Origin of the sequence: Aquirufa antheringensis, assembly GCF_004307425.1 — a bacterium.
GTDB lineage: Bacteria > Bacteroidota > Bacteroidia > Cytophagales > Spirosomataceae > Aquirufa > Aquirufa antheringensis.
In genome coordinates, this window is sequence record NZ_SEWZ01000001.1 from 174,675 (window position 1) to 232,345 (window position 57,671).

Sequence of the window (57,671 nt, forward strand, 5' to 3'; positions counted from 1 at the left end):
CTATTATGGAGCCATTGGGTGTAAAAAGTACGTATACGGGGCGCGGTTATTTATTGACCAAAATCCCAGCTCAGGCTTCCCTAGCTTGGGATTTTACCGATTGCCCAGATTTAGCCCAAACCATCTGCGTCATCGCCGCTGTAAAGGATATTCCGTTGACTTTAACCGGTTTAGAATCATTAAAAGTGAAGGAAACGGATCGTGTGTTAGCCTTACAAAATGAATTGAAGAAATTAGGGGCCGCTTTAGTAGAAAAAGAAGCGAACCATTTGTACGAAGTGACGGGCAATTTTGCGGCTGTTTCTGCCATCGAACCCATCGAAACCTATGATGATCACCGGATGGCGATGGCCTTTGCGCCGGTGGCCATGCAAAAAGAAATTACTTTGCTAGATCCTTCGGTAGTCAATAAAAGCTACCCAAGCTTCTGGAAACACGTTTCAATATTATTAACATCTACCCTATGAAAAAAGTATTGACCTTAGGTTTAAGCCTTTTGGCTTTTACTGGTTTTGCCCAAAAAACCATTTTGCACTGCGGTTCTCTCATCGACGTTAAAACACAAACAATCTTAAAAAACCGTACCATTGTGGTGGAAGGAAAGAAAATTGTGTCCGTTTCTGAAGGATACCTTAGTCCTGCCAAAGGCGATGTGGTGATCAATTTGAAAGACAGAACGGTGATGCCGGGTTTAATCGATTCACACGTACACTTAGAGTCGGAAACGAATCCAGGCGCCTATTTAGATCGTTTTGTGAAGAATCCGGGCGATGTGGCCTACCAGGCTTTAGTCTATGCGAAGAAGAATTTGATGGCCGGCTTTACTACAGTGCGTGATTTAGGAGGTAGCCACGTGGTGATTAGTTTGCGTAATGCGATTAACAAAGGCCTTGTAGAAGGGCCTCGCGTTTTTACAGCCGGCGTTACCATAGGAACAACTGGTGGTCACGCGGATGATTCGAATGGAATTAATGAAGCATTCAAAAAGGATTTAGGACCTGAGGATGGTGTTGTAAATGGAATAGCGGATGCGGCGAAAGCGGTGCGTCAGCGTTACAAAGAAGGATCGGATTTGATTAAAATCACGGCAACAGGTGGTGTGTTAAGTTATGCCAAAGATGGTTCAGGTGCCCAATTCACCGAAGAAGAAGTGCGTACCATTGTTCAAACGGCGAAAGACTACGGTTTTAAAGTAGCGGCGCATGCTCACGGAAAAGAGGGCATGAAACGTGCCGTTTTGGGTGGTGTTTCTTCGATTGAACACGGTACTTATATGGATGAAGATGTGATGGAATTGATGAAAAAGATGGGAACGTATTACGTACCTACCGTAATCGCAGGTCGTTCCGTAGCAGATTCGTCTAAAATCCCGAACTACTACCCAGAAATGGTGGCGAAGAAAGCAGCGGCGATCGGGCCGATCATCCAGGGAACGTTCGGTAAAGCGTACAAAGCTGGTGTGAAGATTGCGTTTGGTACGGATGCGGGGGTTTTTGGCCACGGAAAGAATGGCTATGAGTTTATCTTGATGAACGAAGCAGGAATGCCCGTTTTAGAGGCAATTAAGTCAGCGACAGTTAATGCGGCAGATCTTTTAGGGCAAAGTGACTTAATCGGATCTATCGAGGTAGGAAAGGCCGCAGATATCATCGCGGTTCCTGGTGATCCAGTAGCTGATGTTAAATTGATGACAAAGGTGAGCTTTGTTATGAAAGACGGAAAGGTCTACAAAAACTAGATAGACATCAACAAAAAAGGGTCGGCTCGCATCTGCAAGCCGACCCTTTTTTTATGCATAAAATTTCTAGCGCAAGGCTGGAACTTGTTTTTTCAATACTTCAAAAGCTCCGAAGAACAACCCTGAGAATAAGAATTGGCTAGCGATGGTATTCTTTAGGAAAGGGATGCCAGCAGCATAGCAACTTAATAAACCAGCTAGATCTTTTGTGTAAGCGATATCGGATCCAACCCATACCGCGAAGTTAGATAGGAAGAAAAAGCCCATGGCTGCTGCTAGGTTAGTTCCGATGAAACGTGAGGCGCTTGCGGTCGTATTTGTTCCTAATAAAGAGATCAAGGCAAATAATCCCATGTGCACGGCATCAAATCCGAAAGAAAATCCCGGGAAAAAGGCATCATACAAGGTGTTGTTAAGAATCAAATTTGATCCCCAAACCGCTAATAAGGTCCAAGCTATCGCTTGTTTGCGGTTATGCAAATAGGCACCTACAAATAGAGCCATAGAAGCCATTGGTGAGAAGTTTGCCCAACCCGGTCCTGCTAAAATCAATAAACGACTCGCGATTGCAAGTAAGATGAAGGCGATAATCGTGGTATTTCTTTTTGTCATGAGCTTATATCATTTTCCTGTAAGAATATTTTTTCTCGAGGTCTAAATAATTTCCAAAGGTAAAACAAAAGCCGTAATTTTACCCATTGAATTCGAATTTATGTCTAAATCACTTCCCAAAATCGGATTATTAGGCGGCGGCCAGCTAGGACGAATGCTTTTGCAAGCAGCAATCGACTTAGACTTGCCCATTGCCTGCCTTGATCCAGATCCTGAAGCTTCTTGTCACACGTTGACTACCCAGTTCACGCAGGGTTCGTTTCAGGATTTTGATACGGTATACCACTTTGGGAAACAATTCGATTTAATCAGCATCGAAATTGAGCATGTGAACATCGAAGCGCTAGAGCAATTAGAAGCGGAGGGAATTAAAGTCTACCCGCAACCTCATCTGCTTCGCATGATTCAGGACAAGCGCATTCAAAAAACCTTTTTTCAAACCCACGGTTTTCCTACAGCTGATTTTAGATTGATCGAATCGTCCGCGGAAATCATCGCAAACGAGGACTTTTTACCCGCTTTTCAGAAATTAGGAAAAGGGGGATACGATGGTAAAGGCGTTCAGTACATCGGTTCAGCTGCGGATATCGCTAAGGGTTTTGATGCCCCTGGTCTATTAGAAAAGGCGATTGATTTCGATAAGGAATTAGCCGTGATTGTGGCGCGTAATCCGCAAGGAGAAATAAAAGCGTTTCCGGCGGTGGAGATGGTTTTTCATCCGGTCCAAAACCTGGTAGAATTCCTCGTTTCCCCCGCAGCCATTTCGCCTGAAATTGAAAAAGAAGCAGAAGATATCGCTGTTCGATTGATTGATCAGATGGGCTTAGTAGGAGTTTTAGCGGTGGAGATGTTTTTGACTAAAGACGGCCAAATCCTCATCAACGAAGTCGCTCCTCGACCACACAATTCAGGCCATCAAACGATCCGAGCAAACGATACGTCGCAATACGAACAACATTTACGAGCGATTACGGGCATGCCATTAGGAGATACGAAAGCACATTCCTTCTCAGGAATGTTAAACTTATTAGGAGCAGATGGCTTCACGGGACCAGCGAAATACGAAGGTTTGGATACGATTTTAGGCATTTCCGGCGTTCATCCTTTTTTATACGGAAAGAAAATAACGAAGCCTTATCGCAAGATGGGGCACATCACTTTGCTAGGGGAATCCCGCGAAGAGATTGAACAAAAAGCAGAACAAGTAAAACAAAGCATACGCGTCATCGCATAAATAGCTAGCTATGGTAGGAATTATAATGGGCAGTAGCTCGGATCTTGGAGTCATGCAAGAAGCCATTCAGGTTTGTAAGGATTTTGGAGTGGCTTATGAAGTGGACATCGTTTCTGCGCACCGCACCCCAGTGAAAATGTTGCATTATGCTCAGCAAGCTAAGTCTCGTGGCATTCAGGTGATCATTGCAGGCGCAGGCGGGGCAGCCCATTTACCAGGAATGGTGGCTTCGGCGACTATTTTACCGGTGATAGGTGTTCCTGTCAAATCGTCTAATTCCATCGACGGCTGGGATTCGGTTTTATCTATTTTACAAATGCCTAATGGCGTCCCTGTCGCAACCGTAGCCCTTAATGCGGCTAAAAATGCCGGTTTATTAGCGATCCAAATGCTAGCGATTTCTGATGCGTCTTTGGCCGCAAAATACACCGCCTACAAAGCGGAATTAGAAGATAAAGTGGCTGAAATGAGCCAAGAAACGAAAGCTAAATTTTCATAAAATGAGTGAGAACGAAGAAAGCAGCAAATTGCCCGTCATCACCTTGGGCATACTTTTATTGACCTTAGTAGGCTTAATCGCCGTAGGATTTGAGCATTTTGTTAGTCCAGATAAGGACGAATTAATTAAGGCGGAGAAATTTGTCGAGACAGAGGAAGAGGTGTTGCCGGAAGCATCACAAGTAGTGATCGATTCTACGCAAGATCCAGCGGATTCATTGATCGTTCCCAAGGATTCCATTATCAGCAAGTCTGACGAAGAAGAATTAGCGGAACAAAAGAAAGAGGCAGAAGCAGAAGTCGTTCCTGAAGTAGCTGCCCCAGCCGGAAAATCACATGCCATTACGGTGGAGAAAGGGGAGACCTTTTCCGCTGTTGCTCGGCATTATGGTTTGAAAGTGGATCAATTAAAAGCCTTGAATCCAGGGGTCAATCCGGATGGTATTAAAAGTGGTTCGACTAAATTAAACGTGAAGATTCAAGCGATTCATACGGTAGGGCCGGGCGATATCATGCGCAAAGTGGCGGAGAAATATGGTGTGAGTAAACAAGCGATTATGGACGCGAATCACAAGAAAGATGATATCACGCTTCGGGGTGAAGTGCTCATCATTCCGTTGAAAAAATGATTTTAATTGGTCTTTTCCAGCTTTTATTGCTTTTCTTGGAGAATACGGGAGCTCAAGCTCGTATTTGTGTGCCAGATAAGCTAGATTCGCTGGATTGGGATGAGTTTAAATGGTTGTATAAGCAGCAAGATTCTACTTTTTCAGGCGATTCTGTTGCGGCCTATGTCTTTGTACGCATTAACCCGGATGGCTCGCGTGAGACAAGGGAAGTAGCTGAATTACACCAGCCTTGGACGGATTTGTTGGCCTCAGAAATTGATTCATTTGAAGTGAAGCGGGACAGTTTAATCAAGCGTATTCACGCGCCTTATCGCTTAAAATATACCTCCACCACCCGCAATAAGAAGCAACAATTAGCTTTGCAGAAGAAGGGCTTTTCCAAAGCCTTTATCTCCTTTCATAACTTCGGATTAGCGGCTGATGGTGCCATTGCACGCAAGGGTAGGCATTTGCGTCGCGGGGCCATTTATGATCAATATGGTAAGAAAGCAAAGGAGATTGGTTTGTTTTGGGGTGGCGATTTTGTGGGTTTCCCAGATCCTGGTCACATTCAAGCCTTTTTGAATAGTGCGAGTTTAATTCAGAAATACCCGGAGGTTGCGTTAGAATATGAGCCTTTCAAGAATGCCTATGAACGAAACTACTTCAAAAAAGTGAATCTAGGTAGGGAAGAGCTAGTGGAGGATTCCCGCGATTTATTGATTGAATTGAATCAGTTACGCGAAAATAAACCTTGCGCTTGCTCTCAGGCAATCCCTTTTCCTGCGTCGGCTTCGGGTCTCCAATTGAAACCGTATACCATTACTGTCTTAGCAAACCTGCAGGAAAATTATATTTTTATCCAAAAAGGCTCCTATGGTTACTTTTATTCGACAGGTCGCTGGAAGCTAGACTAGAAATTAAAATTATATCCACGTAAAAAGTCCTCGATTTTCAATCGCTTTTTACCTTCCATTTGCCACTCTAGAATGTTGATGTAGCCATCGCTGCAGCCCACGCGTAGAAACGTTTTTTGATCCGTATCCCAAACCCCCACCCCTAAATCAGGGATAATTTCCGGATGAAATTCCACGGCAACCAGCTTGCAATTTTTGCCTTGAAATACGGTATGAGCCCCCGGGAATGGATTCATTCCGCGTACTAAATTCACGATATCACGTCCTGCGCGCGTCCAATGCACTTCGCCAGTACTTCGGTCTAATTTAGGAGCTGATTTCAGTTCATCGATTTCTTGCTGCGGCCTCGGGTGAATGTCGCCAGATTCGATCGCTTTAGTCGTTTTGACGACTAAGGCGCCACCTTTATTCATCAATCGTTCGTACAATTCTCCTGTGGTATCAGTCTCTGAAATCGGTTCAGTCTCTTGGAATAATAAGTCTCCTGTATCGATTTCGTGTTGTAAAAAGAAGGTCGTAATCCCGGTTTCGGTCTCCCCATTAATTACTGCCCAGTGGATGGGCGCCGCACCGCGGTATTGAGGAAGCAGTGAAGCGTGCAAATTAAACGTACCCTTGGGAGGCATATTCCAAACAGCCTCTGGCAACATTCGGAAGGCTACGATTATTTGAAGGTCAGCCTTATACGCAGCCAATTCTTCTAAAAAGGCAGGATCTTTTAATTTTGCCGGCTGCAAAACGGGTAAGCCTACGGAAACCGCATACGCTTTCACCGGGGAAGATTGAATCTGTTGTCCACGGCCTGCAGGTTTATCTGGGGCAGTTACTACGGCCACGACATCCAGTTTAGCCTCAACTAAGGCTTGTAAACTGGCTACTGCAAACTCTGGGGTTCCAAAAAATATAATCCGCATCCTTGATCTTGATAGTTTGTGGAATCCGTCTGAATTTTTATTATCTTTGTCCTCTACAAAACAACCAATACGTGCTGTTAGAAAAACAAAAACTTTAGTTGCGAATCCGAAACAAAACTACAAATAAATTAGGTAGAACGGTCGGAGGCCGTTCTATTTTGTTTTTAAGCACGGAGGTAAAACCCTAAAAAGAGTATGGCAAAGTTTCAATATTACACGGCAGAGGCGCTAGATAAATTAAAAGCGGAATTACATTATTTGAAGATTACAGGTCGTTCAGATATGGCCAAACAAATCGCAGAGGCGCGTGATAAAGGCGATTTAAGTGAGAACGCAGAGTATGATGCGGCGAAAGATGCACAAGGCTTATTGGAATTGAAGATCTCTAAAATGGAGGAAATTATTTCAATTGCACGTGTTTTGGATGAATCGACGATCGATTTATCGGTTGTTTCAATCTATTCCATTGTTCAAATCAAAAACACGAAAAGTGGCATGACCGTAACCTATACGATTGTTTCAGAAGAAGAGGCAGATTTGAAATTGGGAAAAATCTCGGTTTCGTCTCCTTTCGGAAAAGGTTTGTTAGGCAAGAAAGTGGGGGATTTAGCGGAAATCACTGCCCCGGCTGGAAAATTAGAATTTGAGATTATGTCCTTAACGCGTTAGTGACGAGGACCGAAGATGGCTGATCCTACTCGAACTAAGGTAGCCCCTAGTTCAGCTGCGATCAAGTAATCACCAGACATACCCATGGACAATTCAGTCCATTCCACAAGACCGGTCGAAACGCCGGTTTTGTTGTTTTTAAGCTGTTGGAAAAAATCCGCTAGGCTCTTGAATTCGCGTCGAATCTGATCTTCATCTGCCGTGAAACTCGCCATTCCCATTAAACCCACGATACGGATGTGTTTCATCTCTGCAAACGAGGCATCCGCTAAAAGGGCCTCGGCTTCCTTAAAATCCAAACCAAACTTACTTTCCTCCGTCGCAATGAAAATCTGCAACAAACAGTGGATGACGCGGTTATTTTTCGCCCCTTGCTTGTTGATTTCCTTCAATAAATTCATCGAATCCACCGAATGAATTAGGTGTACGAAAGGCGCAATATACTTTACTTTGTTTGTCTGCAGGTGTCCGATTTGATGCCAAAGAATGTCCTCAGGCAACACCGCCTGCTTTTCGACCATCTCTTGCACGCGGTTTTCTCCAAATTCGATGGCTCCCGCCGCATACGTCTCTTGCAGCTCCTCGATGCTTCTTGTCTTCGTGACCACAATAAGTCGAGCGGTGCTGTCGTTTAATTGCTTGTTAATCAAGGAAATTTGTTCTGCGATGGCCATAGGGCGGAAAGGCTAAATTTTGTTTGGACGAAAAAATAATATTAAAATTAATTTATTATTTTTGATTCAGGAGTAAAAGATCAAATAAAGCAAATAAATGGAATCGGATAATTCGAGGGGAAACGAAAGTAGTTTGAAGAGTCGCGTGACCTGGTTAACCCTGTTGGTTTTTTTATTGCTGGCCTATATTCTGTCGGATAAGTTTGGTCTGCTGGATCGAATTACGCAACCTTCTCAGGCGGAATTTGTTGAAAATGCCCAGGTGAAGCTAGATTCAGTAGCAGAACAATTGAATTTGCGTTTAGTCCAAATCAAAAAATTAGGCGGTAAAGTCAATGAATTAGAAAAGGCCAAAGCCCAAATCCTAGGCGATCAGAAGCATTTAAGCGACATCGATCCAGCCGAATTCCAAAAGAAACTTAGTTATTATTTGCACCTCTTAGGTCAAAAGGATGCGGAAATTAAAAAATTGAAGAAGGAAAACGTCGTTTTAATTCTACGCAACGATTCCCTAAGCCGCGAAGCTCAAATTCTAAAAGTAGGTTTAGTGAATATCCAAAAGGCACTCGAGGATTCGAGCAAAACCTTTGGCCTAAAGGAAAGGGAACTCAGTGAAAAGTCCCGCGTGCTGGAAATTCGGAATAAGGAATTAACCGAAAAGGTGAGTGCTGCCGCTGCCTTGCGTGCGGAGGGAGTAAATGTGTATGCCATTTCTTCTCGAGGTAAAGAGTCCTCCGTTAACAATCAAAAAGCCCGCAAAGTCGATAAAATTCGCGTAATGTTCCATTTGCAGGAAAATACGTTCGCAAGTAAAGAGATTAAAACAGTCTTTTTGCGCATCATTGAACCCACCGGCACAACGATATCAGATTATAACCTAGGGTCCGGTACCTTCGACTTTAAAGGTCGCGAACTAACGTTTACGAGTCGTCAACGTATTTTCTATGAAAACAACCACCAATCGGTGGAATTTATCTATTCTAGACCTAATGGGTTCAAAGCTGGGAAGCATGAAATTGAACTTTATGCGGAGGGATATTTGATTGGGCTAGGAACCTTCGAGGTGCGCTAATTCCAAAATTTTGTTGTTAACGTTTTGATTGTGAAGGAATATTCGTACCTTTGCAGTCCAAATTTTTACCAGTTTTTAAACAACAATTTTTTTATGGAATTAAAAAACTATGAGACGGTGTTCATTTTAACTCCCGTTTTGTCTGAACAACAGACAAAGGACACTGTTGAGAAATTCAAGAATCTGTTGGTAGAAAACGGTGCGCAAATCGTTCATGAAGACGCTTGGGGCTTACGTAAGTTAGCTTACCCGATTCAGAACAAGCACACTGGATACTATCAAATTTTCGAATTCGCAGCAGCTCCTACCTTAGTCGCTAAATTAGAATTAGAATACAAGCGTGATGAGCGCGTGATTCGTTTCTTAACCCTAGCGGTAGATAAGCATGCATTAGCTTATAACGAAAAAAAGAGAAAAGGATTAGTAGGTAGAAAACCAGAAAAAACAGAAGCATAATATGACACTAGTTAACGAACCTGTAGATAAGAACGGAAACCGCAAAAAGTATTGCCGTTTCAAGAAATCTGGTATTCAATACATCGATTTCAAAAACCCTGATTATTTATTGAAGTTAGTGAACGAGCAAGGTAAAATCTTACCTCGTCGTATCACTGGAACTTCTTTGAAATTCCAACGTCGTGTGGCACAAGCTATCAAGCGTGCTCGTCACTTGGCTTTGATGCCTTACGTGGCTGACGGTTTAAAATAGTACCTTATCCAATAAACATTTGATTGTAAACATAAGATGGAAATTATATTAAAAACAGATATTGCTGGATTAGGTTACAAAAACGATATCGTTGCAGTGAAAGCTGGTTACGGTCGTAATTACTTAATTCCACAAGGTTTCGCTATCATGGCGACTCCGTCTAACCGCAAGGTTGTAGCGGAAAACATCAAGCAAGCTGCTCACAAAGTAGAGAAAGTTCGTCAAGATGCATTCGATTTAGCTACAGCTATCGGTGAAATGACATTAACTATTCCTGCGAAGACAGGTGATAGCGGAAAAATCTTTGGTCGTGTGACTAGCCTTCAAATTTCAGAGATGTTGAAAGAAAAAGGTTTCGATATCGATCGTAAGAAGATTTCATTCGATACAGAAGTGAAGACAACCGGCGATTACGCTGCTACGCTTGACTTACACAAAGAAGTAAAACACAAGATTGCTTTCTCTGTGGTTTCAGAATAGTATTTGAAACAAAACGATAAGAAGGAATCGCGCTGAGCAATCGGCGCGATTTTTTTATTTTATGCCCCGGCATAAAATAAAAAAATCTAGTCGCCTTCGGCTTAGTCGGCGCGGTGCGCCTTAGTCGCCTTCGGCTTAGTCATCGCTGCGCGATTTAGTCGGCGCGGTGTGCGCCTTAGTCGCGACTTCGTCGCTTAGTCATCGCTACGCGATTTAGTCGGCGCTTGCGCCTTAGTCGCCTTCGGCTTAGTCATCGCTGCGCGATTTGCTCGAAAATGTCAGCACAAAAAAAATCCGAAGAGGAATTTCTTCCCCTCCGGACTCTTTGACTAAGTTGCGAAGCAACGACTAAGACGAAGTCGACTAAGTCTCGAAGAGACGACTCATTTTAGACTAAGTTGCGAAGCAACGACTAAGCGACGTAGTCGCGACTAAGCCGCCTGCGGCGACTTACGCCAGCGCAGCCTTCAAATTCGTATCTAAAGCCTCTAAGAACTCTTCTGTGTATAAGTAGTGTTCTCCGTGAGTAACTTTGTTACCGTGGATACAAACGGCTAAGTCTTTGGTCATCTTACCTGACTCCACTGTAGCCACACATACTTTTTCCAATGTTTGGCAGAAATTAATCAAAGCCGCATTGTTATCTAATTTACCACGGAACTCTAAACCACGAGTCCAAGCGAAGATAGACGCGATTGGATTCGTAGAAGTAGGCTTTCCAGCTTGGTGATCGCGGTAGTGACGAGTCACTGTTCCGTGAGCCGCTTCCGCTTCCATCACTTTTCCGTCTGGCGTAATCAATACAGAAGTCATCAAACCTAATGAACCGAAACCTTGCGCAACGGTATCAGACTGAACGTCTCCATCGTAGTTTTTACAAGCCCAAACAAAGTTACCATTCCACTTTAATGCAGAAGCAACCATGTCATCGATCAAACGGTGCTCATAAACGATCCCTGCAGCTTCGAATTTCGCTTTGTAATCTGCTTGGTAGATCTCTTCGAAGAGATCTTTGAAACGACCATCGTATTTCTTCAAGATCGTGTTCTTAGTTGATAAGTATAAAGGCCATCCTTTGCTTAATGCCATGTTAAAGCATGAGTGTGCGAAACCTTTGATGGATTCATCTGTATTGTACATGGTCATTGCAACGCCATCGCCTTTGAAGTTATAAACTTCGAACGTTTGAGCTGCACCACCATCTTCTGGTTGGAATGTAACGGTTAATTTACCTTTTCCTTTTGTGACGAAGTCAGTCGCGCGGTATTGATCACCAAACGCGTGACGACCGATCATGATCGGAGCAGTCCAGTTAGGGACTAAACGAGGAACGTTTGCACAAACAATTGGCTCACGGAAAACAGTACCATCTAGGATGTTACGGATCGTTCCGTTTGGAGATTTCCACATTTGTTTCAAATCGAATTCCGTTACACGAGCCTCATCAGGAGTGATGGTAGCACATTTGATACCTACACCGTATTTTTTGATTGCCTCAGCTGCTTCGATTGTTACTTGGTCATTCGTCTCGTCGCGGTATTCTACACCTAAATCATAGTACTTGATGTCTAGCTCTAAATAAGGTAAGATTAATTTATCCTTGATGAATTTCCAGATAATTCGAGTCATTTCGTCGCCGTCTAATTCAACGACTGGGTTGGCAACTTTAATTTTTTCCATTTTTGTTATATCAAAATTTTGATAGGTTGTGTTAATCCTGCAAAGGTAAAGACTAAATCTTTTTTCCTCCATTATTTTGGGGTATTTTTGTCAAAATTTCGCTTTTTTTTGATGGAAACAGTAATTAAGATTGCTTGTAGGGATGAGAAGGGTTTAGTTCATAAAATAACGGGGGTGTTATTCGCTAAATTATTGAATGTCACCCAAACCAATGAATTTGTGGATGAACCTAAGGATCGCTTTTTTATGCGGGTTTCTTTTAGCGGATCTACTGATCTGAAGTCGCTGACTCAGGAGATCGAAGCCGTCTTGCCTTCAGATGCAAAAGTCGAGGTGATTCCGCCAGCTAAGAAGCGAGTTTTAGTATGTGTGACGAAAGAGCACCATTGTTTGGGAGATTTATTGATTAAATCTCAATTCGAAGATATGCCCTTTTCGATTGTGGGGGTGGTAGGTAATCATGCGGTGTTAGCACCACTTTGTGCCCAGTTTTCGATACCATTTACTTACGTGCCGGCAGAAGGGTTAACGAGAGAAGCGCATGAGGCGCAGCTTAGGCTGATTATTGATGCAGCAAATCCTGATTTAATTGTGCTGGCTAAATATATGCGCATTCTGACACCAGAATTTGCTTCTGCCTATTTAGGTAAGATGATCAATATTCACCATTCTTTTTTGCCTGCCTTTGTCGGAGCTAATCCGTACCAGCAAGCTTTTCAGCGTGGCGTAAAGATTATTGGAGCGACCGCTCATTTTGTGACGGATGATTTAGATGAAGGTCCGATTATTTGTCAAGATGTGGTGTCAGTAAACCACTCTTATGATGCGAAACAAATGTCGAAGGCAGGAAAGGAAGTAGAAAAATCGGTTTTGGCCAAAGCTTTGCAACTCGTCCTCGAAGATCGCGTCTTTATTCATGAAAACAAGACAATTTTATTTGATTAAAATTTGCCTGAAAAAGCGTAAATTGCAGTCCTTTTTTTAGATACTATGTTTGAGAATTTAAGTTCGAAGTTGACCACTGCTATGCGTACCCTGAAGGGGAATGGCAGAATTACAGATATTAACGTTGCCGCTACGGTAAAAGAAATTCGCCGTGCCTTGATGGATGCGGACGTTAACTATAAGGTGGCAAAAGAGATTACTGATCGTATCAAGGATCAGGCAATGGGCCAAAAAATCCTGATCTCCGTCGAGCCTGGTCAATTATTGATTAAAATCGTTCACGAAGAGTTAACCCAGTTAATGGGTGGTCAGAAGCAGGACATTAACCTAAAAGGCGATCCAGCTGTCGTTTTGATTGCCGGTTTACAAGGTTCTGGTAAGACGACTTTCTCGGGTAAGTTAGCTCAATACATTAAAAAAGGGGGTCGCAATGTGCTATTAGTAGCCTGCGATATTTACCGTCCAGCGGCGATTGACCAATTGAAAGTATTGGGAGAGCAGGTAGGAGTGGAAGTGTACGCAGAGCCTGAAAATAAGAATGCCGTTAGCATCGCGGAGAACGCTTTGTCATATGCCCGTAAAATGGGTAAAAAAGTAGTCATTGTCGATACCGCGGGTCGTTTAGCGGTGGATGAGGCGATGATGAATGAGATCGCAGCCGTGAAGGAGGCGATTAAACCGACCGAGATTTTGTTCGTTGTGGATTCCATGACGGGTCAAGATGCGGTGAATACGGCGAAGACCTTTAATGATCGATTGAATTTTGATGGTGTTGTTTTAACCAAATTAGATGGGGATTCCCGCGGTGGTGCGGCCCTTTCTATCCGTCAAATTGTAGATAAACCAATCAAATTCATTTCTACTGGGGAGAAAATGGAAGCCTTAGATCAGTTCTATCCTGATCGTATGGCGAACCGTATCCTCGGAATGGGTGACGTGTTGTCTTTAGTGGAGCGTGCGCAGCAGGCTTTTGACGAAGATGAAGCAGCTCGTTTAAATAAGAAGATACGCCAAAACAACTTTACATTCGAAGACTTCTACGCACAATTACAGCAAATCAAGAAGATGGGTAACATCAAGGATTTGATGGGTATGGTGCCAGGGATGAGCCAAGCGGTGAAGGATGTGGATATTTCCAATGATTCTTTTAAGCCGATCGAAGCAATCATCAATTCGATGACTGCGAAGGAGCGTCAGAATCCTGATATTTTGAACCCATCGCGCAAGAATCGCATTGTGGCAGGGTCGGGAACATCGATTCAAGAGGTGAATAACCTGTTGAAGCAGTTCGAAGACATGCGCAAAATGATGAAGATGATGAACAAGGTTCAGGACGGAAAGATGAAGATGCCTAATTTAGGTGGCATGTTCAAGCGCTAATTACTTTCGAATTAGCGCCCCTATTTCCTTCTCGAATCCTTTCATTAAGCGATCCATCGTGGACTCAATCACCTTATCTGTTAAGGTTTGAGACTCATCTTGTAGCGTAAAGCTTACGGAATAAGCTTTCTTGCCTTCGCCAAGATTTTTGCCCTCATAGACGTCAAAAATCGACACGTTTTTCAGTAAACTCTTCTCGTATTGCTCCGCTAGTTTGCGAATCGCTTGGTAGCTAACCGTTTTATCAATAACAAGTGATAAATCGCGACGAACCTCCGGGAATTTAGAAATCTCTTGGTAGACGAAGTCAGCCTTCTCTTGTTTTACCCAGTAATCCCAGTCGAAATCAGCGAAGAAGACGTCTTGTTTAACCTCCCATTTACTGGCTAAATTCGGGTGAATCATACCTACTTCGAGACACGCTTTCTTGTTGATGGAAATGCGTAATCCGAAGGCAAACACACTCGAGTTCTCGATGGTATCTGTCTCAAATTCGGTTACCCCGAGTGAGCGCATTAATTCGATGCTGACTTGATATAAATGGTGAAGTGCCGTTTTCGTAGGTGCGCTGGACCAGGTTTCTCCGGCCCATAAACCCGTCGTGAATAAAGCTAAATGCTTCTTTTCGATGTATTTAGCGCCTTTTTTATGGTAGGTTTTGCCAAATTCAAAGACTTTCAAGTCTTTTTGACGGCGGTTAATATTGTGAGCTAACACCTCTAATCCGGAGAAAGACATGTGCTGTCTCATCACGCCTAGGTCTTCGGAAAGACGGTTTAGGATTTCTACCGTTTCGAAGGATAAATCTTTGGCGATGGCAGCATGTGCATCGGCTTTAGTCAATGAGTTGGTGATGATTTCTTGGAAACCTTTGGCCGTCAAAATCTGTGAGATATTCAACTGCACGCGTTCCTTGTCTAACAAAGGGAATTCCGAGATGAAATTCGCACTCAAATGATCCGATAACGGGATGTTATCCAAACCATGGATACGCAAGATTTCCTCAATAATATCTGCCTCTCTGGTCACATCGACGCGGTAAGCAGGGGAGATAGCGACGAATTCGTCCCCTTTATCTGCTTCGATTTTGAAATCTAACAGCGTCAAAATTTCCTTGATTCGCTCAGCTGCTAATTCAATGCCGATGTATTGTTGCACGCGGCGAACGCTGACTGGAATGCTGACTAATTCAACCTGAGTTGGATAATAATCGAACGGCTCAGAGGTGATTTTTCCGCCGGCTAACTCTTGAATTAATTGGGCTGCGTATTCCAAAGCGAATAATTTCGCCTGAATATCCGTGCCACGCTCGAAACGGAACGAAGCATCGGTTTTAAGTCCATGGATTTGGCTTGCCTTACGAATGCGCTCCGGCTTGAAGTGAGCGACTTCTAAAAATACACGTGTGGTGCTGTCTTTAATGCCAGAATCTTCTCCGCCCATCACGCCAGCCATGCCGATAGCGCCAGAAGCGTCGCAGATCATTAATTCTTCGCCTGTTAATTTGCGTTCAATGCCGTCTAAGGTTTTGAATACGGTACCAGCTGCTAAAGTATCGACGATTAATTTCCCGCCTTTGATTTCATTCCAATCGTAGGCGTGCATCGGTTGGCCTAATCCGTGGCAGATGAAATTGGTGATATCGACCACGTTATTGATGGGACGCAATCCGATGGCTGTTAAACGCTCCTGTAACCAAGCTGGGGAAGGTGCTACTTGAATGCCATCTATCGAGATGCCGCAGAAACGGTCACAACCAGCGTCTTTAACCTCTACTGCGATCGGATGCGCATTGCTTTCAATTACTAAAGCAGGCGATGGCAATTGAATTGGAAGACCTGTCACGGCACGAATATCGCGTGCTACACCCCAGTGAGAGGCAGCATCCGCACGGTTTGGCGTTAATCCGATTTCTAAAACTAAATCTCCAGCGATGTCAAAAAACGAAGCGGCAGGCGTTCCGTTAGGCACCTGAGTGTCCAGCACTAAAATTCCATCGTGAGAATCTCCTAAGCCTATTTCATCTTCTGCACAAATCATTCCCTCGGAAGGCTGTCCGTAGACCTTGCGCTTCTCGATTTTGAATAATTCTTTGCCCTCTTTATCGTATAATTGGGTGCCAGGAGTGGCGACGATCACTTTTTGGCCTGCTGCTACATTCGCAGCTCCACATACAATCGTTAATATTTCGTCCAAACCTGCGTCTACCGTCGTCAGGCTCAAGGTTTTCTCTTTCACTTCGAATTTTTCGCAGGTCAAAACTTCACCCACGACGAATCCTTTCAATCCTCCTGGAACTTTATCGTGCGGCTCAATGCCTTCCACTTCTAGTCCAGTGTTAGTTAATAAAACGTCTAATTCTTCGGGGCTACCTTGGGCAGGAAGCTTCGAAATATCAATAAAATCACGTAACCAATTAAGGGATATTTTCATCTGTCTAATTAACGAGTAAGCTTCATTTTGTAATCCACGGAAACTTTTCCTCGCGTGATATCACTTAACTTATTTTTGATGAGGCGCTTCTTCACGGGATTCAAATGATCTGTGAATAAAATACCTTCGATATGATCGTATTCATGTTGGATAATGCGAGCAGCTAAGCTTTCGAAAATATCCGTTCTTTCTTCGCCTTGCTCCGTCCAGTAGTGAATCTTCACGTATTCTGGGCGATACACCTCGCCGCGAATACCTGGGATTGAAAGACATCCTTCCTCGAATCCCCATTCGTCGCCTGTTTCTTCCAAAATAGTCGGATTCACAAACACCTTCTTAAAGCCGATTAAAGACTCATCTACATCCTCGTCCTTTTCTCCCTCGTTCATGGGACGGCCGTCTACCACAAACAAACGAATGTCCATGCCAATCTGTGGAGCAGCTAAGCCAACGCCGCTGGCCGCATACATGGTCTCAAACATATCTTCCGATAATTTGATTAAATCAATGCTTCCTAATTCAATAGGAGCGGCGACTTTTCTTAAAACGGGGTCCCCGTAGGGTATAATTGGATAAATCATGTCTATTAGCGCAATGCAAACAACAAATTTAGCAGAATTTATCCTTTGTTTTTCGTAATTTGCAGGGATTTTTAACCTAAGTTAGATTTAATAAAAAGATTATGAATAGAAACTTCTTTAAGGCACATCCTTGGCATGGCGTTCAAATAGGTGATCAAATGCCTGAATTAGTGACCGCGTTTATTGAAATTGTTCCTACGGATACGGTGAAATACGAGATTGACAAGCAAACGGGATATCTGAAGATCGACCGTCCGCAGAAATTCTCGAACATTGTTCCAGCTTTATATGGCTTTTTGCCTCAAACGTATTGTTCTGATGGCATCGCGGAATTAGCGCGCAAGTATTCTGGTAAGGATATTGAAAGAGGGGATGGCGATCCGTTGGATATTTTAGTGCTTTCAGAGCGTGCGATTACGCACGGAGATATTTTATGTCAAGCGATTCCGATTGGGGGAATTCGCATGATTGATAAGGGTGAGGCGGATGATAAAATTATTGCGGTATTGAAGGATGATCCGATTTATGGCAAATGGAAAGACATTGCGGATGCACCTAAGGATATCGTGGAGCGCTTGAGACACTATTTCTGGACCTATAAAATGTTGCCAGGAGAAACCTCCTCAAGTGCGGTTGATATTGATGATATTTATGGTCGCGAAGTAGCTTTCGAAGTGATTCGTCAAGCGCGCGAAGACTACCGTAAAAACTTTGGTTAGAAAACCTTAAAATGTAAAGCTATGTGGCAATTTGTCAAATATTCGTTAGCGACTGTCGTGGGACTTTTTCTTTTTGCGATCGTCTCCTTATTGCTATTGGCTGGTGTAGGTGCCGCCATGGGTAGTTCGGACGAGGTCTATGATTTGAAAGATAATTCCGTGTTGAAATTGGATTTGAATCGTCCCATCGTGGAGAACGCGACGACGGAGGATAATCCCTTCGCGGCTTTAACGGATTTGTATTTTGCTCCACCGGAGAATTTGGGATTAATTCAGGTTTTGTCTGCTTTAGAGCGGGCCAAAGTCGATCCTAAAATCAAGGGGATCTATTTAGACGCTAGTTTTCCGATCGCCGGATATGCGCAATTATCCGAAATTCGCGAGGCAATTCAGAAGTTTAAAAAGTCCGGCAAGTTTGTGTATGCCTATGCTAATTCGTACACGGAAAAAGGCTATTATGTATCTTCTGTGGCGGATAAGACCTATTTGAATCCGAATGGTTTATTGGATTTCAATGGTATTAGCGTTCAATATACGTTCTACAAGAAAGCTTTAGACAAATTAGAAATAGAGCCTTTAGTGTTCCGCGTGGGTACGTACAAATCGGCGGTAGAACCTTTCATTCGTGAAGATATGAGCGAAGAAAACAAGGCGCAGACATCCTCTTTCTTACAGTCGATTAATACCTATGTGTTTGACAAAATTGCTCGGTCTAAAAATATCCCCGTTCGTAAATTAGATTTGATTGCGGATAGTTTACAGGCTTTTGAGCCTTCTAACGCGGAGAAATTAGGAATGGTGAAGCAAGGATATTGGGATGAGTTTGAGGCCTTATTAAAGAAGGGATCTGGAGAAAAAGAAAAGGTGATTTATGTGTCTGTGAATAATTATTTGAAGGCAAAAAATCCAATTGACGAGGTAGAAGGGAAGGATCGCATTGCGGTTTTAGTGGCTGAAGGAGAGATCTCTGGAACAAGAGCTTCTGAGGGAAATATTGGTTCAGATGATTTCGTGAAAGAATTGAAGAAATTGCGTGAGAGTAAATCAGTCAAAGCGATCGTGCTTCGCATTGATTCGCCGGGTGGATCCTCTTTAGCTTCCGATATCATGTGGCGTGAGATTGAATTAACCAAGAAGGTAAAACCGATTATCTCGTCTATGTCAAATTATGCTGCTTCTGGTGGCTATTATATGGCGATGGGAACGGATGTAATTGTTGCCCAACCTACGACTATCACGGGTTCCATTGGTATTTTTGCTGCCTGGTTCAATGTGGATAATTTCCTAAAAAATACCTTGGGTATTACCCAGGATCATGTGAATACACATGCGAATTCGAACTTTATGACGTCAGCAGGAGCCTTAACCGATTTCCAAAAATCAGTTGTTCAGAAATCGGTTGACAAAGGCTATCTTTCTTTTACGACGAAAGCAGCGGCAGGTCGCAAGATGACATTACAACGCTTGCAATCGGTAGCAGGTGGCCGTGTTTGGACAGGAGCTCAGGCAAAACAAATTGGTTTAGTGGATGAATTAGGCGGTTTAGATAAGGCGATTGAGATAGCGGCGGCTAAAGCAAAATTAAAGCCGGGTGCTTACAAGGTGTCGGTTTATCCGAAGGCGAAATCATTCGTGGACGAGTTATTAAGTTCTGCGACTTCTGAAACTTCGTTATCAGAGCGTTTGTTGGCTAAAAATATCCCTTGGGCTTCCTCCATGTTTGAGGTAAACCGTTGGAAAAAAAGAGAAGGCTTCTTAGCAATGATGCCTTATTTAATGGAATTTGAATAGAAATAAAGCTTATATGGTACGTAATAATTGGACTCGGGAAGAGGTAGAAAAAATATACAACCAACCCTTTTTGGATTTGGTCTATCAAGCGGCGACGGTGCACCGCGAGAATTTTGACCCGAATGAGGTCCAAATCTCGACTTTGCTTTCCATCAAAACGGGTGGTTGCCCAGAGGATTGTTCTTATTGCTCGCAGGCAGCTCGTTACCACACAAATGTGAAGGTGCAAAAATTACTTCCATATGAGGAGGTTATTCAAGCAGCAAACCGCGCGAAAGACAGTGGTAGTTCGCGTTTCTGTATGGGAGCGGCTTGGCGCGAGGTGCGTGATAACAAGGACTTTGACCGTGTACTAGATATGGTTAAAGGCGTGAATTCCTTAGGCATGGAAGTTTGCTGTACGTTAGGCATGTTATCTGAAGAGCAGGCGCAGAAATTAAAGGATGCGGGTCTTTATGCCTACAACCACAATATCGATACGAGTGAGGAATATTACGATGATGTTATCTCAACGCGTACCTACGATGATCGCTTAGAGACGCTAGGCAACGTACGTAAAGCAAAATTATCTGTTTGTTCAGGTGGTATCATCGGAATGGGTGAAAGTGCGGGAGATCGCATTGGAATGCTTTTGACGTTAGCGAATTTACCTGAGCACCCTGAATCTGTTCCAGTGAATAATCTTGTTCCAGTGGAGGGAACACCTTTTGAGAATCAAAAGACAGCCTCTGTCTGGGATCTTGTCCGCGTTATCGCCACGGCTAGAATCATGATGCCCAAGTCCGCGGTTCGTTTATCCGCGGGGCGTTTAGAATTAAACTACGAAGGTCAGGCTTTCTGCTTTATGGCAGGAGCGAATTCGATTTTCTCTGGGGATGTCTTATTAACGACGCCTAACCCGGATACGAAATCAGATGCGGAATTATTCCAAATCTTGAGCATCAAACCGAAGGAAGCGTTCAAAGATGCACGTAAAACAGGGATTGAATTTAATCAGATTCCAAGTGCACAAGGCCTAGAGCACAAGCACTAGTTTTTACAAACATAAATGAAGCGCTATTTCGAAAGAGGTAGCGCTTTTTTTATAGTCTTTTCTTCATCCGGTAATGTTGGATTTCGCCGAACAATAGATAGGATTCGGCGACAATCGTATAGCCAATTGCTTCATAAAAAGGTACGGCATTTTCCCTCGCCTCTAAGACTATTTCGGTCCAGCCTTTTTCAATTGCCTTCTTTTCTAAGTAAGCCATGATGGCTTTTCCAATTCCTTTTCCCTGAGCAGCGGTTGCAGTAGCTACGCAGCGTACCTGGCCTTGTTTTTCAGCCGATTCGTGCATGCGAGCTACGCCTAAAACCACCCCGTCTTTCACCGCGATAGCGTGAATAGCTTGGTCTTCATCTGCCAAAACTTCTGAACCCAGCGGTTGGTTCCAAGGCTCTCTTAATACGTTAAAGCGCAAGGCGTAGTAGGCTTTCCAGTCCGAGTCGGTTTGTGGGGATTTTATTTCTAGCATAGAAGTGTAAAAAAAATGGCGCCACCCGCAGGGTGGCGCCATAAATATACTCGATTTCGATCCTATTTTGCAAAGTTCACGGCGCGCATTTCGCGAATCACCGTTACTTTGATTTGACCAGGATACTGCATCTCTTTCTCGATTTTTTGAGAAATGTCGAATGATAAGTTGGATGCTTTTTCATCGCTTACATTCTCTGAATCGACCATGATACGAAGCTCACGACCCGCTTGGATCGCATAGCACTTCTGAACACCATCGAATGAGGTAGCCAATGTTTCTAAATCACGAAGACGCTTCATGTACGACTCCATCATCTCGCGGCGTGCACCTGGACGAGATCCAGAGATCGCATCACACACCTGAATGATAGGAGAGATCATGGAAGTCATCTCGCACTCATCGTGGTGAGCCCCAATCGCATTACATACTTCTGGATGCTCTTTGTATTTCTGAGCCAGCTCCATTCCTAACAGTGCGTGAGGAAGTTCAGGCTCTTCATGCCAAACTTTACCAATATCATGCAATAGACCTGCACGTTTCGCTAGTTTTGCATTCAATCCTAATTCAGCTGCCATTGTGGCACAAAGCTTTGCGACTTCGCGCGAGTGTTGTAATAGGTTTTGGCCATAAGAAGAACGGAAACGCATACGTCCCACCATCTTAATTAATTCTGGGTGCAAACCGTGAATACCTAAGTCAATCACCGTCTTCTCACCGATTTCGATGATCTCATCGTCGATGTTCTTACGGGTCTTATTCACAACCTCCTCAATACGAGCTGGGTGAATTCGGCCATCCTGTACCAAACGGTGCAAAGATAAACGAGCAATCTCTCGGCGAACTGGATCAAAACCTGAAATGATAATCGCCTCCGGCGTATCATCCACGATGAATTCCACACCTGTCGCAGCTTCTAGCGCACGAATGTTACGGCCTTCACGTCCAATGATTTTTCCCTTGATGTCGTCTGATTCGATGTTGAATACAGAAACGCAGTTTTCGATCGCGTTTTCAGCCGCCGTACGCTGAATCGTTTCGATCACGACTTTCTTCGCTTCTTTCGTAGCCGTTAATTTCGCTTCTTCGATCGCTTGTTTCACTAGTGAACTCGCTTTCGATTCTGCTTCTGCCTTTAAAGCATCCATAATTTGTTGGCGTGCTTCATCTGCTGAAAGACCAGCAATTTTCTCTAGTTGGCTGATCTGATTCGCTAACATAGCTTCCGCCTCTTCGCGCTTCTTCTCTACGTCTTCTAGTTTCTTACGGAAATTTTCTTCCTTAGCCTGTACGCTTTGTTTTGCAGAATGCAATTCTTGTTCAGCCGTACGTTGTTGCTCCGCTTGTTGCGCTAAAACGCGCTCTTTTTCGCGTAGTTTTTGTTCGTTCTCTAACAGAATTCCCTTTTTGTTTTGAGACTCTTCTTCGAATTCAGCACGAAGACGTAGGAAGTTCTCCTTCGCTTCAAGCATGCGGTCTTTCTTGATGTTTTCTGCAGAGATTTCTGCATTTTTTAGGATGTCTTCCGCTTTGCGTTGTGCATCCCCTTCGATGTTTTTATTTACTTTCGAGTAGAATACTTTCCCGGCAAATAAACCTCCAGCCGCAGCGATAAGAGGGATAATAAAAGTTAATATAGTGGACATATAGAACGAATGTGTGTTTATACAGTAGTCCCCGGAAAAATCGAAAGAAAAGGAAAATTATACTGTGAACTCAGCCGCAAGCGATAACAATTCGTTGTTTTCTTCCAAAACGTCGTCCTGGAGTGAATTGTGTTCTGCGTCAAATTTCAAACCACACATGGCTAAATCGAGTGCCACCATCGCCATCACGGCTGCGGGATCTGAACTATTTGTCTCCTGTTCGTAATAACGAACAAGTCTGTTCACTAATGATGCTGCATTTCGTACGTAAGCCTCTTCACCCGGACTAACCCTTAAGGCGATACTTTGTATGCCTACCAGTAGATTACAAGGGATTTTAGGATTCATGGATTGCGTAATTGGTCAATGCAATGATCTATTTTTGTAATATATTCTTCTAACTTTTGTTTCAACTCAGCATTGGGAATTGCTGTGTTATCTGTACTAGCTACAATTTTAGCGAAATTATCTGATTTTTTAAAGTTTTTCTCCAATTCTTTTAACCGTCTTTGGGTTTTAACCAGTTCCTCTGATTTTAGGGCTAGCTTTTGTTGGAGATCTTCGAGTTCCGCTTGTTTTTGGACGAGGGTGCCTTGAAATTCGTGTAAACGCGCTACCATCCCGCTGATCTTCAGCTTGAGGTTTAGGTATTGCATTTTTAGTTCACTTTTCATTTCAGGGTTAAGCTAGGTTTCCCGTTTTTCCAGGAGAATTCTTTCAGTAAAATATAGACCAAAATACAAATAAATCCGATGTTCTGACTGATGAATAACGGAATTTGTAAACTGGATAAGATAGAGCCAGACTGTATAGCGATCACACCTAAACCAATGTACACGATGGCTGCCATCCATCGGTAGGGTGCTGGGTCGTATTTTTGGCCCCCTACATAACACAATAAAGTCATCACGATGGCTGAAGTCAAGAAAGAATAGGCACAAGCCATATAGCCATAGATAGGGATGAAAATGACATTCCCAATCAAAGTAACGGCTAGTCCAGTCACTGTAATCACCGTACCCATGTAGGTTTTGTTCGTCTTTTTAAACCAAACCGATTGCGTGTAATACACTCCTAAAAACAAGTTAGCCAGCAATAAAACAGGCACCACCCCAATGCCTTCCCAATAGATGGATTGACGCAAAAATAATCCCTGTATCCAGAATAAATTCGAACTCACGCCCACCCATAAAATCAAGCAAACGATCACAAACCAATGGCTCACTAGCGCTAAATTCGATTGCGAATTTTCGGCAGACTTAGAACCTAAAAAGAACGGTTCTGCCGCATACTTAAAAGCCTGAATGGCTAAACTCATAAAAACGGAAAGTTTATAGCAGTTGCCATAAATTCCTAGAGCGTCCTCTGAACTTCTACCTGGATAAAATCCTTCTGGTAGAAACTCCTCTAGCAATAAACGGTCGAACATTAAGTTAAACATCGCCGCTAAACTCATGAACATGATGGGGAAGGAGTAGACCCACAATTTTTTCATTTCGGCACTATCCCAGGTCCACTTGAAATCAGTAAAAGAGGAGCGTAACCAATAGAATAGACTTGCGTTTGAAAGTAGATTAGCTAGGAAAATATAACCGGCTCCGATACTTGGGAAATAGAGATTCTGTAAAAAGATGGGACCCCAGTGACCTTCCTGCATCGGTTTTAAAAGCGCTAAAAAGAAAAGGTTCAATCCTACATTTAGGAGGATGGAAACGATTTTTGCCTTGACAAATAATTGAATTTTACGTTCCAATCTTAAACGCGCGAAAGGAATAGCTGTCACCGCGTCGATCGCCAAAATCAAGGCTAACCAACGCATGAATTGACCTTTTCCTTCATAGCCTAGTTGTGCCATCAAGGGGTCAGCAAAGACAAATAATCCAAGGGTAAAAAGTCCTGAAGTGAGGATGATAGCGGTTAAAATGAGATTGTAATAGCGTTCTGGCGCCTCTTTCGCATAGCGAAAATAAGCCGTTTCCATTCCGTAGGTGTAGATGATATTAGCAATAGCGACATAGCCGTAGAGCTTCACGTTCACGCCTAAAGCAGCCGGCATAAAGGCGGCGGTATGGATGAAAACCAATAAAAAATTCAGGGAGCGCCCCAGGATCGTACTGAATCCGTAGGAAAGGGTTTCGCCAGCTAATTTTTTAAGAATGGACATGCGTGAATGTTCGGTCAATTCTCAAAGTTACAATTTATTGCTTTTGATAGCCGATGATTTGGTAAAAATGCTCAGAATAACTTTCGCTGATCGGAATATGATTCTCGCCTATTTTGATTTTTTGGCTGCGAATCGACTCCATCTTGCTGAGTGAAACGATGAACGATTTGTGCACCCGAATGAATTCTGTGGAGGGTAATTTTTCTTCGATGGACTTCATCGTCATGCGACAAACTACCGGGAATTTTTGGGTTCTTAGGTGGATTTTAATGTAGTCTTTTAGGCCTTCGATGTAGAGAATGTCTTCGAGCATAATCTTCATCAACGAGTAATCCGCATGAATGAAAATGAACTCTAATTTAGGAGCTTCTGCAGGCTTATTCAGCATTTGCTTGCTCTTGTGATAGTCAAGTGCCTTATGACTAGCCTTTAAAAAGCGCTCAAAATTGATGGGTTTTAAGACGTAGTCGATGACATCTAAATTGAAGCCATCTAAGGCATATTGTTGGTAGGCCGTCACAAAGATAACCATCGGTTTTGTGGTCAAACTTTCTAAAAATTGCAAGCCTGTCATTCCGGGCATTTGGATGTCCAGAAACAATAAGTCCACCGGATTATTCTCCAAGTATTCTACTGCCTCCATGGCATTGCGACAGCGCTTCACGAGTTGCAAAAAAGGAACTTTGGAGATGTTATCTTCAACTAAATCTAAAGCTAAACTTTCATCATCCACTGCCATGCACTTCAAAATGCTACCCGGGATTTCTACTAGATTTTCCTCTGACATATTACAGGTGTTGAATGGTGAGTGTGATGATAAAATCGGAGCCTGTATCGTTCACCTCTAACTGGTGATTCGTAGGATATAACAATTCCAAACGGCGTTTCACATTCGTTAGTCCGATACCCGAACTTTCATCTTTCGTCTCGTTCATCGCCGTCCCTTTTTTATTAGCAACGCTGAAAAATAATTCAGAGGTGCTGTCTTTTAATTCGATGTCAATGGTGGGATTTTCGATGAACCCTACGCCATGTTTGAATGCGTTTTCTACAAAAGGAATCAATAACATGGGCTCGATGTGGCTTGATTTTGGCCCTAATTCATGTTTAAAATCAATCTGTATATCATCGCCAAACCGAATCTTCTGTAAGTCTATATAACTTTCTAAATAGACTAATTCTTTACTGATAGGAACTATCGAATCATTCGTTTCGTAAATCATATAGCGCATCAATTCCGATAATTTCACGACTACGGGTTCCACCATTTCAGGCTTTCTGCGGGACAAAGAAACGACGCTATTCAACACGTTAAACATGAAATGCGGGCTGATCTGTGAGCGCAAAAAAGAGAGCTCAGATTTCAAACGTTCATTCTCCTGTTCTTTGACCTGCTCATCTTCCTTCATTCGGTCTGAAATCAATCGATAGGAAGTACCAATTGCGGCATAAAACAACAATTGGAAGATCATCCGCATTAAGGCACCTCTTCTAGCACCGCCACCCGAATGATTGCCTGGGAAGAAATGAGAATAAGCCCAGTGAAATAATTCCTCATGAATCCATAGCATGAAAACAATCGCACCGATGAGGGTCAATAGGTAAATGATTACTCCTTTGGCTCTCAATAACTTGGGGAGTAAGATCTCGGTATTTAGATAGAAAAAGGGAATATTGATGACCGTAAAACTGGTCATGTAAAAAATCCAAAAATAAGAACGGCGAATTTCTTCTGGGTTAGTTGAATTCGTATTAGGTCCTAAAAGGATGGGTAGCGCAATCAGGAAAGCCCAAAAAAACAGGTGCAATAACAGATTCCTGAAGGTAGACGTCTTATATATCATCGGGTTTTATTTTGCTTTTTCAAGTCAGCGAATTCAAATTAAGAGAATCTTCCTTATATTTCCATTAAAATTTCTACCACCGTCCTGAATGTGCCGATGAAAAGGCCAAATGGTTTTCAGTAGATTTGTCTAAAACCTATTTTAAAATGAAGAAATTGCTCCTTTTGTTGCTGTTCGCCACGCCCTTTTGCGTTTGGGCTCAGCAATCGATTCCCCTCACAGATTTAGCTGCTTTTGATCAACCCAGTCAGAATTGGACGATTGAACAGGCCGTGTTTTCTACCTATTCAGATACCGCATTTCAGGTAAGTCCCGGCCAAGGCGTTTTAGTGAATACGCTCAGAGGTGGTAAATACCATCGCACAGATGATTTGAAGTCCAAAATGCAGCATGGAGATATTCGCCTGTTAGTCGACTTTATGTTGCCTAAGGGTATGAATTCAGGTATTTACATGCAAGGTCGTTACGAAGTGCAGTTGTATGATTCTTGGGGAAAGAAAACTGTGAAATACAGTGATTGCGGAGGTATATATGAGCGTTGGGATGATTCGCGTGGAAAAGGAAATGAAGGTTACGAAGGTTATGCGCCACGCCAAAATGCGAGTAAAGCTCCCGGCCTTTGGCAAACCTTAGAAATTGATTTTCAGGCCCCTCGTTTCGATGCGAATGGTAAAAAAATCGCGAATGCCATTTTTAAGAAAGTGATTTTAAATGGCATTTTAGTACAGGAAAATATCGAAGTTTCCGGGATGACGCGCGGTGCAATTTTTGATAAAGAAGCGCCCTTTGGCCCTATCTTAATTCAAGGCGATCACGGCCCGATTGCCTTTAGAAATCTGCGTTTTGAGACTTACGAAAAGCCTACAGCCTCTCTAGGTGAGGTTTCTTATGACTATTATACAGGCAAATTTACAGACCCAATTATCCCTACTACTAAGCCAGTTTCCTCAGGTAAATTGCCTGCCTTGACCTACCGTGTCATTCCGGTGAACAATGATTATTTAATCCATTACAAAGCAGAATTGACGATTCCGGAGGATGATACGTATGAGTTTCAAACCTTTTGGACAGGCTCTGGCGAATTGAAAGTAGATGGTGTCGTCTTGAATAAAGGCGCGCATTGGTTTAACGAAATGGTGCCAGCCTCTACTTTCTTGAAAGCAGGCAAGCATCGCCTAGAAATTGTTCACATCAAGGATTTCCCTTGGGGTCCTAAGGCCTTGGGTTTGAACGTGAAGCGCATCGGTTCCCGTTTAGTGTCACTTCACGAGAGAACGTCGTTATTGGATCCAGATGCGGTAGGACTGATCGAGGTAAAAGCGAATGCAGAACCCGTTTTACAACGTTCGTTTGCCTTTCATTTAGGGAAGAAGAAGACGCACGTGATTCACGTGGGAGATCCTGCGGGATTGCATTATAGCTACGACTTAAAGCAAGGCGCGATTCTTCAAGTTTGGCGGGGTAAATTCTTAGATGCCACCCAAATGTGGGATAACCGAGGCGAGCCTCAGACTTCTGAGCCTCTCGGTTTAACGGTCGTTCAAGATGGAAAATTCCCCTTAGCTTTAGCCCATCAAGCGCAAGCAGATTCAACGGATTTAGTCTACAAAGGCTACCGTTTAGAGGCGGGTCGTCCCATCTTTATATACGAGTGGACTGCGGCGAAATTGCGCGTTGAAGACCGCATACAGCCGGCGGGAAATGGATTAAAGCGTACGTTGACCTTGGTAGGAGCAAGTCCGCAGAAAACCGATGTGGAAGCGGTATTAGCCACGGGACATCATTTGTCTATTTTGCAAAATGGCTTGGCTTCTCAGCCGGGTAATTTTATGGAATGGAAAGGGGCTGCGGCAGAACTTTTGAAAATAGCTTCCGGCGCACAACAAATTCGTGTGCCATTTACAGGGGCGCAATTCACTTATGACTTGATTTGGTAACGATGAAAAAATATACAGCTTTAGTTCTCTTGTTTGCAACAGCCCTAGGTGCCTTTGCCCAGACAAAACCAGCTCCTAAAAAGGAGCAAGATTATTACGAAATAAAAACCCTTCCCATCCCGAAAGAGATCTATTTAGAGGTGGGAGGATTAGCTACGATGCCGGATGGCCGTTTGGCGGTCAGTACGCGGAGAGGGGAGATTTGGATCGTGGAGAATCCTTACCAAAAAACAAGTCACCAAACCTATTACCGTCGGTTCGCGAGTGGTTTGCACGAGGTATTAGGACTTGCTTACAAGGATGGCGTATTTTATTGCTCGCAACGCGGGGAGTTGACGAAAATTTCAGACACGGATCGCGATGGTGTGGCGGATTTGTATGAGCCCATTTACCAATTTGACCTGTCAGGAAACTACCACGAGTACACCTATGGTCCCGTGATCGATAAGAACGGGGATATGTGGGTGAGTTTGAATTTAGCGTGGGTGGGTTTTGGAGAAGGTAAGTTTTCCAAATGGCGAGGCTGGTTCGTAAAAATCACCCCAGACGGCAAATTAGAGCCTTTTGCAGGTGGTTTGCGTTCTCCAGCGGGTTATAGCTTTAACGAAGAAGGCGATCTGTTCTACGGCGAAAACCAGGGAGACTGGGTGGGTTCGGGCCGAGTAACGCACCTAGCTAAAGGCGATTTTGCGGGCAATCCAGGCGGTCTTAAATGGGCGAAAGAACCCAATAGCCCCTTGAAACTTAGCTTAGAAGAGATTCAAGATAATGGTTCACCGATGTTTGAGGCGGCGAAGAAAAATCCGAAGATCAAATTACCAGCTGTTTGGTTTCCTCACGCGATTATGGGGATTTCCACTTCAGACATAGTGCAAGACACCACTAGGGGCAAGTTTAGCCCATTCCCTGGTCAGTATTTCGTAGCAGACCAAGGGCAATCCAAGGTGATGCGTATGGGTCTAGAGAAAGTGAATGGCGTTTACCAAGGTTTTGCCATCAACTACCGCGAGGGATTCCAGTCAGGAATCTTGCGCGAACGATTTGGCTTAGATGGCAGCATGTTTGTGGGAATGACGTCTCGTGGCTGGGGAAGTACGGGGAAGGATGATTTCGGTTTGCAGCGCTTGTTTTGGAATGGAAATATGCCTTTTGAAATCGATATGATCAAAGCGAAGTCAGATGGTTTTGAGTTTAGCTTTACACAGCCAGTAGATGTGAATTCCGTGAAGAAAGCCGCTTCTTATGCGATTCGGTCGTATATATACAAATACCAACACCAGTATGGAAGCCCGATTATCGAGTTAAAAGACTTAAAAATCAAAGGGGTGGAAGTGTCAGCTGATCGCAAGAAAGTCCGCATTTCCATCGATGGAATTCGCCAGTTCTTCATTCATGAATTTACTCTAAAGGGGGTGTTGAATGAGAAAGGGGAGCCTTTGTTGCACGAGACGGCATATTATACCTTGAATGAGATTCCTACGGGTCCTGCTTTAGTGGCGGCGGCACCTGAGGCGGAAATCAAAACGAAAGTGACAGCTCGCAACGTTAAAAACTCTATGGGCTATGAATTAGGCATTGCGGGTCTATTGAAGAAACATACCTGCTCTGCTTGCCACGCAAAAGACAGTAAATTAATAGGCCCTGCCTTTACGGAAATCGCTAAGCGTAATTATTCAAATCAGAAGATTTTAGAGTTAGTATATAAGCCTAACCCGCAAAACTGGCCGGACTTCGCTACCGAAATGGCACCGATGAGTCACGTGCCCAAGTCGGATGTGCTGAAAATTGCAGGCTGGATTAATGGGCTGCGTGAAACAGAAAGTCTTAAGAACCACGACTAAATAAAAAAGCTCTCTGTTTATCGCAGAGAGCTTTTTTTAGGATTAATGTCGATCGAGATTATCTCTTCGCTGCAACACTTCCTTGAATCGCTAAAACGATTTGGGAAACTTGGCCATTGTTAATAACCGTAACCGTTTTATTAAAGTTGCCTGGGCGACCAGCAGAATTATACGCTGCTGTAACTTTACCTGTTTTGCCTGGCATAATAGGCTCTCTAGTCCAATCCGGAGTGGTGCAGCCGCAAGATGGCTGAACGTTAGAAATAACCACAGGCGTTTTTCCTGTGTTAGTGAATTCGAAGCTGTACGTTGCTACTGTTCCTTCTGTGATGGTACCAAAATCGTGTTTTTCTTGTTTAAATTTCAAAACACCTTGTGCGTTTGAACTGAAGGCAAAGCCTAAAACAAGCGCAAATAGGGCGATTAATTTTTTCATATCTATTTTCATTGGTTTTATATACGGTCCAAATCTATAAACAATAAAAGATTTCGACAAGTTTCTTGTCCGGATTCTGTTTGTACGCCCAGGATTTTGTTGTATTTTTACGTGTTTAATAAGACCAAGCATTTGAATTCATTTATTTTTTCTAATCCTCCACATTCATTCGATCCTGCCCAGGTGCTCGAAGACTATCGCTTGGCCGTTATTAGCCGCGCTTGTAGTCTTTTAGTGCGTAAAGAGGTCTTTTCTGGCCGGGCGAAGTTTGGTATTTATGGGGATGGAAAAGAGTTATGCCAAATCGCTTTAGCGCGGTCTATGCGCCCAGGGGACTATATTTCGGGTTATTACAGAGATCAAACGATTGGTGCCGCCATCGGGGATTTAACCTGGCCACAGTACTTTGCGCAACTATACGGTCATCCCGATATTCAATTTGACCCACATTCAGGTGGACGTCAGATGAATAATCACCACGCCACTCGCTGGTTAGATGAAGTCGGCAAATGGCTAGATCAGACCTCTCGATACAATACCGTGGCCGGAATTTCGTCCACAGCGGGCCAAATACCCCGTGCTTTGGGCATTGCCTACGCCTCTAAAATGTACCGGGAAAGGGCAGATTTAAAAGATCATGAAGCACTTTTCTCTAAACAGGGTCAGGAAGTTTGTTTCACCACGATAGGGGATGCATCCACATCTGAAGGCATGTTTTTAGAGTGTATTAACGCCGCCGGAGTGTTGCAGATTCCTATTGTCTTTTCGGTCTGGGATGATGGATATGGTATCTCGGTGCCTATTGAATTTCAAACAACAAAATCATCCATTTCGAAGGCATTAGCGGGTTATCAGCGTAATGAGCAGGAGAAAGGACTCGAAATTATACAAGTAAAAGCCTGGGATTATCCCGGTTTAGTGGCGGCCTATCAAAAGGCGGCAGAATTAGCACGCAAGGACTTTGTTCCGTGCTTAGTTCACGTCATCGAATGTACGCAACCACAAGGTCACTCGGCTTCCGGTTCTCACGAACGCTACAAATCAGCGGAACGCTTAGCTTGGGAATTAGAGGCTGATTGTAACGTGTTGTTCCGTCAATGGGTTTTAGCTGAAAATATAGCCTCCGAAGAGCAATTAAAAGCCATCGACGAGGAGGCCTCCGTGTTAGCGCGCAAGTACCAGAAAGAAGCCTTTGCGGCCTATATGGCCTCGGTTGAAGTAGATAAAAAGGGTTTTTTACGCATCGCGAAAAACCTATTAGAATCCACCAATGAACCTAGTTTATTGCAGCCCATTATCGATGAATTAAACGCGCTGCCTTATCCTATTTTTAGCGATTTAGTGCGAGCAGGTCGCAAGACCTTGCGCGCTTTTCGATTCTACCAAGGGCCTGCAGTTAAACTACTGCGCAAGTGGTTAGATGACCTCGAAAAATTAAACAGAAGACGCTTCAGTTCACATCAAATGAGTGAGTCGGATGAGTCTCCTTTGTTAATTCAAGGCGTGAAACCGACCTATGAAAAAGAACCCGTTTTAGTAGATGGAAGGGAAATTCTGAATAAGGCTTTTTCGCAGTTTTTAGAAGATCCACGTGTATTTATCCTCGGCGAAGACGTAGGGAAAATAGGGGATGTGAATCAAACGTTAGCCGGATTACAAGAGAAATTTGGGCCGCTGAAAGTGACCGATACTGGTATTCGCGAAGTAAGTATTGTAGGCCAGGGAATCGGTGCTTCGATGCGTGGTTTGCGACCGATAGTAGAGATTCAGTATTTGGATTACATATTCTACCCATTCCCCGTGTTATCGGATGACTGGGCTTGTTTACATTACCGCACTGCAGGTGGTCAAAAAGCCCCCATGATTCTTCGTACGAGGGGTCATCGCTTGGAGGGTATTTGGCATTCTGGAAGCCCTATGGCCGTTTTAATCAACGGTTTACGCGGCGTGCATTTCTGCGTTCCTCGTAACATGACGCAGGCAGCTGGGATGTACCGCACGCTTTTAAAGGGCGATGATCCGGGAATTGTGATCGAATGCTTGAACGGATATCGTTTGAAAGAGCCTATGCCGTCTAATTTAACCGAAATCGAGGTGCCACTTGGTATCCCTGAAATATTGCGCGAGGGTACAGACCTTACGGTCGTAACGTATGGTTCGATGTGTCGAATTGTGATGGAAGCGGCGGAGACGTTGGCGGGACTAGGAATTTCCGTAGAGGTGATCGATGCCCAAACTCTATTGCCATTTGACAGACACCACAGCATTTTAGCTTCGATTCAAAAGACCCACCGCGTGATTTTCGCAGATGAAGATATGCCGGGTGGAGCATCTGCTTATATGATGCAGGAGGTCTTAGATAAACAAGGAGCCTTTACCTGGTTAGAAAGTCCAGCCGTTTGTATCGCGGCAACGGCTCACCGACCAGCTTACAGTTCGGATGGAGATTATTTCTCTAAGCCTAACACCGAGAATGTCGTGGATGCCGTCTACGAAATCATGCGAGAATCGGATCCGTCGACCTATCCAGCTATCTATTTTTAAGATGAAAGCGTATTTTCAGGCTATTTGGGATGGAATTCAGAGTACTCGAAAGGGGATGGCTTTGACGTGGAAGCATGCCTGGGCCGCTCGGAATCAACGCAGCATCCAAAATATTCAAGATCCTGATTATTTTAATCAAAAGGCTGGTATTGTCACACTTCAATACCCGCAGCAACAAATACCCACTCCCGTTAACGGGCGCTACCAATTGCACAACGAAATGGATGATTGCATCGTCTGTGATAAATGTGTGAAAGTCTGTCCGGTGGACTGCATCGAAATCGATCCTATCAAAGCAACGGGTTTAGTGGGAACGGCTTCTGACGGCTCGCCCATTCGTTTATATGCCGCGAAATTCGATATAGACATGTCCAAATGCTGCTTCTGCGGCCTTTGTACCACCGTTTGTCCGACCGAATGTTTGACGATGACCTCGGAATACGATTTCTCCGTTTTCGATGTGAAGGAACATAATTTTGAATTCGCGAACTTGACCCCGGAACAAGCGGCTGAAAAGCGCGCGTTGTACGAGCAATTTGTAGCGGAAAAAGAAGCAGCGAAAGAAGCAGCGAAAGAGGCAGCGAAAACGGCAGAACCTACTGAAGCGCCGACTACTGAATCAACGGAGGAAAAACCTGCTACTCCTAAACCAGCCTTCAAGCCCGCCTTTAAGCCTAGTTTTAAACCGAAGCCTAAACCTGACGCCGAATGAGCCCGCTTGTGATCGCATTCTTGGTATTAGCCATGTTGACCTGCGGAAGCGCGTTGTCGATGTTGTGGACAAAGAATTTGTTGCATGCGGCTTTGGCTATGTTCTTGACGATGCTCGGCCTAGCCGGACTGTACGTCTTAGCTTATGCGGACGTTTTAGCGGTCGCGCATTTATTGGTTTATGTGGGTGGTGTGTTAATCTTGATCTTATTTGGGATTATGTTAACTAATCAAACGGATCCAGCCACCGGGAAGAACCACTTGATGACGCGGGAATCAGGTCGATTGTTGCCTTTTTCGATTGGATTATCTTTTTTCTTAGGCCTTTTCTGGTTATTCACGAAAGGACCTTGGGTGATTAACTTACCAGTGACGGGAGATTCTAAATTACGGGAAGTAGGCTTAGGCTTATTGACCGAATATGCTTTTCCGTTCGAATTAGCAGGCGTGTTTTTATTGATTGCCTTAATAGGCGCCACTTTTGTCGCGAAGAACCATGACTGATATTCCGGTAATCTATTTCTTGTGGGTGTCTGCGTTTCTGTTTGCGACGGGAATATCGATTTTGCTAGTGAAAAAGAATACGATTTTCGTGTTGATGGGAATTGAATTGATTTTGAACGCGGCTAATTTGAATTTGGTCGCTTTTTCTAAAAATGATCCTTCCTTGCAAGGCTTGTATCTGAGTATTTTCGTGTTAGTGGTGGGTGTGTGCGAGATGGCGATCGCTTTAGCGATTATTTTGCAAGTCTACCGAAACTACCGCGCGATCGAAGTGGATCAATTCAAATCTGAATACTAGAGGTTATCCAGTTGTTTTTTGAATTGGAGGGCTTTCATTTTGCCTAGGACTTTGGCCAAATCCTCTTCAGACGCCTCCTTCAGCTGCGCAACCGTCCCAAAAGCTTTCAACAACTTAGCCGCCGTCAATTTCCCAATTCCATCCATGGTCTCCAATTGCGACACGATGAAGTTTTTGCTCCGCTTATTTCTATGCGCCGTAATCCCAAACCGGTGCGCCTCATCCCGCAACTGTTGAATCAGTTTCAGCGACTCCGATTTCTTATCTATATAGAGAGGTAAGCTATCCTCTGGGAAATAAATCTCTTCTAAACGCTTCGCAATCCCGATGATGGGGATTTGGCCATATAATCCAATGGCTTTTAAGGCATCACACGCCGAACTCAACTGCCCTTTTCCACCGTCGACAATAATCAGATTAGGAAGTTCAGCCTCTTCTTCTAACAGACGCGTATACCGCCGGGTTATCACCTCGTACATCGTGGCAAAATCATCTGGACCTTCGACCGTTTTAGGCGTGAAGGTGCGGTAATCCTTTTTCGACGGCAGCGAATTTTTGAAACACACCATCGCCGAGACCGGATTCGTTCCTTGCAAGTTCGAGTTGTCGAAACATTCGATGTGTTTAGGTAGGTCGTTCAGGCGCAAATCGTTTTTCAACTTGATCATCACGCGCATCTTGCGATCGCCACCACTTTCCTCTGCAGCCTTGCGGTCCGCTTTCTCTTTTCGGAAGTACAAGACGTTCTTTAGCGACATATCTAGGAGCTTCCGCTTGTCGCCTTGACTAGGCAGCGTGTTTTTTGCGCCCTCGAATTCGATGGACATGGGGATGTTGGTAATAATTTCTTTGGCCTTACTCTGAAACTGATTCCGCTTCTCCCAAATCAACATCGTCAACAATTCCGCCTCATCCTCTTCTAATTTCTTCTTCACCTCCCAGGTTTGCGATTGCAAAATCGTCCCGTTAATGACCTTCATGAAGTTAATGTAGGCCAATGACTCATCGGACACCATCGAAAATACATCCACATCATGAATCGATGGATTTACCACGGTCGACTTCGCCTGGAAGTTCTCCAGTAACTGCCACTTCTCTTTCCACTCCTGCGCCTGCTCAAAAGCGAGCCGGGTGGAGGCTTCTTGCATCTGAGCGATAAAAAAGGTCTTCGCCTTCTGGTAATTTCCCTTCAAAATCTGCGACACTTGATCAATGTACTCCATATAGCGCGCCTCCTGCTCTAAACCCTCGCAAGGTCCTTTGCAATTCCCAATATGGTACTCTAAACAGACCTTGTATTTTCCCGCCTCGATATGCGATTCTTTTAAATTCAGCGCACACGTCCGCAGCGGATACAGCTGGTGCAGCATCTCCAGCAGCGCATTCATTAATTTAGGATTCGCATAAGGCCCAAAAAACGTCCCCATCGCATGATTTATCCGGCGCTCCGTCACCAATTTAGGAAAGCGCTCGCGGGTCAAGCAAATAAACGGATAGGTCTTGTCGTCTCTTAATAAGATATTATACTTCGGCTGAAACTGCTTGATGAGTGTATTCTCTAAAAGCAAAGCATCAAACTCGGAGTGAACAATCGTAAACTCTAGCTTTCGAATCTGCGAAACCAGTCGCCTTGTCTTATTGTCCTTTCCTTTTGTATTCGTGAAATACGAGCTAACCCGGTTCTTTAAATTCTTGGCCTTTCCTATATAAATAATGGTTCCCGCTTCATCAAAGTAGCGGTAAACCCCCGGATCTTCGGGTAAAGAGGGAAGGATAGATTTAGGGTCAAAGGTGGACATAGGCCAAAATTAAGCAAAATTCTCTTCTTTGTATTTTTTGTAATTATCTAAGGTGACTCTTTCTTGATTAAGCCCAGATTAATACGTTATTATGCGTGGGTTAAGGAACATCAAAATCACGACAAAAACAGCTTTTCTGCCGACCAATGCCTTGTTCTTTATTGTATTCAAATGATGAAATAGGCCTCCTGAGGGCCTATTAAGAGAATACTTCTATTTAAAATAAAAAAAATGAAAAAATATCGAGTGAAAACTTGTGCAGGTTGTTAGAATTGGACATATTTGGCTGTATGTAATAGTGTAGCATAGTTAAGAAAGGTATTCTATTTCCGAATCGTTTCCTGCTCTGTGTTGTATTATTTGAAGAATTTGTTTGACGAATAAACCTGTTTAAAAGCTTAAAATGAATTATCAACCATTATCAGAAAGGAGGCATATCGAACTTTAACACATGAAACCCAAAATTTAATTTAAAAACTAACTTAATCTTTATTATGAAAAACAATTTTTACCAAAGTCTACGAAGCTTTCTTTTGCTAGCGATAGTGATGCTAGGAAGCTTTTCGTCATTTGCCCAAGACCGTAAGGTTACAGGTAAAGTCTCTGGGACAGATTCTCAGGGAATTCCGGGTGTAAGTATCTTAGTAAAAGGAACAAACACAGGAGCTACTACAGATGTTAACGGTGCATTCTCTGTAACTGTTAAATCTGCAACAGCTGTTTTAAACATTACAGCTGTAGGTTACAAGTCTCAATCCATTACAGTAGGTTCTCAATCTTCTATTAATGTAACATTAGCAGAAGACAATTCTCAGTTAGATGAGGTAATCGTAACAGGTTACTCAGTAACGAACAAGAAGGAATCTACAGCTGCTGCTTCTATCGTTAAAGCGAAGGATTTGCAAATCGCACCTACAGGTAACGTAGAGCAACAATTACAAGGTCGTGTAGCCGGTGTTACTTTGATCACTAACGGACAACCAGGTACGAACAGTATCATCCGTGTACGTGGTTTCGGCGCATTTGGTGGTAACGAGCCATTGTATGTTGTTGATGGAGTTCCTGTAGGAACAACTGATTTCCTTTCTCCAGATGATATCGAGTCTACTACTGTCTTGAAAGATGCAGCAGCGGCTTCTATCTATGGTGCTCGTGCAGCGAACGGTGTAATCGTTTACACAACTAAGCGTGGTGCGCGTAACAAAGGTATCACTGTTACTTACGATGGATTGTACGGTGGTACTGATCCTAACGTAGGTGGTGTAGCTAAAATGTTAACTCCTCAAGAGCAAGCAGACTGGACTCACGTAGGTTACCGTAACAATGCGGCGGCTAACGGAACGTCAGTAGCTTATACTCACCCTCAGTATGGTACTTCAGCGCAAGCTACATTACCTACTTATTTGCACTTCAATGGCGCAAATGGTGTGAACTCTGGTGATATGGCTGCAGCTCAAGCAGCTTATGCAGCTAATCCTTTGACTACTTTCGTAATCAAAACAAATAAGGCTGGTACTAACTGGTATGATGAAATTACTCGTTTCGGTTCTACTATGCGTCACTCATTAGGTATCCAAGGTGGAACAGCGACAGGTCGTTTCTATTTAGGTTTATCTGGCCAAGAGCAAGAAGGTATTTTGATTCGTAATAATTTCAAGCGTTATTCTGCGCGTTTCAACTCAGAGTTTGATTTAGGTAAAAAAGTACGTATTGGTGAAAATATCCAAATGACGTATCGTTCAGTAATTGGTCAAGCAGGTGGTAATAACGGTTTAGGTGTAGCTGGTGATGAATCAGTAATCTTATCTGCTTACCGTATGCCTACAGCTATTCCAGTTTATGATGAGTTCGGAAGCTTCGCGTCTACTAAGGCTGCAGGTTTTAACAACCCACGTAACCCAGTTCGTCAAATCTTACGTAACAACTCAAACGATAATAATTACAATGCTTCTGCATTTGGTAACGTATACGTTGAGTATGAGCCAATCAAAGATTTAATTATCAAATCTTCAATCGGTGGTCAATATGCAGGTTATGCATACAAAGATTATAACTACAAATACTTAGGTGATTCAGAGCCAGAGGCTTCTAACTCATTCGGTGAAGGTTCAGGTTATAACTTCGCTTATACTTTCACAAATACAGCTGCTTACAAAACGAAGTGGAGAAAGCATGGTTTAAATGCGTTAATTGGTATGGAAGCATTGAATACAGGAGCGGGTCGTCAGATCTCAGGTTCAGGTATCAATCCATTCTCAATGGATACGGATTTCGTAACTTTATCATCTGTACAGTCACCTGTAGTTAACTCAGGTTTGTATTCTGGTGTTAATTTCTACTCTTTATTCTCTAAGTTAGATTATAACTTCAATGAGAAGTACTATGTAACTGGAGTTGTTCGTCGTGACGGATCATCTCGTTTCGGTTCGGAGAATCGTTATGGTATCTTCCCTGCAGTATCTGCTGCTTGGAGAGTAACATCTGAAGAATTTATGAAGGATCTTCCTGCTATCTCTGATTTAAAAATCCGTGGTGGTTGGGGTTTAATGGGTAACTCGAATAACGTAGACCCTGCTAACCAGTTCTCTTTATATGCTGCTAACCGTGGTAACTCATTCTATCCAATCGATGGTCAATCATCAGGAGCGAACGAAGGATACTACCGTTCTCGTATCGGTAACCCAGCTGCGAAGTGGGAGACTTCAGAAACAATGAACATTGGTTTTGATGCAACTCTTTACAATGGTAAGTGGGAAATCGTATTAGACGTTTGGAGAAAAGATACACGTGATTTATTATTCAACGTGCCTCTTCCAGCGGTAGTAGGACCATCTGCTTCTGCACCTTCAGTAAACGTTGCTAAGATGCGTAACCAAGGTATTGATTTCCAAATCATTAACCGTGGAAACATCACTTCAGATTTGAAGTATGAATTAACATTGAACAATTCATTCTTAAAGAACGAAATCGTTGCATTTGCTCCTGGTATCACGAACTTAACAGGTGGTGCATTCCGTGGAATCACTCCAGTACGTATGGAAGTAGGTCGTTCTCTATCTTCATTCTACGGATACCAAGTAATTGGATACTTCAACTCAGCTGCTGAAGTAGCTGCTGCTCCAGCACAAGATGGAAAAGGCTTAGGTCGTTTCCGTTATGCGGATATCAATGGTGATGGTAAAATCACGACTGATGACCGTACCTTCCTAGGTTCTCCAGTACCAACTTACACAGGTGGTATCAACGTAGGTTTGACTTACAAAGATTTTGAATTTGCAACGTATTTATATGCATCTGCAGGTAACAAAATCTGGAACCAATCTAAGTGGTTTACAGACTTCTTCGGAACGTTTGAAGGATCAGGTAAAGGTGAGCGTGCGAAGCAATCATGGACTCCAGCATTAGGAAATAGCGCTGCTGCTCCTATTTGGGAATCAGCTTCGAACTTATCTACTTCAGCCGCAGCTAACTCTTGGTATGTAGAAGATGGTGATTATATTCGTGTTCAAAATATTTCGTTAGGATACAATATTCCTAAGAACTATACATCTAAGTTAGGTATCAAGCGTGCAAAGTTTACTTTGTCAGCTAACAACATTTTCACTATAACTAAATACAAAGGTTTAGATCCAGGTGTAGGTGGTGCAGCAGATACAGGATTCGGTATTGATGTGGGTAACTACCCAGTGACTCGTTCATTCAACGCATCAATCAACTTGACTTTTTAATTAGCAATAGCCATAATTAATGAATAAGAAAATGAAAAATAATCAGATTTTTAAGCGAATCGCTTTAGTGAGTGTGTCAGCTCTTACGTTGACCTTCGCTTGTAAGGATCAGTTTTTAGAAGTTCCGCCTACCGCATCATTAGCACAAGCGCAATTATCTTCTAAGGCTGGTGTAGAAGGTACCTTAATTGGTGCTTACGCTCAGTTAGCTGCAAAAGGATATTCTCGTCTTGCTGCAGGTACTAACTGGGTATGGGGTTCTATCCGTGGAGGAGAAAGTAACAAGGGTACTGACCCGGGTGACTACTCAAATATCAACACCATGCAACGTTATGAGGTTCAAACTACTGACGGTGACTTGAACTCTACATGGCAGGCAAAATACGAGGGTATTGCTCGTTGTAATGCGACGATTAACTTAGCAAATGGTTCGAAAGAATTATCTGCTGCGGATAAAACACGTATTATTGCTGAGGCACGTTTCTTACGTGGTCACTACTACTTCGAATTAAAGAAGTTATTTAACTCTGTTCCTTATGTGGATGAGACGTTAGATTACGGAAAAGGAATCGAAAAAGTAGCTAACACAGAAGCATTCTGGGATAAGATTGAGGCTGACTTTGCGTTTGCATTTGCAAACTTGCCAGCAACTTCTTCCTCTGCAGGTCGTGCGAACAAATGGGCTGCTGAAGCTTATTTAGGAAAAGTGTTATTGTTCCAAGGAAAGTTTGCTGATGCGAAAGCTAAGTTTACGGATGTAATTGCGAACGGTGTAACTACCAATGGTAAGAAATACGGTTTAGTTCCAAAGTTTGCTGAAATCTTCAACGCGGAGAATGACAACAACGAGGAAGCTGTATTTGCAATTCAGTCATCTATGAACACGGGTAGCGTGAACAACGCAAACGGTTTCGATGATTTGAACTACCCATACAACACAGGTTCTGATGGTCCAGGTAACTGCTGCGGGTTCTTCCAACCATCTTTCTCGATGGCGAATGCATATCGTACAGTGAATGGTTTACCTATCTTGACTGAAACAGCTGGAGCACCAGATTATAACTTAGCTGCTAACGCAGTGAAGAATGACTTTGGTGTTAACTCATCTGCTGCTTTCACAGAAGATACAAACCCATTAGATCCTCGTATTGACCACACTATTGGTCGTCGTGGTATCCAATACTTAGACTGGATCGAGCACCCTGGTGCTAACTGGATTCGTAAGCAAGATTACGCTGGTCCTTATTCACCTAAGAAATACATCTACTACAAGCGTCAAGAGAATACATTAACTGATGGTTCTTCTTGGACACGTGGTTATGCAACGATGAACTTCAACATCATTCGTTTTGCAGATGTATTATTAATGGCTGCTGAGGCTGAAATCGAAGCTGGTTCATTAACAACTGCTTTAGGTTACATCAACCAAGTTCGTAACCGTGCGGCTAATCCTGCTGGTTTCGTAATGAAAGGTGGTGTTGCTGAGGCAAACTACGTGATTGCACCTTACACAGCTTTTGCTGATAAGGCTGCTGCTACTAAAGCGGTTCGTATGGAGCGTTTATTAGAATTAGCAACAGAAGGTCACCGTTTCTTCGACTTAGTTCGTTGGGGTACAGACGTTACTACGTTAAATGCTTATTTAGCGTATGAGTCTAAATACTTAGTTACTAAGTTTGGTGGTGCATCTTACCAAGCGACGGATAAGTATTTACCTATCCCACAAGCTCAAATCGATATCCAAGGTACTTCTATCTTGAAGCAAAACGCAGGATATTAATTTGTTCTAATTTTTCTTAAAAAAGGTGGGATATTAATTCCACCTTTTTTATTTTCGCTTAAGTTTAAAAATGCCCTATGAAGCCTATTTACGTCTATTTATTATTGGCTAGTACCTTGCTAGTTTACTCTTGTAAAAACGCCACTACTTTCGAGCTTTTATCCGGTGATGATACCGGTATTCATTTTTCAAATAAGATCGTAGAGAACGATTCTTTATCTATTTTGAAGTATGAATACCTCTACAACGGAAGCGGTGTGGGTATGGGAGATTTTAATAATGATGGACTTGTAGATATCATTTTCTCCGGTTCGCAAGCGAACGCATCCTTGTATATAAACAAGGGAGAAATGAAGTTCGAGGAGCTAAGTAAAACCGCTGGTTTAGATACGAAAGACCGTTGGTGTTCGGGTGTTAGTTTAGTGGATATTAATGGTGATGGACTTTTAGATGTCTATGTTTCTGCCACGATGAAGAATGCAGAACGGGATCGTCAGAATATGCTTTTTGTTAACCAAGGAATTAAAGATGGCAAACCAAGTTTTAAAGAAATGGCTGCTGAGTATGGCATTAATGACAATGGCCATAGCGAGCACGCGGCTTTCTTTGATTATGATCGGGATGGGGATTTGGATTTATATGTTTTGACGGATGTAATTGATCAGGTTCCTTCTTTATATCGTCCTAAAGTGACGGATGGATCGTATCCAAATACGGATAGAATGTACCGCAATGATTGGTCGAAAGAGAAAAATCATCCGGTGTTTACCAATGTGTCGAAAGAGGCTGGAATTACCATTGAGGGATATGGTTTAGGAATAAATATCTGTGATATCAACCAAGACAATTGGCCAGATATTTATGTGACAAACGATTATGTGTCGGATGATATCTTATACATCAATAACCACGATGGGACATTTACGGATCAGGCCAAAGCGTATTTCAAACATACGAGTTTATCTGCGATGGGGAATGACGTGGCGGATATCAATAATGACGGGCGTCCGGATATCGTAGCCTTGGATATGTTGCCAAAGGATAATGAGCGTAAGAAGCAATTAGCTCCGCCTAATAGCTATCAGTCTTATCAAAACAGTGATTTACACGGCTATACCTACCAGTATATGCGCAATTCCTTGCAATTAAATGCGGGGAAAAAGGCAGATGGGTCGCCTGCCCCCTTCCAAGAAATGAGTTTGATGGCAGGAGTGGCGGAGACAGAGTGGAGTTGGTGTCCATCTTTAGCGGATTTTGATAACGATGGATTCCGAGACTTGATGATCACGAATGGTTTCCCCCGTGACGTGACGGATCGGGATTTTATGTTATACCGGGCGAACTCTGCACGATTAGCTTCTGATGCGATTCTTTTAGAACAAATGCCGGTGATTAAGGTGAATAACTATGCCTTTAAAAACAAGGGAGGAATGCATTTTGACGATGTGAGTGCGGCGTGGGGAATCCAGCGTCCTTCCTTCTCTAATGGAGCATCTTATGGCGATTTAGATAATGATGGTGACCTCGATTATGTGGTCAATAATATCAATGACGAGGCATTTGTGTATAAGAACAATACAGTAGAAACAAATGCGGACAAGGGGCATTTCCTTCGGGTTAAGTTCGAAGGGAAAGGTCAAAATACCCAAGGAATTGGAACGCGCATCGAGGGTGTTTATGCAGATGGAACGTATTTCTACTACGAGAATTCGCCTTATAGAGGTTATTTATCGAGTGTAGAAGCGGTGGCGCATATCGGTTTAGGGACGAAGCAGAAGATTAAAGAATTGCGGGTTATTTGGCCAAATGATTCCATGCAGGTGATTACAAAGCCGGGGGTGGATCAAGTCTTGCAGGTGAAAATGGCCAATGCAAAGCAGCCTTATGTTTCACTGTACCAGCAGCAGGAGCCTTTGATGCAAGATGTGACGGATCAAATGCAATTGACTGTTGTGCATAAGGAGTATGATTTCATTGACTTTAATTTCCAAAGTTTAACGCCATTCAAAATGTCTCAATTGGGTCCAGGGGCTTCAGTGGGGGATGTGAATGGAGATGAATTAGAGGATTTCTTTGTAGGAGGAGCGAAGTTTTATTCAGGTATTTTCTATTTACAACAACCGTCTGGGAAGTTTATAGCCAAATTCTTAGAGGGACTGGCAGAGAAAAAAGAGAAACTAGGGGAAGATTTAGGTTCGCTCTTGATTGATATGGATAAGGATGGGGATTTGGATTTATACATCGCTAGAGGAGGAACGGAGGGCCAAATAGGGGCTTCTAGCTTCCAAGATGTGGTGTATGCCAATGATGGGAAAGGAAACTTCACTTTAGTCGTTTCAGCCTTGCCTAATTTCACAGAAAGTAATGCGGCGGTGAGAGCGGTGGACTTTGATAAGGATGGGGATTTGGATCTTTTTGTAAGTGGTCGTAATGTGCCATTCTCTTATCCACAAGGAACACCATCGCGTTTATTACGCAATGATTCGAAAGTAGGATTGATTAAATATACCGATGTGACAGCTCAATGGGCGCCAGATTTGTTGAAGCCGGCGCTTGCTTGTGATGCGGTTTGGACCGATATAAATAATGATGGCTGGTCTGATTTAGTAGTAGCGGGGGAGTTTATGCCTATTCAGATCTATCAAAATGCTAAAGGGCATTTAGTGAAATTAGATAAGACAGGATTAGAGGAGATGACGGGACTTTGGGGTTCTGTGGCGGCTGCGGATTTTGACCAAGATGGAGACATGGATTTAGTGGCGGGAAATATGGGTAAGAATACGCTGTTGCGTGCGAATGCGAAGCAGCCTGTGGATGTTTTGCATGGGGACGTGGATGGAAATGGTGTATATGATGTATTTCCATTCGTTTATTTCCAAAGTGCGGCTGGAGTGCCGGTTTCTGCGCCTTTGTTTGGCAAAGATGACGTCCACAAACAACTGAATTCGACGCGTCAACGCTGGGTATATTACAAAGAGTATGGTAAGATTACACAAGATGATTTTTTAACAGAGAAGGAGAAGGCTAAGGCGACTAAGTTATCTTTCACTGAAAATGCCTCGATGTATATCGAAAATCTAGGGGGGGGGCATTTTAAAGCGCAGGCTTTGCCAGATATGGCGCAGCTGTCGTCCTTAAACGGAATGCAAATCTTAGACGTGAATGCGGATGGTTATCTAGATATCCTATTTGTGGGTAATAACTTTGCCAATGAAGTGGCGATGGGTCGTTATGATGCGTCGAATGGTGGGGTTCTTTTAGGCAATGGCAAAGGCTTTACTTATGCGCAGAATTCGGGGATGATGGTGCCTGCAGATGCAAAATCCCTAGTGGGTATTCAAGTAGGTTCAGAACTGGCGTTTATCGCTATGCAGAATAGAGGGCCGTTGAAAGTATTTAAGCCGTTAGGTTCCTTCGTAAAAGCAGCGGTGAAACCAGGGCAATCATTTAGCTATACTTTCAAAGGTCGTAAGCAAAAGATGGATTGGAATTATGGCTCCTCTTATTTAAGCCAAAGTGCCAGCGCACAAGCATTCCTTCCTAAGGGAGCAAAACTGAATTAACGAATCGTATTTCGTAAGAGTCTAATCTGAAGGCCAGGTGTTAATTTAACGCCTGGCTTTGGTTTTCCAAATTGAAAATTTCCTAATAACAGGTCGATATCTCCATCTTTATCGAAATCCCCCGCATCCATTGACATATAGCGGGCATCATCCGGGAGGTTTAAGTTACTGACTTTGAATTGTAGCTTTCCTTGGTTTTGGAAATATAAAAAGGATTCGTTTTTCCCGTGGTCATTTTCTGGAAAAAAGGCGATCATCGCTAAATCGACATCCCCGTCTCCATCAAAATCACGTGCTAGTGTTTTAGTGGCACCATAGGCAGGATAAAAATAAGTCTCTTTGAAGTTATTCTTACCATCGTTTAAAAACAGATGGACACCATGGTAGGCCTTTTTCACAATAGAATTGTCCGCATTGTCTCCATTGGAAATGATAAGATCATCGAATCCATCTTTATTTACGTCTACTACATCCATGTAGCTACTACCCCAAACAACATCAAATTGTAGCAGTGGTTTCTCCACAAACATCCCATTTCCTTTGTTAATGAATAAGGAAACACCTTCATTCGCCTCTGCCATGAGGACTAAAATATCAGGTTTCCCATCTTTCGTATAATCAGTAATGTGGATATTTCTAGCCCCAGGTTGAGACTTCAAGATATGCCTCTCTTTCGTTTTGCCATCAACCCAAACTAATTGACCTGCTTGGAATCCATATTCGCAGATCAAATAATCCATCGTTCCATCGCCATTAAAGTCAGCTACTTGCATATCAACGGGACGCTTCAAACCATCGACTAATGGGACTAGTTTATTTTTGTGCTGCACTTCGTACAAGGCCCCTAATTTTTCATCGTTCGGTAGTATTTTTCCTACGCTTAACAAGTAATGGCTATTTTGTAGAAAGGCCGTATGGACGTTAGGACTAGGCGTGCGAAGCGTCGAATTGACCTGAAGTTTACTGTCTAGAATAAGCGTCTCATTGGTGTTCAGCCCTAACCAAGCTTCCGCTTTAGTGGGGTGTATTTTAACGGAAGTAACGTGTCCTGCCTGCAGGGTTGAGGAAAGGAAGTCTTCTTGTTTAAAATATAGCGGAGCCGTTAAAATAGGACTTTTGGTTTTTTGAGGAAGTGGATTTTCTGGGGCGTTCGTCACATAATAATCGACGATTGCCTGCCAATCTTCCACGCTCATCGCCGGCGTGTCGGGATAGATTTTCATTGCCACAGCGGTTTGAAATTGCTCCTCTGGAATTTGAGCAGCTAGTTCAAATTTATTACGCATTCCTAGCCGATAGGACATATCCACGAGCACTTTATCGTTCCAAGTTTTTTTGTCCAAAAGACTCGGATCGGGGAACTTGTGGCAAGAACTACAGTTTTCTTTGGCTAACTCTTCTCCTGTTTTTTTAGAACTACAAGCAAAAGTCAATAAGGCAATAAAAATAATGGCTACAATTCTCATTCAGGTAAGGCGGTTGCGGTTGAGCTGTTTAGTGTGGAATCACCTCCGATTCCTCCTACACAGCTAAAGTCAAAGGCTAAGTTCTCCGGTTTGATAAAAGGCATTTTTTGGTAGCCATCTAAAGCGAGCGATCGGTCGCTGTAGACTTTTTCCATGAATTTCGTGAAGGCTGGCATCGCCATTTTAGCGCCCTGCCCTAGTTGAATGTTTCTGAAGTGAATGCTTCGGTCATCTCCGCCTACCCAAACGCCGGTGACTAATTTTTGGGTAACTCCCATAAACCAACCATCAGAGAAGTTCGAAGTGGTACCCGTTTTAGCACCAATTTCATTTCCTGCTGCGATAAAACTGCGGTTTAGACCTTCCGCCGTTCCGCCTGGTTCGCGTACCGCGCCTTGCAACATAAAGGTCATCAGGTAAGCCGTTTCAGGTTTCATGACGGCTTTTGCGGTAGGAGAAAACTCGCGTAGCACGACTCCGTTTTTATCCGTAATTTTTAGGATGATGATTGGGTCAATTTTTTCACCTCCATTAGCGAAGGTACTGTAGGCAGATACTTGTTCGAAAACGGAAACTTCGGATGTGCCTAAACATAAGGATGGGCCTTCGTAAAGTGAGCTGTTAATCCCTGCTTTGTGGGCAAAGTCCGCAATTTTACTGGCGCCTAAGGATTTCATCAGTTTAGCTGATATCGTGTTGATGGAGCGACCCATCGCCCGGCGAAGGGTTAAACTTTCGTAGCTGTATTTGCCGTCGGAGTTTTGGGGAGTCCAGGTGTCGTTTGTTAATCCATCCTCAGTCCCAAAAGTCACCGGTTCATCCACGTATTTATCACACGGAGTGGCAATTTCGTTTTCGATCGCTGCCCCATAAACGAATGGTTTGAAGGTAGAGCCTGGCTGGCGCTTACTTTGGGCGATATGATCATACTTAAAATACTTGTAATTAATGCCGCCTATCCAGGCCTTCACGTGGCCATTCGTTGGATCCATGGACATCATTCCCACGTTTAGAATACGTTTGTAGTAGCGCATCGAGTCCAAAGGACTCAAGGTCGTGTCAATATCCCCGTGGTAAGAGAAAACGGTCATTTTGATAGGGCGATTTAGTTCTTCCCAAACCCGCATCTCATCATTATTATAGGCCTCCATCAAGTCGCGGTACCGTTGCGTCCGCTTCATAGCAGAAGAAATGAAGCCCTTGATTTCTTGCATCTTTTCGTTCACCCACGGATTTCTGCCAGCCCAATGCTGGTTGAACGTAATTTGCTGGGTCTTCATGTGCTCTTGCACGGCATCTTGCGCATATTTCTGCATCCGCGAATCGATGGTCGTATGAATGCGCAATCCGCTGGTGTACAGATTTAATTGCTGGTCTTCAGGGCGGTCTTTGTTGATTTCTTGGATGATTCCCAAAATTTCTTTTCGAATCGACTCGCGCAAATAAGGCGCTGCCCCTGTATTTTGATTCTCTACTTTGTATTTCAAATTCAAAGGATCAGCCTTCATCTTTTCGGCATCCTCCTCTGTTAGGTATTCGTATTTGGCTAATTGACCTAGAACGGTATTGCGACGTGCCAAAGTGCGTTCTGGGCGAATACGGGGATCGTATAAAGATGGATTTTGTAGTAGTCCGATTAAGGTGGCGGCTTCCGGATAGGTGACTGTCTGCACATTTTTTTGGAAATAGGTTCTGCAGGCGACTTGAATACCATAGGCATTATTACCAAAGCTGACCTCATTCAAATACATCGCCAAAATCTCTTGCTTCGTGTAGCGACGCTCTAATTTGATGGCTAGAATCCATTCCTTGATTTTGGCAATCGCCGTCTTCAAACCTCCCACCTTCATCAGCAAGCCCATATAAATAGGATCGTCCTCCCCGTATTCTAACGAACGAGTATGGAATAGGTTCTTTGCTAATTGCTGGGAAATGGTACTACCTCCGCCGGATGTCCCAAAGGAAAATAAAACCCGCGCCATCGAGCGCACATCGATACCGGAGTGGCTGATAAATCGTGCATCCTCGGTTGCCATCAAGGTATTGATTAAAATAGGAGAAAGTTCTTCGAATTCGACCGGATTGCGGTTTTCTCTAAAGTATTTGCCTATCTCTTCTCCATCCTCAGAGATCAAGAGTGAGGCTTCCTGGCTTTTCGGATTTTCTAATTCCTGAAGGCTGGGCATTCCCCCAAAAAGCCATAAAAAATTATAATTCACCGCCGCAATAAATAGGATGGCAAATAAGAAAGTGCCTCCAAAGATTTTGTAGGCGAGGGTAATTTTATTCAATTTAGATTCCTTTTTAGGTTCTATCATTTGTTCATCAGCTTTAGCATTTCAGAGGCTTCTTTCGCCAGAGGGCTAGTAGAGAATAATTGGACAAATTCTTCCAATATTCGTTTCGCTTCCGCCGTCTCGTGTAATCCCGCTTTTGAAAGCGCCATTAAAAATACGATTTTATCTTCCAATTTGCTACCCGGGTAGTTTTGTTGGGCAAAAAGGCAAGCCTCGTAACTTGCTGCAAATTGGCCAGCTTCAAAACGCTCAAATGCTCCTTCATATTTCTTTTGCGCCAGTATTTCTTTGTTTTCAGCTAAGGTGCCGTTCTCTAATTTGAGAATCATGGTCTTAAAATAGCTACTTGGATAGCGTTCAAATAAGTGGGAGCGGAAGCTGGTTTTTGTAGGACCCTCGTTGCTTAAATAGAGTACATACAAAGCTTCTGCTTCGTAGGTCGTGCTCGGATATTCCGTTAGCAAGCGTTTTAACGTCACGTGGGCTAATTCATTTTCACCTAATTCTAAGCGAGCTAATTTGCCTAATTTGAAGAGCGATTCTTCGATTATCTTCCCAGCTTTCAATTGAGCTGCCGGAGTCGATGGAATGGCTTTTAGCCAGTTTTCTTCGAGAATGCTTTCTTTACGGACGGTCTTTTCGGCTGTACTAGTACTCGAAACAGTCTGCGCCAGTGTCGTGTTTTTATTTTTCAGGTTCCAAAAATCTTCCAACGTTCGATTCCCCCAACGGTTACTAAATTCAATGGCTCCTTGAATGCGGGCTTGCTCATTATTGAAATAGAAGTTTTGTTGATCTGCGTTAAAGGGACGTCGGGTAAAAATGGGTGCAACTGTTTTCTGCACCACGGTTTTAACGGTGTCCTTTTGCTGTTTTAAGAACAGCTCATGCAAGGCTGCCAGACTTAGGTTGGCTAAGCGGAGCAAGGAATCTTGCAGATTAATTTGTTTCGCAAAGCCGCTGTAGGTTCCCCAGGACTTTTTAAGTTTTTGGGCCTTTGCATAATCCGGGTGATTTGCAGCAAGGTAGGTCGCAGCACTATCGTAATAGTGAGCAGCTAGGTCGTAATCCTTCATTTGTTTGGCAAATAAGCCTCCCAATTGATAATATAATTCGCCCTTGTTAGGATTATTTTCACCGCCCTTTTCCCAATTTTCTTTGGCCTTTTTAAAGTCTTTTTTCCCGTAATAGTATTGCCCGATTTTTACGTAAATAAAAGATTTACTCTCCTCGTTTTTAGGGTCCTTCAGCATGTTGAGCAAGGCCTCTAGATTGCCTTCTTGCTGGTGGATAGCCAGGTTTGCCTGTAATTGTAAATCGTAACTCGGTTTATTGTTTAGGACACTTCGGTAGTTTTCTACAGCTAAAGTAGGCTGATTATTGTCGCTCAATAGTTGCGCCATAATGAACGAGATACGGGCTTTCTCTTCGCCTTTTTTCAGGTAGCGCTGAGCCTCTTGTAAGACCGCGACGGCTTTGATGGGTTCATTAAGTAGCTGAAAGGAATAGGCTTTCAAGAGGAGAAATTGTTTTTTCTCGTTTGTATTCAAGGGATTTTCGCTCAAGAATTCTTCTATTTTTTCAGCAGAACTAAATTCCTGCTGTTGCAAATAGATTTCGTACAAGGCGAGTAAAGCCTCCGGTCTGATATCAAGAGAATTAACGTATTTATAGGTTTCGATGGCATTTTTTAGGTCATTTTGGTATAAACGACCACGGGCAATTAACAGGTAGGCGTCAATTATGAAATGAGAATTTTGGTGCCGGTCAATGACTAAAGAGGCCTTGCGAATCAATTCTTTGATGTCCTTTTCGTTGCCTTGTTTGAAACTAGAATCGCGTGGAATAATGATGGGCAAAATGGAGTTGTAGCTCTCTTTGCGTTCCGAGAAGTATTTTTTCTGAAGTTCTTTATCTAATCTAGAAGCCTGCCAAATCGCATTGTATTTCGCATTCACATTGTGAAAGGCAACGGCCATGGGCTTGTTGCTATACTGTGAACAAGACCAAGTGCTGAGGGCTAGAAAAAGAATGACGAGACTCCGGTGCATAAGGTTCAAAAGAACAATTTTCAAATTTACGATTTATCTTCCCGAAAATTGGATAAATTTAGGTGAATATGAATTCTTACCAAAAATTCTTGGGCGCCGCATTTCAGATGCTCGTCACCATTGTAGCGGGCGTTTTTGCGGGCCGCTATTTAGACGCCTATTTTTTCACTGACAAGCCTTGGTTTACGATCATTTTCTCGCTGGGATCGATTGCCTTTGCGCTTTTGGCACTCATCAAAAGTCTTCCCAAATAGCGTTCGCAGAAGCGCAGATAATTCGTTATTTTTGTCATTAAAATCTTATTTCCTTGTTAAGTCAGCGGCGAAATTTCATCTTCTTGTTCTTCGGTATTGTGGGGCTCCTGTTCATTGGTAAATTATTTTACCTACAGGTGATCGATGATACCTATGAAAAAGCCGCAGATAATAACGCAATTCGCAAGATTATTCAGATTCCTTTTAGGGGAGAAGTCTATGACCGCTACGGAAAATTAATTGTCTACAACACGCCAGTATACGATTTGTATATGATTCCACGCAAAGCGGTGGTGAAGGATACGAATCATTTTTGCCGGGTTTTCGGTGTCACGAAAGAATATTTTATCAAAACCACGCAGCGCGCTCGTGCCTATTCGCGCGTGAAACCGAGTCTGTTTTTAAAGCATTTGTCCAAGGAAGATTTTGCTAGCGTGCAAGATGCGATGGTCGATTTTCCAGGCTTCTTTTTTGAAACCAATGCCTTCCGCACCTATCAGTCGCGTTCCTTTTCGAATGCCTTAGGCTACGTAGCAGAAATTAGTCCCAATGCCCTAGTGGATCAAAGGGACGATTATTACCGTCAAGGTGACTATGTGGGAATTTCTGGTATTGAGTCATTCTACGAAGAAACTTTGCGCGGGCAACGCGGGGTGAAATACCGCATGGTGAATAGCAATGGGGTGGAGAAAGGCGATTATAAAAATGGCTCATTGAATATTAATCCGGTTTCGGGAAATAACTTGTACACCTCCATCGATCTGGCGATTCAAGAGTATGCGGATAGTTTGATGCAGCATAAGGTGGGTAGTTTAGTGGCGATTGAGCCTTCGACGGGGGAAATTTTGGCGATGGTTTCTGCCCCATCTTACGATGCGAGTCAATTAACGGGGAATAATTTTTCCAAATACTACCAGGAGCTTGCTTTAGATCCCATGAAGCCCTTGCTGAACCGTCCGCCATCGGCCTATTATCGTCCGGGATCTACCTTTAAATTAGTGCAAGCCCTCGTGGGACAGCAATTAGGCTTTATAGGGCCAGGAACGGTGTTTTCCCATGCAGGGGCTCCAGTAAAATGCCATGGTCATGGACCGGTGGATTTGCGCGGAGCGATTCGGGTTTCGTGTAACCCCTATTTCTACCACGCCTTCCGTAAAATGATTTACGATAATACGACAGGTGATACCTACGAACGCTCCGCTAAAGGTTTGCAGCGTTGGTCAGATTTAGTCGCTAACTTCGGCTTTGGACGTAAACTAGGGGTCGATTTAGGGAATGAGAAGAAGGGGATTTTGCCCAATGTGGAATATTATAATTCCGTCTATAAAGGCGAAAAGATGTGGAAGTTCTCGAATATTTACTCGATTAGTATTGGAGAGGGCGAAATCGTGGTGAGTCCTTTGAAAATGGCCAATTTAGCGGCGATTATTGCGAACAGAGGCTGGTACATACCGCCGCACGTGGTGAAAGGTGTGGGACTTCAGAAATCAATTGATCCTTTCTACAAGACGCCGGTGAAGGTAGGGGTGGAATCAAAATATTTCAATGTCGTCATCGACGGAATGGAAGATGCGGTAACGCATGGAACGGTAGAGGCAGATGGTCGCATTCCGGATATCAAGATGGTGGGTAAGACGGGTACGTCCCAAAACCAAAAAGGCAAAGATCACTCCATCTTCATCGCCTTCGCCCCTCGTGATAACCCGAAGATTGCCATTGCGGTGTTTGTGGAGAACGCCGGTTTTGGTGGATCTGCGGCGGCACCGATTGCTTCTTTAGTGGTGGAAAAATACTTGAAACGGAAAGTCGACCGCAAGGCGGTGGAAACCAAGTTTATGAATATGAATTACCTGCCTAATGTGTATAGCGTAGTGCGTAAAAAGGCAGCTCCAGATTCCACGAAAAAATGACAGATTCGAATCACATACAAGGCCGGATTGACTGGATCACTGTGGGATTCTATGTCTTATTCGTGGGTTTAGGCTGGTTGAATATTTATTCGGCCGTATACAGCCCAGATGCGCCATTGGCCTTTTCTGATGCTGCTTTTTATAATTCCAATGCCGGCAAGCAACTCGTGTGGATCGGGACAAGCTTCGTATTAATCGTCTGCATTTTGGTGATTGATTTTCGTTTTTTCGAATCCTTTGCCCTCTTTATTTACCTCGGTTTATTGCTGTTGTTAATCGCCGTTCCTTTTCTAGGGGTAACCATTAATGGATCCCATTCGTGGTTTAAATTTGGGTCTGTGACGATTCAGCCGGCGGAGTTTGCGAAAACAGCCACGGCTCTTTTACTTGCTAAATACCTCAACGACCCCTTAGTTAATTTGACGAAATTCCCTTTTCAATGGAAAGCGGCGCTCATCATCGGCATACCGATGGTATTGATTATCGGTTCCAATGAGACGGGGTCTGCCCTTGTGTTCGCCTCTTTTATGATTCTTTTATATCGAGAAGGATTGCCGGGAGCGTATCCAGCCTTGTTTATTGGGGGCATTGTCTTGTTTGTATCTGCTCTGTTAGTCAAGGCTTGGGTGATTTTCTTAGTACTGTTGCTTATGGCAGGACTTTTAGTCTTATTTATGCCCATTTACATGCAACGCGATCCTAAGACCTATTTGCGCTTATCTGGGGGTATAGCGGGTATTATGACGCTGGCCTTATTAGTGGATTGGGTAGTGAATAATGTGTTGAAAGAGCACCAAAGGAATCGAATTCGCGTCTTGATTGATCCTGGTTTTGATCCCCGCGGTTTGGGTTATCAGGTGACGCAATCGAAGATTGCGATTGGTTCAGGTGGATTTTGGGGCAAAGGATTTTTAGGCGGTACTCAGACGAAATTTGATTTCGTTCCGGAGCAAAGCACGGATATGGTATTCTGTACGATAGGGGAAGAGCATGGATTCGTGGGAGTGATGTTGATGATACTTTTCTTCTTGGGATTCCTGTGGCGATTGATGTATTTAGCGGACTTGCAGCGTTCTCGATTTGCCCGGGCCTATGGCTTCGGATTAGTAGGAATTCTGTTTTTTCACTTTTTAGTTAATATAGGGATGACGATCGGTTTGATGCCCATTATGGGGATACCCTTGCCTTTCTTCAGTTACGGCGGGTCCTCTTTGTGGTCCTTCACTATTTTACTATTTATCTTTTTAAAGTTAGACTCTCACCGGTCTGATATGCTTTCTCGCTAGTATGGAAAACGAAACAATTTCTGCCAAAGCCAAAATGCTCATCGCCGTCGCCGCACTCGGCTACTTCGTGGATGTGTATGACCTCATCTTGTTTTCTGTGGTTAGAAATCCAAGCCTGATTAGCCTTGGCCTGAAAGGGGATGACTTGTTGAATCAAGGCTTAAACCTGATGAATGTGCAGATGGGCGGGATGTTGCTGGGTGGAATTTTGTGGGGTATTTATGGCGATAAGAAAGGACGTAAATCGGTTTTGTTCGGGTCTATTCTTTTGTATTCAGCTGCTAACGCCCTAAATGGATTAGTGACGGATTTGAATATGTATGCTATTTTGCGTTTTATCGCTGGGATAGGTTTAGCGGGGGAATTAGGTGCCGGGATTACGTTGGTGAATGAAACCTTACCTCCCTCCAAGCGAGGCATCGGGACTTTAATCATTGCTGGTGTGGGTGCGGCAGGAGCTGTATTTGCGCCCATTATTGCCGGTTTGAGTTCGGATCCTGAATGGTGGCGATCTTGCTATTTTATTGGTGGTGGAATGGGATTAGCCCTTCTGTTATTGCGCTTGGGGACTTTTGAATCTTCGATGTATACGGAGATGGATTCAACGGTTAAAAGGGGCAATTTCTTTCAGCTATTCTCGAATGGTGCTACCTTCAAGAAATACTTGTATTGCATTTTGATGGGCTTGCCCATCTGGTATATTATCGGAATTCTCGTTTTCTCGGCGCCAGAAATCTCCAAACTCATCGGTATCGACGGAAAAATTAGCGGAGGCGATGCGATTATGTTTTGCTATCTAGGACTTGCATTAGGAGACTTTGCCTCGGGTGCCTTAAGTCAGTGGCTGAAAAGCCGAGGAAAGGCGGTTTTAACGTATTTATTTATCGCCGTGGGTATTTGCGTGTATTATCTGTTTGGGATGTCTAACATTACGACGACGCATGCCTATGTGATGATAACGCTTTTAGGCTTCTTTGGAGGATATTGGGCTGTATTTTTGACTTTCTCGTCTGAGCAGTTTGGGACGAATGTACGGATGACAGTGACAACGACGGTGCCTAATTTCGTGAGAGGCGCCTTGATTCCCATTTCCTTGCTCTTTCAATTTTTGATTCCATCGGTTGGCTTGATTCACGCTGCCGCTTATGTAGGAGTTTTATGCTTTACTTTGGCCATCTACTCTGTTATTCAGTTGAAAGAAACGTTCGGTAAATCACTAGACTACACAGAATAATGGCGCTCATCTCGAAGAAGAAAAATCTGTATCGGATTAATCAGCAGCTGAGGCGGTATTTGCATAAATACAACCGGGAGCACGCGATGAATATCAGTTATGCGGATTTGTTACGCTATGATAATGCGATTGTGCTGTATGATAAGAATGAGGTGGATACGCTTTGGGAGACCGTCTTTTATTCGCCAGGAGATCAGGAAGAGGTGTATGAGGCGTTGAAGCAGATCTACGCGGATTTAAAAACGGATGGTAACGAGGAGGTAATCAAGCACTTAGTGATTGATCGGGTGGATTATTGCACCTATGGCAACACGCATCCCTTTCGGATTCGGATTGTGAACCGGGTGAATGATAACTTTGATTATTTCTACATTAAAATCGCGGATGCCTCTCGCGTGTATGGCCTGGAATTAGAGCATATTTTATCGCCAAATCGGATCAATTATGTCACCCATGAGAATACATTGGTCGAGGAGCATATTGCTGGAGTGCCAGGCGATGCCTTTTTAAAGCAGGATTTGGAGACGGATTTAGAGTCGCCTATTCGTTTAGCGAAGGAATTTGTGAAGTTTAACGAGCGCTGTCTCGTTCAATTATTGGGCGATATGCACAGCGCTAACTTTGTCATTATTACGACGCCGGATTTTGAGGAGATTTATTACCGGATTCGTCCGATTGACTTTGATCAGCAGTGTTACGAAGGCAAGAAAACGGTCTATTTACCGCAATATTTCAAGCAAAATAACGCCCTGATTGAGCTAGGGATGAAGTATATGACGCCTGAATCGGTTTGGCAATACCAGATCGAAGAACGCTCGATGATTTCCTCTCGTTTGAAGTCAGAGAGTCAACGCGTGTACGATTTAATGAACGTGATGGCAAAAGATGAGATCGCGCCGCCTGAAAATGTGGAACAATTGAAAACAGAACTAGCGAAGCATTATGAAGATAATCGCTTTTTGAAGTGCCAAACGATGGGAGAGATCGTATGGTTAAGCCTTGAATTAGTGATGCGCCACTAATTACTTCTTAAAGATGGACCACATCATGAGTCCATATCCCATGAGGAAACACAATCCGCCAATTGGCGCCACGGCTCCGAAAATTCCCTGATTAGTCAAGCAGATCAAATACAAAGAACCCGGAAAGATAATGCAGCCGGCAAAATGAAAATAGGCCGCTGTCTTCAGGTGTTTATTGCTAAAGTTCA

General features: G+C 43.4%; 49 protein-coding genes (2 of these 49 cut by a window edge). 30 read left to right on the top strand and 19 right to left on the bottom strand.

Annotated elements, in window-relative coordinates; all coding sequences use genetic code 11:
- Together EWU21_RS00850 and EWU21_RS00855 are read left to right on the top strand one after the other, a co-directional pair.
- Positions 1–467 carry the final stretch of a 3-phosphoshikimate 1-carboxyvinyltransferase gene (locus tag EWU21_RS00850; protein ID WP_130894900.1) on the top strand. The gene continues 772 nt to the left of window position 1, outside the view, so 467 of the gene's 1,239 nt are visible here — the last part of the coding sequence; its start codon lies beyond the left edge, outside the window; its stop codon occupies positions 465–467.
- Positions 464–1,738, top strand: a complete 1,275-nt coding sequence (locus EWU21_RS00855; protein ID WP_130894901.1) for a metal-dependent hydrolase family protein — start codon at positions 464–466, stop codon at positions 1,736–1,738. Before EWU21_RS00850 ends, EWU21_RS00855 begins: the two co-directional genes overlap by 4 nt.
- A gap of 66 nt (positions 1,739–1,804) precedes the next feature.
- Here EWU21_RS00855 and EWU21_RS00860 read toward each other — a convergent pair whose 3' ends face one another.
- Entirely contained in the window at positions 1,805–2,350 is a 546-nt protein-coding gene (locus EWU21_RS00860; RefSeq protein ID WP_130894902.1) for a DUF6580 family putative transport protein, read from the bottom strand.
- Positions 2,351–2,450: 100 nt separating this feature from the next.
- Between EWU21_RS00860 and EWU21_RS00865 the strand changes: the two genes are divergently transcribed.
- Genes EWU21_RS00865 through EWU21_RS00880 form a run of 4 tightly spaced genes read left to right on the top strand, consistent with a single transcriptional unit; the run spans position 2,451 to position 5,607 of the window.
- On the top strand, positions 2,451–3,584 hold the full coding sequence (locus EWU21_RS00865) for a 5-(carboxyamino)imidazole ribonucleotide synthase (protein ID WP_130894903.1): 1,134 nt from the start codon (positions 2,451–2,453) through the stop codon (positions 3,582–3,584).
- A 10-nt stretch (positions 3,585–3,594) separates the two neighbouring features.
- Entirely contained in the window at positions 3,595–4,083 is a 489-nt protein-coding gene (purE, locus tag EWU21_RS00870) for a 5-(carboxyamino)imidazole ribonucleotide mutase (protein ID WP_130894904.1), read from the top strand.
- A gap of 1 nt (position 4,084) precedes the next feature.
- Entirely contained in the window at positions 4,085–4,711 is a 627-nt protein-coding gene (locus tag EWU21_RS00875) for a LysM peptidoglycan-binding domain-containing protein (RefSeq protein ID WP_130894905.1), read from the top strand.
- Complete coding sequence (locus EWU21_RS00880) at positions 4,708–5,607, top strand: M15 family metallopeptidase (protein ID WP_130894906.1); 900 nt, start codon at positions 4,708–4,710, stop codon at positions 5,605–5,607. Before EWU21_RS00875 ends, EWU21_RS00880 begins: the two co-directional genes overlap by 4 nt.
- On the opposite strand, the gene fmt is transcribed toward EWU21_RS00880, so the two are convergent.
- On the bottom strand, positions 5,604–6,521 hold the full coding sequence (gene fmt, locus EWU21_RS00885) for a methionyl-tRNA formyltransferase (protein ID WP_130894907.1): 918 nt from the start codon (positions 6,519–6,521) through the stop codon (positions 5,604–5,606). The genes EWU21_RS00880 and fmt overlap by 4 nt on opposite strands.
- A gap of 195 nt (positions 6,522–6,716) precedes the next feature.
- Here fmt and greA point away from each other — a divergent pair, with 195 nt between their 5' ends.
- A complete protein-coding gene (gene greA, locus EWU21_RS00890; RefSeq protein ID WP_130894908.1) occupies positions 6,717–7,190 on the top strand; it encodes a transcription elongation factor GreA in 474 nt (157 codons plus the stop codon).
- Here greA and EWU21_RS00895 read toward each other — a convergent pair.
- Positions 7,187–7,864 (bottom strand): YggS family pyridoxal phosphate-dependent enzyme, encoded by a 678-nt coding sequence (locus EWU21_RS00895; protein ID WP_130894909.1) that lies wholly within the window; start codon positions 7,862–7,864, stop codon positions 7,187–7,189. The genes greA and EWU21_RS00895 overlap by 4 nt on opposite strands.
- Positions 7,865–7,961: 97 nt before the next feature.
- Between EWU21_RS00895 and EWU21_RS00900 the strand changes: the two genes are divergently transcribed.
- The 4 genes from EWU21_RS00900 (at position 7,962) to rplI (ending at position 10,125) form a co-directional block, all read left to right on the top strand.
- Positions 7,962–8,936 (top strand): hypothetical protein, encoded by a 975-nt coding sequence (locus EWU21_RS00900; RefSeq protein ID WP_130894910.1) that lies wholly within the window; start codon positions 7,962–7,964, stop codon positions 8,934–8,936.
- 93 nt (positions 8,937–9,029) lie between these two features.
- Complete coding sequence (rpsF, locus tag EWU21_RS00905) at positions 9,030–9,392, top strand: 30S ribosomal protein S6 (protein ID WP_130894911.1); 363 nt, start codon at positions 9,030–9,032, stop codon at positions 9,390–9,392.
- Between the two features lies 1 nt (position 9,393).
- On the top strand, positions 9,394–9,645 hold the full coding sequence (gene rpsR / locus EWU21_RS00910; RefSeq protein WP_130894912.1) for a 30S ribosomal protein S18: 252 nt from the start codon (positions 9,394–9,396) through the stop codon (positions 9,643–9,645).
- 36 nt (positions 9,646–9,681) lie between these two features.
- Positions 9,682–10,125 (top strand): 50S ribosomal protein L9, encoded by a 444-nt coding sequence (rplI, locus tag EWU21_RS00915; protein WP_130894913.1) that lies wholly within the window; start codon positions 9,682–9,684, stop codon positions 10,123–10,125.
- A gap of 450 nt (positions 10,126–10,575) precedes the next feature.
- Here the strand turns inward: rplI and EWU21_RS00920 are convergent, their stop codons facing one another.
- Positions 10,576–11,805 carry an isocitrate dehydrogenase (NADP(+)) gene (locus EWU21_RS00920; protein ID WP_130894914.1) on the bottom strand — a complete coding sequence of 410 codons (1,230 nt, stop codon included), beginning with the start codon at positions 11,803–11,805 and terminating at the stop codon, positions 10,576–10,578.
- Between the two features lie 111 nt (positions 11,806–11,916).
- Between EWU21_RS00920 and purU the strand changes: the two genes are divergently transcribed.
- Together purU and ffh are read left to right on the top strand one after the other, a co-directional pair.
- Complete coding sequence (purU, locus tag EWU21_RS00925) at positions 11,917–12,750, top strand: formyltetrahydrofolate deformylase (RefSeq protein WP_201738081.1); 834 nt, start codon at positions 11,917–11,919, stop codon at positions 12,748–12,750.
- Between the two features lie 45 nt (positions 12,751–12,795).
- Positions 12,796–14,130, top strand: a complete 1,335-nt coding sequence (ffh, locus tag EWU21_RS00930) for a signal recognition particle protein (protein ID WP_130894916.1) — start codon at positions 12,796–12,798, stop codon at positions 14,128–14,130.
- On the opposite strand, the gene pheT is transcribed toward ffh, so the two are convergent.
- Entirely contained in the window at positions 14,131–16,563 is a 2,433-nt protein-coding gene (pheT, locus tag EWU21_RS00935) for a phenylalanine--tRNA ligase subunit beta (protein ID WP_130894917.1), read from the bottom strand.
- Positions 16,564–16,571: 8 nt separating this feature from the next.
- Positions 16,572–17,144 carry a peptide deformylase gene (gene def / locus EWU21_RS00940; RefSeq protein ID WP_130894918.1) on the bottom strand — a complete coding sequence of 191 codons (573 nt, stop codon included), beginning with the start codon at positions 17,142–17,144 and terminating at the stop codon, positions 16,572–16,574.
- Between the two features lie 101 nt (positions 17,145–17,245).
- Here def and EWU21_RS00945 point away from each other — a divergent pair, with 101 nt between their 5' ends.
- From EWU21_RS00945 to bioB, 3 genes are read left to right on the top strand one after another with little or no spacing between them, the layout of a single operon-like run.
- Positions 17,246–17,863, top strand: coding sequence for an inorganic pyrophosphatase (locus tag EWU21_RS00945; RefSeq protein ID WP_130894919.1), 618 nt, complete (start codon positions 17,246–17,248; stop codon positions 17,861–17,863).
- Positions 17,864–17,884: 21 nt separating this feature from the next.
- Positions 17,885–19,654, top strand: coding sequence for a signal peptide peptidase SppA (gene sppA, locus EWU21_RS00950; RefSeq protein WP_130894920.1), 1,770 nt, complete (start codon positions 17,885–17,887; stop codon positions 19,652–19,654).
- Between the two features lie 13 nt (positions 19,655–19,667).
- Positions 19,668–20,687, top strand: coding sequence for a biotin synthase BioB (gene bioB / locus EWU21_RS00955; protein WP_130894921.1), 1,020 nt, complete (start codon positions 19,668–19,670; stop codon positions 20,685–20,687).
- Between the two features lie 49 nt (positions 20,688–20,736).
- On the opposite strand, the gene EWU21_RS00960 is transcribed toward bioB, so the two are convergent.
- The 7 genes from EWU21_RS00960 to EWU21_RS00990 all read right to left on the bottom strand — a co-directional run bounded on the left by EWU21_RS00960 (position 20,737) and on the right by EWU21_RS00990 (position 26,822).
- Positions 20,737–21,168, bottom strand: coding sequence for a GNAT family N-acetyltransferase (locus tag EWU21_RS00960; protein ID WP_161566455.1), 432 nt, complete (start codon positions 21,166–21,168; stop codon positions 20,737–20,739).
- Between the two features lie 62 nt (positions 21,169–21,230).
- A complete protein-coding gene (rny, locus tag EWU21_RS00965; RefSeq protein WP_130894923.1) occupies positions 21,231–22,814 on the bottom strand; it encodes a ribonuclease Y in 1,584 nt (527 codons plus the stop codon).
- Positions 22,815–22,871: 57 nt separating this feature from the next.
- Complete coding sequence (locus EWU21_RS00970) at positions 22,872–23,162, bottom strand: cell division protein ZapA (protein ID WP_130894924.1); 291 nt, start codon at positions 23,160–23,162, stop codon at positions 22,872–22,874.
- On the bottom strand, positions 23,159–23,488 hold the full coding sequence (locus tag EWU21_RS00975) for a hypothetical protein (protein ID WP_130894925.1): 330 nt from the start codon (positions 23,486–23,488) through the stop codon (positions 23,159–23,161). The genes EWU21_RS00970 and EWU21_RS00975 overlap by 4 nt, the downstream gene beginning before the upstream one ends.
- Positions 23,485–24,978 (bottom strand): lipopolysaccharide biosynthesis protein, encoded by a 1,494-nt coding sequence (locus EWU21_RS00980; protein WP_130894926.1) that lies wholly within the window; start codon positions 24,976–24,978, stop codon positions 23,485–23,487. The genes EWU21_RS00975 and EWU21_RS00980 overlap by 4 nt, the downstream gene beginning before the upstream one ends.
- Before the next feature lie 34 nt (positions 24,979–25,012).
- Positions 25,013–25,765 (bottom strand): LytR/AlgR family response regulator transcription factor, encoded by a 753-nt coding sequence (locus tag EWU21_RS00985; protein WP_201737828.1) that lies wholly within the window; start codon positions 25,763–25,765, stop codon positions 25,013–25,015.
- Between the two features lies 1 nt (position 25,766).
- Entirely contained in the window at positions 25,767–26,822 is a 1,056-nt protein-coding gene (locus tag EWU21_RS00990; protein ID WP_130894927.1) for a sensor histidine kinase, read from the bottom strand.
- A 146-nt stretch (positions 26,823–26,968) separates the two neighbouring features.
- Between EWU21_RS00990 and EWU21_RS00995 the strand changes: the two genes are divergently transcribed.
- Entirely contained in the window at positions 26,969–28,759 is a 1,791-nt protein-coding gene (locus EWU21_RS00995; RefSeq protein WP_130894928.1) for a family 16 glycoside hydrolase, read from the top strand.
- Between the two features lie 2 nt (positions 28,760–28,761).
- On the top strand, positions 28,762–30,600 hold the full coding sequence (locus EWU21_RS01000; RefSeq protein WP_130894929.1) for a hypothetical protein: 1,839 nt from the start codon (positions 28,762–28,764) through the stop codon (positions 30,598–30,600).
- Positions 30,601–30,658: 58 nt separating this feature from the next.
- Here EWU21_RS01000 and EWU21_RS01005 read toward each other — a convergent pair whose 3' ends face one another.
- Positions 30,659–31,036 carry a DUF1573 domain-containing protein gene (locus EWU21_RS01005; RefSeq protein WP_130922808.1) on the bottom strand — a complete coding sequence of 126 codons (378 nt, stop codon included), beginning with the start codon at positions 31,034–31,036 and terminating at the stop codon, positions 30,659–30,661.
- A 132-nt stretch (positions 31,037–31,168) separates the two neighbouring features.
- Here EWU21_RS01005 and EWU21_RS01010 point away from each other — a divergent pair, with 132 nt between their 5' ends.
- Genes EWU21_RS01010 through nuoK form a run of 4 tightly spaced genes read left to right on the top strand, consistent with a single transcriptional unit; the run spans position 31,169 to position 35,093 of the window.
- The gene (locus tag EWU21_RS01010) at positions 31,169–33,580 is read left to right on the top strand and encodes an alpha-ketoacid dehydrogenase subunit alpha/beta (RefSeq protein WP_130894930.1); all 2,412 of its coding nucleotides are present in this window, start codon (positions 31,169–31,171) and stop codon (positions 33,578–33,580) included.
- 1 nt (position 33,581) lies between these two features.
- Positions 33,582–34,292: a 4Fe-4S binding protein gene (locus EWU21_RS01015; protein WP_130894931.1), complete on the top strand. Its 711-nt coding sequence runs from the start codon at positions 33,582–33,584 to the stop codon at positions 34,290–34,292.
- Positions 34,289–34,795: an NADH-quinone oxidoreductase subunit J family protein gene (locus EWU21_RS01020; protein ID WP_130894932.1), complete on the top strand. Its 507-nt coding sequence runs from the start codon at positions 34,289–34,291 to the stop codon at positions 34,793–34,795. Before EWU21_RS01015 ends, EWU21_RS01020 begins: the two co-directional genes overlap by 4 nt.
- The gene (gene nuoK / locus EWU21_RS01025; protein ID WP_130894933.1) at positions 34,788–35,093 is read left to right on the top strand and encodes an NADH-quinone oxidoreductase subunit NuoK; all 306 of its coding nucleotides are present in this window, start codon (positions 34,788–34,790) and stop codon (positions 35,091–35,093) included. Before EWU21_RS01020 ends, nuoK begins: the two co-directional genes overlap by 8 nt.
- Here the strand turns inward: nuoK and uvrC are convergent.
- A complete protein-coding gene (uvrC, locus tag EWU21_RS01030) occupies positions 35,090–36,892 on the bottom strand; it encodes an excinuclease ABC subunit UvrC (RefSeq protein ID WP_130894934.1) in 1,803 nt (600 codons plus the stop codon). The two genes, nuoK and uvrC, sit on opposite strands and share 4 nt — an antisense overlap.
- A gap of 494 nt (positions 36,893–37,386) precedes the next feature.
- Here uvrC and EWU21_RS01035 point away from each other — a divergent pair, with 494 nt between their 5' ends.
- The 3 genes from EWU21_RS01035 (at position 37,387) to EWU21_RS01045 (ending at position 45,963) form a co-directional block, all read left to right on the top strand.
- A complete protein-coding gene (locus EWU21_RS01035) occupies positions 37,387–40,620 on the top strand; it encodes a SusC/RagA family TonB-linked outer membrane protein (protein ID WP_130894935.1) in 3,234 nt (1,077 codons plus the stop codon).
- A gap of 31 nt (positions 40,621–40,651) precedes the next feature.
- Positions 40,652–42,400: a RagB/SusD family nutrient uptake outer membrane protein gene (locus EWU21_RS01040; protein WP_130894936.1), complete on the top strand. Its 1,749-nt coding sequence runs from the start codon at positions 40,652–40,654 to the stop codon at positions 42,398–42,400.
- A 77-nt stretch (positions 42,401–42,477) separates the two neighbouring features.
- Positions 42,478–45,963 (top strand): VCBS repeat-containing protein, encoded by a 3,486-nt coding sequence (locus EWU21_RS01045; RefSeq protein ID WP_130894937.1) that lies wholly within the window; start codon positions 42,478–42,480, stop codon positions 45,961–45,963.
- Here the strand turns inward: EWU21_RS01045 and EWU21_RS01050 are convergent.
- From EWU21_RS01050 to porW, 3 genes are read right to left on the bottom strand one after another with little or no spacing between them, the layout of a single operon-like run.
- Entirely contained in the window at positions 45,960–47,429 is a 1,470-nt protein-coding gene (locus EWU21_RS01050) for an FG-GAP repeat domain-containing protein (protein ID WP_130894938.1), read from the bottom strand. The genes EWU21_RS01045 and EWU21_RS01050 overlap by 4 nt on opposite strands.
- Positions 47,426–49,747, bottom strand: coding sequence for a penicillin-binding protein 1A (locus EWU21_RS01055; RefSeq protein WP_130894939.1), 2,322 nt, complete (start codon positions 49,745–49,747; stop codon positions 47,426–47,428). Before EWU21_RS01055 ends, EWU21_RS01050 begins: the two co-directional genes overlap by 4 nt.
- Positions 49,744–51,777, bottom strand: a complete 2,034-nt coding sequence (porW, locus tag EWU21_RS01060) for a type IX secretion system periplasmic lipoprotein PorW/SprE (protein ID WP_130894940.1) — start codon at positions 51,775–51,777, stop codon at positions 49,744–49,746. Before porW ends, EWU21_RS01055 begins: the two co-directional genes overlap by 4 nt.
- 68 nt (positions 51,778–51,845) lie before the next feature.
- On the opposite strand from porW, the gene EWU21_RS01065 reads away from it, so the two are divergent.
- From EWU21_RS01065 to EWU21_RS01085, 5 genes are read left to right on the top strand one after another with little or no spacing between them, the layout of a single operon-like run.
- Positions 51,846–52,031 carry an AtpZ/AtpI family protein gene (locus EWU21_RS01065; RefSeq protein ID WP_130894941.1) on the top strand — a complete coding sequence of 62 codons (186 nt, stop codon included), beginning with the start codon at positions 51,846–51,848 and terminating at the stop codon, positions 52,029–52,031.
- A 53-nt stretch (positions 52,032–52,084) separates the two neighbouring features.
- Positions 52,085–53,941 carry a penicillin-binding transpeptidase domain-containing protein gene (locus EWU21_RS01070; RefSeq protein WP_130894942.1) on the top strand — a complete coding sequence of 619 codons (1,857 nt, stop codon included), beginning with the start codon at positions 52,085–52,087 and terminating at the stop codon, positions 53,939–53,941.
- Positions 53,938–55,227 (top strand): rod shape-determining protein RodA, encoded by a 1,290-nt coding sequence (gene rodA / locus EWU21_RS01075; protein ID WP_130894943.1) that lies wholly within the window; start codon positions 53,938–53,940, stop codon positions 55,225–55,227. The genes EWU21_RS01070 and rodA overlap by 4 nt, the downstream gene beginning before the upstream one ends.
- A 1-nt stretch (position 55,228) precedes the next feature.
- A complete protein-coding gene (locus EWU21_RS01080; protein WP_130894944.1) occupies positions 55,229–56,461 on the top strand; it encodes an MFS transporter in 1,233 nt (410 codons plus the stop codon).
- A complete protein-coding gene (locus tag EWU21_RS01085) occupies positions 56,461–57,483 on the top strand; it encodes a hypothetical protein (protein ID WP_130894945.1) in 1,023 nt (340 codons plus the stop codon). The genes EWU21_RS01080 and EWU21_RS01085 overlap by 1 nt, the downstream gene beginning before the upstream one ends.
- Here EWU21_RS01085 and EWU21_RS01090 read toward each other — a convergent pair whose 3' ends face one another.
- Positions 57,484–57,671, bottom strand: partial view of a DUF423 domain-containing protein gene (locus EWU21_RS01090; protein WP_130894946.1) — the 3' portion only. The gene runs 184 nt beyond the window's last position; only the last 188 of its 372 coding nucleotides appear in the window; its start codon lies off the right edge, out of view — the gene reads right to left on this strand; it ends in the stop codon at positions 57,484–57,486.

Coding starts and splice junctions, on each gene's coding strand:
- bioB (WP_130894921.1), top strand. CDS start 19,668: ATGGTACGTAATAATTGGACTCGGGAAGAGGTAGAAAAAATATACAAC.
- EWU21_RS00920 (WP_130894914.1), bottom strand. CDS start 11,805: ATGGAAAAAATTAAAGTTGCCAACCCAGTCGTTGAATTAGACGGCGAC.
- purE (WP_130894904.1), top strand. CDS start 3,595: ATGGTAGGAATTATAATGGGCAGTAGCTCGGATCTTGGAGTCATGCAA.
- EWU21_RS00900 (WP_130894910.1), top strand. CDS start 7,962: ATGGAATCGGATAATTCGAGGGGAAACGAAAGTAGTTTGAAGAGTCGC.
- EWU21_RS00960 (WP_161566455.1), bottom strand. CDS start 21,168: ATGCTAGAAATAAAATCCCCACAAACCGACTCGGACTGGAAAGCCTAC.
- EWU21_RS01015 (WP_130894931.1), top strand. CDS start 33,582: ATGAAAGCGTATTTTCAGGCTATTTGGGATGGAATTCAGAGTACTCGA.
- EWU21_RS00995 (WP_130894928.1), top strand. CDS start 26,969: ATGAAGAAATTGCTCCTTTTGTTGCTGTTCGCCACGCCCTTTTGCGTT.
- sppA (WP_130894920.1), top strand. CDS start 17,885: ATGTGGCAATTTGTCAAATATTCGTTAGCGACTGTCGTGGGACTTTTT.
- EWU21_RS00970 (WP_130894924.1), bottom strand. CDS start 23,162: ATGAATCCTAAAATCCCTTGTAATCTACTGGTAGGCATACAAAGTATC.
- rpsR (WP_130894912.1), top strand. CDS start 9,394: ATGACACTAGTTAACGAACCTGTAGATAAGAACGGAAACCGCAAAAAG.
- EWU21_RS01055 (WP_130894939.1), bottom strand. CDS start 49,747: ATGATAGAACCTAAAAAGGAATCTAAATTGAATAAAATTACCCTCGCC.
- rodA (WP_130894943.1), top strand. CDS start 53,938: ATGACAGATTCGAATCACATACAAGGCCGGATTGACTGGATCACTGTG.
- EWU21_RS00895 (WP_130894909.1), bottom strand. CDS start 7,864: ATGGCCATCGCAGAACAAATTTCCTTGATTAACAAGCAATTAAACGAC.
- EWU21_RS01020 (WP_130894932.1), top strand. CDS start 34,289: ATGAGCCCGCTTGTGATCGCATTCTTGGTATTAGCCATGTTGACCTGC.
- EWU21_RS00865 (WP_130894903.1), top strand. CDS start 2,451: ATGTCTAAATCACTTCCCAAAATCGGATTATTAGGCGGCGGCCAGCTA.
- EWU21_RS00880 (WP_130894906.1), top strand. CDS start 4,708: ATGATTTTAATTGGTCTTTTCCAGCTTTTATTGCTTTTCTTGGAGAAT.
- EWU21_RS00945 (WP_130894919.1), top strand. CDS start 17,246: ATGAATAGAAACTTCTTTAAGGCACATCCTTGGCATGGCGTTCAAATA.
- pheT (WP_130894917.1), bottom strand. CDS start 16,563: ATGAAAATATCCCTTAATTGGTTACGTGATTTTATTGATATTTCGAAG.
- purU (WP_201738081.1), top strand. CDS start 11,917: ATGGAAACAGTAATTAAGATTGCTTGTAGGGATGAGAAGGGTTTAGTT.
- EWU21_RS01050 (WP_130894938.1), bottom strand. CDS start 47,429: ATGAGAATTGTAGCCATTATTTTTATTGCCTTATTGACTTTTGCTTGT.
- ffh (WP_130894916.1), top strand. CDS start 12,796: ATGTTTGAGAATTTAAGTTCGAAGTTGACCACTGCTATGCGTACCCTG.
- EWU21_RS00855 (WP_130894901.1), top strand. CDS start 464: ATGAAAAAAGTATTGACCTTAGGTTTAAGCCTTTTGGCTTTTACTGGT.
- rny (WP_130894923.1), bottom strand. CDS start 22,814: ATGTCCACTATATTAACTTTTATTATCCCTCTTATCGCTGCGGCTGGA.
- EWU21_RS00860 (WP_130894902.1), bottom strand. CDS start 2,350: ATGACAAAAAGAAATACCACGATTATCGCCTTCATCTTACTTGCAATC.
- EWU21_RS00975 (WP_130894925.1), bottom strand. CDS start 23,488: ATGAAAAGTGAACTAAAAATGCAATACCTAAACCTCAAGCTGAAGATC.
- EWU21_RS00990 (WP_130894927.1), bottom strand. CDS start 26,822: ATGATATATAAGACGTCTACCTTCAGGAATCTGTTATTGCACCTGTTT.
- rpsF (WP_130894911.1), top strand. CDS start 9,030: ATGGAATTAAAAAACTATGAGACGGTGTTCATTTTAACTCCCGTTTTG.
- uvrC (WP_130894934.1), bottom strand. CDS start 36,892: ATGTCCACCTTTGACCCTAAATCTATCCTTCCCTCTTTACCCGAAGAT.
- EWU21_RS01040 (WP_130894936.1), top strand. CDS start 40,652: ATGAAAAATAATCAGATTTTTAAGCGAATCGCTTTAGTGAGTGTGTCA.
- def (WP_130894918.1), bottom strand. CDS start 17,144: ATGATTTATCCAATTATACCCTACGGGGACCCCGTTTTAAGAAAAGTC.
- fmt (WP_130894907.1), bottom strand. CDS start 6,521: ATGCGGATTATATTTTTTGGAACCCCAGAGTTTGCAGTAGCCAGTTTA.
- EWU21_RS00980 (WP_130894926.1), bottom strand. CDS start 24,978: ATGTCCATTCTTAAAAAATTAGCTGGCGAAACCCTTTCCTACGGATTC.
- EWU21_RS01005 (WP_130922808.1), bottom strand. CDS start 31,036: ATGAAAAAATTAATCGCCCTATTTGCGCTTGTTTTAGGCTTTGCCTTC.
- EWU21_RS01000 (WP_130894929.1), top strand. CDS start 28,762: ATGAAAAAATATACAGCTTTAGTTCTCTTGTTTGCAACAGCCCTAGGT.
- rplI (WP_130894913.1), top strand. CDS start 9,682: ATGGAAATTATATTAAAAACAGATATTGCTGGATTAGGTTACAAAAAC.
- EWU21_RS01065 (WP_130894941.1), top strand. CDS start 51,846: ATGAATTCTTACCAAAAATTCTTGGGCGCCGCATTTCAGATGCTCGTC.
- EWU21_RS00875 (WP_130894905.1), top strand. CDS start 4,085: ATGAGTGAGAACGAAGAAAGCAGCAAATTGCCCGTCATCACCTTGGGC.
- EWU21_RS01035 (WP_130894935.1), top strand. CDS start 37,387: ATGAAAAACAATTTTTACCAAAGTCTACGAAGCTTTCTTTTGCTAGCG.
- EWU21_RS01085 (WP_130894945.1), top strand. CDS start 56,461: ATGGCGCTCATCTCGAAGAAGAAAAATCTGTATCGGATTAATCAGCAG.
- nuoK (WP_130894933.1), top strand. CDS start 34,788: ATGACTGATATTCCGGTAATCTATTTCTTGTGGGTGTCTGCGTTTCTG.
- EWU21_RS00985 (WP_201737828.1), bottom strand. CDS start 25,765: ATGTCAGAGGAAAATCTAGTAGAAATCCCGGGTAGCATTTTGAAGTGC.
- greA (WP_130894908.1), top strand. CDS start 6,717: ATGGCAAAGTTTCAATATTACACGGCAGAGGCGCTAGATAAATTAAAA.
- EWU21_RS01080 (WP_130894944.1), top strand. CDS start 55,229: ATGGAAAACGAAACAATTTCTGCCAAAGCCAAAATGCTCATCGCCGTC.
- EWU21_RS01045 (WP_130894937.1), top strand. CDS start 42,478: ATGAAGCCTATTTACGTCTATTTATTATTGGCTAGTACCTTGCTAGTT.
- porW (WP_130894940.1), bottom strand. CDS start 51,777: ATGCACCGGAGTCTCGTCATTCTTTTTCTAGCCCTCAGCACTTGGTCT.